Genomic DNA, 55,911 nt, shown 5'->3' on the forward strand with positions numbered 1-55,911 from the left:
CGCTGCACTATCATAGATTGCATCCTCTACACCTTCGTCAGAAAATCCCATCACCTGTTGCAGTAAGTACATACGCAACATACGTGAAAGTCCCATGGCAGGGCGCCCTTGTTTACCATCTGTCTTAGGATAAAAGGGTTCAATAACCGCTTCTAGAGCAGACCAAGGGACTAGACTTTCCAGATCTGCTAACAGGCGATCACGGCGGGTTTGTTTCTTTTTGCTAGTAAACTCAGCTTCGGAGAAAGAGATTTGCATAGTTTAGACTCAGAACTTAAGGTTTTAGGCTAGTTTACCAAATGCTGGCTGACTTAGGGTTTGTTCAGTGTTTCCCTAATACTCGTTTTCTTGCGGGTTTTATTTCCTGCGCTAGCACTAATAAGCTGGTGGCAACCATAAAGCTAAAGCTTGCCCAGAAAACACCCGTGGCTAACTGTTGATCAACCAACCATCCAAAGAGTAAAGGCCCTGCAATGGCACCAAAATTAAAGCCGGTGGAAACAATACCAAACACTTTTCCTTCTGAACCTTCTGGGGCAGCAGCTCTAACCAACATATCTCTTGAAGGCGCAACAATTCCAGTTAAGAAGCCGATTAGCGTTAACGTTCCTATTAAAATAATGCCAGTTAAAGGCAGGTAAATAACCAACAACACCAACACAGCAGCCAAGCCAAAGGTTAGGGCTGCTAAAAAACCATGTTGAGTTGTTTTATCAGCTAAATAACCACCAAAAAGCACTCCAAAGGCGCTAGCAAATAAAAACCCAGTTAAAGCTTGGTTAGCTAAAGCTAGGGGGGTGTTGAAGCCTTCTACCAAGGCGGTAACAGAAAACTTTTCTATCGAGCCCGTACTTAAGCTTAGCAACATAAATAGCAGGGTTAATATGGCAAGGGTAAAGACGGGTAAGCGCAAGGGGCGAGTTTCTGCTGCTGGCTTACCTTCTTTTTCTACCGCAATATTAGCTGCTGAAATTTTAAACGAGCGGAAGTGCAAAAATGCCCAGACAATAAACCCTAGCAAAGCAGCAAAGGCAAAAGCCCAGCGCACATCTAAAATAAAAGAAATAGCTATAACAATGGGGGGTGCTAAAGCAGCACCTAAATAACCTGAAAAGGTATGAATAGAAAAAGCTCGCCCCATACGGTTGCTAGGCATACCTTTAGAAAGCAAGGCATAGTCGGCTGGGTGATACACACCATTAGCTAAACCCGACAAGGCCATCGCTAAAATTAAAACTGGATAGCTTGGCATCAGCGCCAGCAATAAATAACTTAACCCACCTAAAAACAAAGCGCCCTTAAGCAGCGATTTAGCGCCCCACTTGTCTACCAAAAAACCGATGGGTGCTTGCACCAGTGCAGACACCACGCCAAACACAGCCAAGGCAAAGCCTAGCTGCATAAAGTTAACCTGCATCATATCTGGCAATACAGGTAGTAAAGCTGGAATAACCAGCATGTAAAAGTGGCTGACTAGGTGAGCCGCTGATACTTGAGCCAACAACCCTCGATTGGAAGACTGCACCACCTTCTCCTAAAGCTAATTTAGCTACTCTATATTTTGAATTTGCTCACGCATTTGTTCCACCAGCACTTTTAAGTCTACGGACACTTGGGTCATTTCCATGCTCATAGCTTTAGAGCCTAGGGTATTGGCTTCGCGGTTCATTTCTTGCATTAAAAAATCTAGCCGGCGGCCTATGGGTTGGTTACTTTTTAGAGCACGGTACACTTCTTTTATATGGGTGGTTAGCCTATCTAGTTCTTCCATCACATCTTGTTTTTGCGCCAAAATCACTATTTCTTGTTCTAATCTGGCTGGGTCTACTTCTACTTGTAGCTTTTGCGCTTTTTCTAATAGATTGCTTCGCCAAGCTTCTAGTGCAGCAGGCAGGTAATTCTGTGCTGTTATTAGGTGTTGGTTAATTTGTTCTAGGCGATCTTCTATTAACTTGGCTAGCTCTACCCCTTCACGTTGGCGGTGGGCTTTTAAATCTGCTAAAGCCTCATGAAAGAGTTCCATAGCCACTTTTTTTACTTCACCTTCATCGGTTTTTTTGCTTTGCATAACACCTGGCCACTGCAATAACCGCAGTGGGTCTAGTGAAGCTGCAGGGGTGCGATTGTAAATTTGGTCTGCTGCGGTTATCAGCTGGTCTAGCAAGGCTGCATTTACTTCTAGCTGGGCATTATCTTCTGCTGGGTAAAACCTAAGCGTTAAATCAAGCTTACCGCGTGATAGTGCTTGGCGTAGTTCATTACGGACGAGTGGCTCTAAGTCTCTTAGGGTTTCTGGTAAACGAAAACTAGGCTCTAGGTAGCGTTGATTAACTGAGCGAATCTCCCAGCTTAGGCTGCCCCAAGGCTGGTGAGTTTCTCGGCGGGCAAAAGCAGTCATACTGGCGGTCATGAAATATCCTTCTGGGTGGTATACTGGCCAACTATTTTATTCACTAGCTTCAGGAAAATATTAATGCGTCCAAGTGGTAGAGCTGTCGATCAAGCACGTGAAGTCAAAATTATCCGTCATTTTACCAGTCATGCCGAAGGTTCGGTGCTGGTGTGTTTCGGTAATACTCAGGTCATTTGCACCGCTAGTGTTGAAAAGGGTGTGCCTCGCTGGTTACAAGGTAAAGGCCAAGGCTGGATTACAGCAGAATATGGCATGTTACCAAGATCTACCCACACACGTAATAGACGTGAAGCAACCAGTGGTAAGCAGGGTGGTCGTACTTTAGAAATTCAGCGTTTAATTGGCCGTTCTTTACGCGCTGCAATAGACCTTAAAAAACTGGGTGAGTTTACTATCACGCTAGATTGCGATGTTATTCAAGCCGATGGTGGTACGCGTACTGCTTCTATTACGGGTGCTTGTGTGGCTTTGGTTGATGCTTTACGCAGCTTGCAGCTAAACAAGAGCATTAAAACGGATCCGTTTAAGCAGTTTGTCGCTTCGGTATCTGTGGGTATGTATAAGGGTGAAGCGGTATTAGATTTGGATTACCCAGAAGACTCTAACTGCGAAACCGACATGAATGTGGTGATGACGCAGGAGGGTAAATTTATTGAGGTGCAAGGTACTGCTGAAGGCGTGGCTTTTAGCCGTGATGAAATGGATGCCATGTTAGAGCTGGCTGAAAAAGGTTGCCGTGAGTTGTTGGTGATTCAGCAGCAAGCTTTACAAGCACTTTAAAGCGAATGCCTGGGGTTTTATTGATTAATAAAACCCCAGTGCAGCCTAGTTAAGTTGCTAAAGATCGTACTCTACAATAATAGGTGCATGGTCTGAGAAGTTAACACTTCTGTCTATCCAAGCATCTTTAATGTTTTTGCGTAGATTAGGCCCTACAACCTGATAATCTAAGCGCCAGCCTTCTTGCCTTTGACGCTCTAACTTAGGGTTAGGCCAAAAGGTAAACTGGTCGGTATCTCGATTAACTTCTCTAAAGGCATCAATAAAGCTAAGCGGACCAAATACTTGATCCATCCAAGCCCGTTCTTCAGGACGAAAACCTATGCTTAGCTGGTTATCTTGCCAGTTAGCTAGATCTATTGTCTTATGCGCTATATTCCAAGTACCACAAATAATAAACTCGCGGCGCTTACGGCGAAGCTTAGTTAGAAACTCTAAAAACTGTTCTAAAAATAGCTTTTTCTCTGCAGGGTTAGCGCCTGATGGCATTAAGAAGCTTGCAACACTAACTTTTTCAAAGTCAGCCTGCATAAAGCGTCCTTCTCGGTCGGCTAGTTCAAAGCCTAGGCCTGTCATAACCGCTTTAGGTGTTTTACGACAGTAAATACCTGTGCCAGAGAAGTCGTCTTGTTCGGCATCAAAAAAGTACCCTTCCCAACCCTCTGGACGCTCAATAGCATCACCTAGCTTCCAGCTTTTTGTACGCACATCTTGAACGCATACAACATCAGCATCCTGATCTTTCAACCAGTCTAGAAACCCTTTTTCAACGGCTTGCTTAATTCCGCCAACATTAAGGCTGATAACTTTCATGCGTAGTTGTTCCCATTCCAGCGTGTGACTAATTTGGATAAAGTGTATGATACCTGCCAACAGGCCTTTAGGGAATTACTCTTAACCCTAGTCGCCGATATGAGGCACTTTGTCGCAACCTATTACTTAATGCACAATGCTTTGAATACAATTTATGAAACAAGTTATTGGATCTCTACATGCTCGATTACCAAAAAGACTTTATTAACTTTGCGCTAAGCCAAGAAGTGCTACGTTTTGGTGAGTTTACTTTAAAGTCTGGCCGAACCAGCCCTTATTTTTTTAATGCTGGGTTGTTTAACTCAGGAGAGGCTTTGGTTCAACTAGGTAAAAGCTACGCTGAAACCATTATTCGGTCTGAAATAGAGTTTGATGTTTTATTTGGTCCTGCTTATAAAGGCATACCTTTAGGTTCTGCAACCGCTGCTATGTTAGCTGAACACCACAAGAAACCTACGCCCTTTGCTTTTAATCGAAAAGAGGTAAAAGCACACGGAGAAGGTGGTCAATTGGTCGGTGCAAGCATGCAAGGCAAGCGCGTTTTAATCATTGATGATGTAATAACTGCGGGTACTGCTATTCGTGAAGTTTTACCTTTAATAGAAGAAGCAGGTGGTGTGGTTGCAGGTGTGGTTATTGCTTTAAATCGTCAAGAACGTGGTCAGGGTGATAGATCTGCTATTCAAGAAGTTGAACAAGATTTAGGGATTCCTGTCATTAACATTATTGCCCTAGCTGATGTATTGGAGTTTGCTTCTAATCAGCCAGAGTTAACTCAGCATGTTGATGCAATTAAAGCCTACCATCAAGCTTACGGTGTTTAATTTTTGTACTTATATTAAAGGAAAAATGCATTATGTTTGCTAAAAAAATTGTCTCTAGCGTTATTAGTGTTTTATTTCTTGGTATTACTGCCTCTAGTGCTTTTGCAGCTAAATCGATTGAAGCAAACCTCAGTAACGATACTGCACAGGTAGAATTTGATACTAAATTAGCCAGCACATCCAATCTCTATGTTAATGGCAGCCTCCTTTATACTGAAGAAGACGATAACCACTCTGCCATTGTTGGCACGCTTGGCTTCCAAGGCGTAGAAACCAACAACAAAACTTACCGTGCAGCTGTTGGTGGGCGCTTATACTTTTATGACTACAGCAGTTTAAATGGTGCTGCTGTTGCAGTGGGTGGTATGTTTTACCATACAATTCCTGGCGCACAACGCTTATCCGCAGGTGGTTATGGTTGGTTTGCACCTCAAGTCACTAGCTTTGGTAATACCGAACAAATTTATGAGCTGGGTGGCCGTGTTGCTTTCCGCGTTATTCAAAATACTGATGTTTTTGTTGGCTACCGTTATTTAAAGCTTAAACATGAAAAGTCTGGCGTGAAATTTAATGACCCACTAGAAAAAGGTCCGCATGTTGGCTTCCGCTTGAACTTTTAAGCGAAAACCCTTCGGTCACTCTTATTTTTGGCAAGCTACTTAGAAGCTGCTGTAATTGTTGCAGAAGTTTTTAACTCCAATGACAAAAATATAAGAGATCGCTAATGACTAGTTCATTAAAAATGAATCGCCAGGCTATGGTGAGTTTTTTACAAACTGAGTTTCCTCAATACGTTGGTGAGGTAAGTGAAGTAGAGGCCAATTACAGCTTATTGCGCCAACCAATCAATGAAACTCACCTTCGCCCTGGTGGCACTGTTTCAGGCCCCACTTTAATGGCCTTAGCCGATGTAGCCCTTTATGTAGCGATTCTTTCTAAAATTGGCCCTGTCGCCTTAGCTGTTACAACTGATTTCACTATTCATTTTTTAAACAAGCCTCGTGCTGACCGCGCTATTATGGCTAAAGCTAGCCTATTAAAGCAGGGGAAGCGCTTGGTTATAGGTGAAGTAGAGCTCTATAGCGAAGGGGAAACAGACCTAGTCGCCCATGTTGTTGCTACCTACTCAGTACCACCGCTAAAATAACATTAGCACCCTAGCATTCCCCTCCTAAGGCTAAAATCCGTTAGAATATCCACCTTTATAATGGAGGTGGACATGCAAATACGTTTGAATGGGCAAGCCTATGCGCTTGCCGAGTCAGCTAGTATTGTCGATCTGCTAGAGCAGTTAGACTTAACGGGTAAGCGGTTAGCTGTTGAAATTAATGAAGCCATCATTCCTAAAAGCCGTCATGCCGAAACTTTTCTACAAGCAAATGACCAAGTAGAAATTGTGCATGCTATAGGTGGTGGTTAAGTTTTAAGTCCTACCCACTCATACTATTTTAAGAGATACCTTGATGAACTCAGACACATTTAAAATTGGTCAGCGCGAATTTTCATCTCGTCTACTCGTTGGTACAGGGAAATACAAAGATCTACAGGAAACCGCCAGCGCTATAGAAACAACAGGCGCGGAGATAGTTACCTTTGCAGTGCGCCGCACTAATATTGGGCAGAACCAAGATGAGCCTAATTTATTAGACGTTATTTCTCCAGACCGCTATACGCTGCTACCTAATACAGCAGGCTGTTATAACGCCAAAGACTCGGTTCGCACCTGTATGTTGGCGCGTGAACTATTAGACGGTCATAACCTGGTTAAATTAGAAGTCTTGGGTGATCAAAAAACCCTTTACCCCAATATGCGTGAAACCCTGATTGCGACTGAGCAGTTAATGGCTGAGGGTTTTGAGGTAATGGTCTACTGCAACGATGACCCCATAGCAGCTAAAGAGTTAGAAGATATGGGCTGTGTGGCGATTATGCCCTTAGGCTCCTTAATTGGTTCTGGTTTAGGTATTCTTAACCCGCACAATATTCGTTTAATTATGGAAGAAGCCAAAGTGCCTGTTTTGGTTGATGCTGGCGTAGGTACTGCTTCTGATGCTGCCTTTGCAATGGAAATGGGCTGTACGGGTGTGCTAATGAACACAGCCATTGCCCATGCTAATAACCCAGTGCTTATGGCAAGGGCGATGAAAAAAGCCATTCAAGCTGGCCGCGAAGCTTACTTAGCAGGACGCATGGTTAAAAAAGCCTACGCCAGTGCTAGTTCACCACTGGAAGGACTAATCAAATAATGAGCAATTTAGACCCTTCCAACCTAGTAAACAAGCATGATCGTGCTGATGATGCGATTCACGACAAACGTATTCGTAGCTTTGTATTACGCCAAGGTCGCATGACAGGTTTGCAGCAAAGAGGTATCTCTGAGTTTTTACCTAAATTGGGACTTAAAATTGAAGATGGCGCTTTTGATGCTTCTGAAATTTTTGGGCGTGAAGCACCTTTAGTTGTGGAAGTAGGTTTTGGTATGGGTGGCTCTTTATTAGAGCAGGTACAAGCCATGCCCGACCATAATTTTGTAGGCATTGAAGTTCATTTGCCGGGTGTAGGTAAGCTAATGGGTGAAGCAGGTGACTTGGGTGTAAATAACCTTAGGGTTTACCACGCTGATGCCGTAGAAGTGCTTAACCAATGCTTTCCCGATAATTCGATTGATTTATTCCAGCTATTTTTTCCTGATCCTTGGCATAAAAAGAAGCACCATAAACGCCGTATAGTTCAGCCACCTTTTGTTGAGACTATTCGCAAAAAGCTAAAAATAGGTGGCCGCTTCCATTTAGCTACCGATTGGGAAGCTTACTCCGAACACATGCGAGACGTAATGAGTGCCGCGCCTGGCTACCAGAACACCGCAGCCGAAGGTGAGAATTTTGTACCCCGCCCAGCTTCACGCCCCTTAACCAAGTTCGAGTTGCGTGGCGAGAAGTTAGGGCATGGTGTTTGGGATTTGATTTATGAACGCACTAGCTAGCTGCAAGGCTTGAAGGGCTAGGTTATAATAGGTTTCCCTGTACTGAGGGGCGCTGCAGCAGCATTTTCTGTCAGGCTCAGATCAGGAATTAAAGATTAACGGCGCCCGTTAAACCGATGCGATAGCTAATCATTGTTTATTAGTTATCAATTCTGCTAAACGGAGTGTTTTATGTCTGAATTTACTGATTATAAAGTAGCTGATATCAACCTAGCGGACTGGGGTCGTAAAGAATTGCGTATCGCTGAAAGCGAAATGCCTGCACTTATGACCATTCGTGCTAAATACCGTGACCAACAACCCCTTAAAGGTGCGCGTATTGCTGGTTGTATTCACATGACCATTCAAACTGGCGTGCTTATCGAAACCCTAATCGACTTAGGCGCTGAAGTTCGCTGGTCTTCTTGTAATATTTTCTCTACCCAAGATCACGCGGCAGCAGCCATTGCAGCAGCGGGCATTCCTGTATTTGCTTGGAAAGGTGAAACCGAAGAAGAGTACCTTTGGTGCATTAAACAAACCATAGAAGGCAAAGATGGCTGGGAACCCAACATGGTGCTAGACGATGGTGGTGATTTAACCGCTATTTTACATGATGATTACCCTAAGCTTATTGAAGCTATTCACGGTGTTTCTGAAGAAACCACCACAGGTGTGCATCGTTTAATTGAAATGATGCAAAAAGGCACCTTGAAGATTCCTGCTATCAACGTAAACGATGCAGTTACCAAGTCTAAAAACGACAACAAATACGGCTGCCGCCACAGCTTAAACGATGCCATTAAACGTGCTACTGACCACCTGTTGTCTGGCAAACAAGCTTTAGTGATTGGTTACGGTGACGTGGGTAAAGGTTCAGCGCTGTCTTTAAGACAAGAAGGCATGATTGTTAAGATAACTGAAATTGATCCTATCTGTGCGATGCAGGCTTGTATGGATGGTTTTGAAGTCGTTTCCCCTTACTTAAATGGCGTTAACACTGGTAAGGATGAAGGTGTTGATAAACAGCTGCTTGGTAAAATCGACCTATTAGTTACCACCACGGGCAACGTGAATGTGTGTGATGCACCTATGATGAAAGCCCTTAAAAAGGGTGCTGTAGTGTGTAACATTGGTCACTTCGACAATGAAATAGATACAGCTTACACGCGCAAAAACTGGGCTTGGCAGGAAATTAAACCACAAGTTCATAAAATCTTCCGTGATGGTAAGCCGGGTCAGTTTGACGATGCTAGCGATGACTACCTAATTCTGCTTTCTGAAGGTCGTTTGGTTAACCTTGGTAATGCGACTGGCCACCCTAGCCGTATTATGGACGGTTCTTTTGCTAACCAAGTACTGGCGCAAATTCATTTATTTGAAGAAGACTTTGCTAACCTAGCGGCAGACCAGAAGGCGAACAAAATTACGGTTGAAGTCTTGCCTAAGCAGCTCGATGAAGAAGTGGCTCAGTATATGGTACAAGGCTTTGGTGGTGTCATTACCAAGCTAACTAGCGACCAGGCTGACTACCTAGGTGTGCCACAAGCTGGCCCATTTAAGCCAGAGACTTATCGTTATTAAGTTCTAGCGTTATTAAGCCCTAGACTTTTAACTAGTAGCAAAAGCCCAGTTATTAGTGAGTCAAGCATCTGCTGCAGGGAGCAGCAGCTGAGCTTACAAGGAAGTATTTACAGCGTCTTGACGAACAATAACTGGGCTTTTTTTGCCAACTAAAAAGGACAGGGCGCAGTAAATACCATGCGTTCTTCTGTTATGGGATGCCTTATTTCTAGCTCTTGGGCATGTAGCAATAATCGACTGCTGGCAGCTAAGGCTTCACCTTGTGAATAAAATCTATCACCTAGGATGGGATGACCTAAAGCTTGTAAATGCACTCTTAGTTGATGCGAACGCCCTGTTATCGGATGAAGCTCTAATCGGCTAGTTTTACCATCGGTTTCTAAAACACGGTAATGAGTTAATGAGGGTTTGCCTCGTTCAAAACATACCTTTTGTTTGGGTCTATTCGGCCAGTCACAAATTAACGGTAGATCAACCTCTCCTTCTGTTTCTGCCGGACAACCCCAAACTTGTGCGATATATACTTTTTTGGTTTCACGGTTTTGAAACTGCATTCTTATGGCGCGTTCAGCATCTTTACGCAGGGCTACCACCAGAACACCCGAGGTTGCCATATCTAGCCGATGAGCAAGCTCTGCATAGGGTGATATTCTCTTAGCCCTAGACTCAACACTGTCATACAAACCTTCACCACGACCGGGTGTGGATAACAAACCTTCCGGCTTATTAACCACTAGCAGGTAATCATCTTGGTAAAGAATAGTTAGCCAAGGCTCTGTTGGTGGGCAGTAGTCTAATGCTGGTGGTGCTTGGTTCTCGGTTAATTGCATTACTGTAAGCGCGCATCGGCAGGCTTTTTAGGACGATATTGCACTAACACCCAAGGCGCAACGACCAAAGCCCAAAGCTCGGTATTTTCCTGGTGCCAAGCATGAGCATCTTCGTCAGCGACTGTGCCTACTTCTCCTGAGTCTAACCACTGTTGAAACTGAGCACGGTTGTCTTCAGTTAGCTGATAACCTACTTCGGTTAAATCTAAGTCTGCACTGACCTGCACAACACTACCCCGAGCGTGATGTACTTCTAATTCACGCCAACTAATTAAAGCTGTCTCTAAGGTTAGCTTGCTGCGTAGTAAATCTGGCTTACGCGCATCTGGATGTTCGTTTTGCATATTATTTTCTACCTTGATGTTTTTGCGTGTAATATTAAAGAAGCTGTTCAGTAGAGATGGCATTCTAGTAGATTACTTAACGGGACGCTAAATCTGCAGCTTAAAATAATAAAATCTACTTTTATAAACTTGTTGGAGCTTCATTATAATGAAAGATAAGTCAATCGACCAAAGCAAGCGTGGTTTCATTAAATCTGCTGCTATTGGTGCCAGTGCTGTTGCAGCAGCAGGTGTTGCTGCACCTTCAATAGCACAGAAAAAATATAACTGGCGCATGGTAACTACCTGGCCTCGCAACTTCCCCGGTTTAGGTGTTGGCGCGCAGCGTTTAGCTGATCGCATTAATAGCATGTCGAATGGTCGTTTAAACATTCGTGTTTATTCTGCTAACGAGCTAGTACCTGCACTCCAGTCTTTTGATGCGGTTATCGAAGGCTCTGCTGAAATGTGCCACAGTGCTGCCTACTATTGGCAGAACAAAAGTGAAGCTAACTCTTTCTTCACAGGTGTCCCCTACGGTATGACCTCTCGCGAGTTAACGGCATGGATACGTTACATGGGCGGCCAAGAAATTTGGGATAAGGTTTATGACCAGTTTGGTGTGAAAGGTTTTATGTCGGGTGATACTGGTACCCAAGCGGGTGGCTGGTTCCGCAAAAAAATTAATAGCATTGAAGACGTGCAAGGCTTGAAGTTCCGCACCCCAGGTTTGTCGGGCAAAGTTTGGCAAGAAATAGGTGCAAGTGTTGTTAATTTACCAGCTGGTGAAATTTTCCAAGCACTGCAAACGGGTGCGCTTGATGCCGCCGAGTTTGTTGGCCCCTATAATGACTTAGCTTTAGGCTTCCATCAGGTATGTAAAGAATACTATATGCCTAGCTTTACTGAACCAGGCCTTGCTACTGAACTGGTAGTGAATAAGTCTGAGTTTGCCAAACTACCCAAAGACTTACAGCAAATTGTTGAAGTGGCTTGTCAGGCTGAGTACGACCAGGTTGCTTCTGACTTTTATGCTAATGACCCCATCGCGCTTAAGCAGCTAGTTGACAAGCATGGTGTTAATATCCGTGCTTTCCCTGACGATATTCTAGAAGCAGGGGCTAAGGCAGCCATGGGTATTATGACTTCGTTACGCGAGCACAAAGATGCATTAACTCGTGAAACAGCTGAAAGCTTTATTAAGAGCTTAACTATCTTACGCACACGTACTGAACAGGTCGACCAACGCTTTGGTATGGCACGTGAGAAACACTTTATTTACAAGTAATTTAGAGCCTTCTAGCCTCTAAACAAAAAAGCTCGCTTGAAACTAGCGAGCTTTTTTTATGCAGTTTTATTAAGTAACTAATTACCGTAAAGCTTATTCGGTAACCAGGTTACTATTTCTGGGAAGATAATTAGAGTCGCTAAAGCCACTAGCTGAATACCTACAAAAGGTAATACACCCTCATAAATCATTCGAGTTGAAACAGAAGAAGGTGCTACACCTCTAAGATAGAAAAGTGCAAAGCCAAAGGGCGGCGTTAGGAAGCTAGTTTGCAGGTTAATAGCCACCATAACCCCTAACCAAACAGGGTCAACATCCATCATCAACAGAATGGGTGCAGTAATAGGCAGCACTATAAAAATAATTTCGAAGGTGTCGAGTATAAAACCTAGCAGGAACATAAGCAGCATTACAAACAAGATTGCGCCAAGGGTACCACCGGGTAAATTACTAAGAAAGCTTGCTACTAGCTCATCGCCACCCAGCATACGAAAAACCAAAGAAAAAACGGAAGCACCTAAAAGAATCACAAACACCATGGTGGTAGTGTTTGCAGTCGCGGCCATGCAACCACGCAAATTAGTTAAAGTAAGCTTACGTTTTACTGCGGCTAGTACCATAGCACCGACAGCACCGACAGCAGCAGACTCTGTAGGGGTTGCAATACCACCTAAAATAGAACCTAAAACAGCCATAATTAGCACTAAAGGTGGCAAAAGGCTGGTCAACACATCCTTCCTTAGGCTTGCCCTTTCTTCTGGAGTTACCTCTAAGGCTGGACAGCTTTTTGGGTCTCTAATGGCTTTGTAAATCATCCATAACATATAAAAGCTAACTAGCATCAAGCCTGGCATAAAGGCACCGGCAAACAAGTCGCCCACTGAAACAGCTGAAGGCGCAAAATTACCTTTTTCCATTTGTACTTGAGCATTAATACCCGACAGCATATCGCCCATAAAAATAAGTACGGTAGAAGGCGGTATAATTTGCCCTAAGGTTCCTGAGGCACAGATAACACCCGTTGCTAAGCGCGGATCATAGCCTGCACGGAGCATGGCAGGCAGAGATAGTAGCCCCATAGTTACAACGGTTGCGCCAATAATACCAGTTGATGCAGCTAACAAGGCACCTACCAAAATAACCGATAAACCTAACCCACCGCGCAGGGTACCAAACATGCGCCCCATGGTAATAAGCAGTTTTTCTGCAATACCAGACCTTTCCAACATCATGCCCATAAAAATAAATAAGGGCACAGCTACCAGCACCTCATTAAGCATTACACCTATATAACGCGATGCAAGACTGCTGAAGTTTGAAGGATCAAAAGCACCTAATAGCCAACCTAAACCAGCAAAGAATAGCGATACCCCTGCTAGAGAAAAGGCGACTGGGTAACCCAGCATTAACACACAGATAATGCCAAAAAACATGACGACAGAAAGCACTTCACCAATCAATATCGGGTCCATAATTAGTGATTCTCCCGATAACGATACTCTTTGGGCAATAAGTCTTGTTTATTCACTAGCACCAAAACACCCCTTAAAAACATTGCCAAACCCTGTAGAGCTACCACAAAAGCAAAAACAAGAATAAAGCTTTTGATAATATAAAGCCCCGGCATACCCCCATAGTTAGACGAGCCTTCTAACCACTTCCAAGAGCGCATAACGTAAGGTGTGCTCCAATAAACAAGAATGCTGACAAAAGGAGTAATAAAAAATAGGCTGCCGAACATATCTACCCAAGCTTTATGACGCAAACTAGCTGGGCGGTAAAAAATATCGACCCTAACATGAGAGTTATTAAATAAAGCATAGCCTGCTAAACCCATAAACATCATGGCATTTAGCCAAACGTAAAGGTCTTGCATCCATACTTCACTTATGGAAAAGGCATAGCGCAGCACAACTACCGCAAAGCAGACTAACACTATGCCTAAAGAGAACCAGGAAAAAAGCTGCCCTAGAAGAATATTAAATCGACTGATTAATCGAATGATCAGTGCTATCGCCTGCACTTTGCAGTCCTCGTTTATAAAGTTAAATTAGATCAGCAAGAATACATGATATTCTAAGCCAAAACACAAAAACACCTTGTTCAACTTGTGTTCAATTTTCTGCTTTAATCGAATGAGTTACCTATGCTTAACCCTGCAAGCCTTAAAAAAACCGAGTGGTTAGCTTACCTTTTATTAGTTTTAACTACTTTATTTTGGGGCGGCAATTTTGTTGTTGCTCGTGCTGTTCATGCTGAAATTCCTCCTCTAGCTTTATCTTGGTGGCGCTGGCTGCTGGCCCTAGTCATTATTTTACCCTTTGCTTGGCAGCAGTTATGGCAAGCTAAGCAAGTCATAGCAAAAAACTGGTTTAAGTTAGCTCTTATGGCGCTGTTTGGAATAACAGGGTTCAACACCTTGGTTTATATGGGTTTACAAACCCTGCCTGCTAGTAACGGTATTTTACTCTTGTCTGCCTGCCCACTATTTATTTTAGCTCTTTCTTGGTGGTTTTTTGGTGATCCAATCAACTATAAACAAATTCTTGGGCTGCTGGTTTCCTTAGTAGGTATTAGTATTTTAGTTAGCAAAGGCGAGCTAACCCAAATTTTTAATCAGATTGCTGGTGGCAAGGGTAACCTATGGGTGCTTGCTGCAGTTGTTAGCTGGGCAATTTATTCCGTTATGCTGCGTACACGTCCTGCGGGCATAAGTGGCTTAGCCTTTTTTACTTTAACCGTTATTCTTGGCTGGCTACTGCTAACACCTTTTTACCTTTATGAGCTTTTTGTTCAAGAGCGTAGTTTTTCTATTAACCTAACCAGCTTGTTAAGTATTGGCTATGTTGGCGTTTTTGCTTCTATCGGTGCTTTTCTTTTCTGGAATCGGGGTGTAGAAATACTGACCGCTAGCCGTGCTGGGTATTTTATTCATTTAATTCCCGTTTGGGGTTTAATTTTAGCCAGTGTTTTTTTAGCAGAAAAGTTAGAAGGCTTTCACTGGGCTGGCATGTTGTTCATTTTTAGTGGCATTATTTTAGCAAGCTTCCTAAAAAACAATCAGCCAAGGGCAAGGTGAAGCTGCCTCACTTTGTTCACTAACAAGTTTCAACCATTCATCACTGTATTCATCTAAACTGGCACTAAGATGAAAAACATTAACATTATTGAGATCTTTTATGGCTTCTATACCCGTTAGCTTTGAATTTTTTCCACCTAAAACGCCTGCTGGTCAAGAAAAGCTCTTGCTAGCAAGAGACGAATTAGCGACAACTCAGCCTGAGTTTTTTTCCGTTACCTATGGTGCAGGGGGCTCTACTCAAGATGGCACCTTGCAAACCGTTTTGGCCTTGCGTGAAAACGGTGTAGATACTGCCCCCCACTTATCTTGCATAGGTGCGAGCAGAGAAGAGTTGTGTAACCAGTTACAAGGCTATAAAGAAAAGGGGATTAAACGCTTAGTTGCCCTAAGAGGTGACTTACCTTCAGGTATGGGTATGGGTGGTGAGCTGCGCTATGCCAATGAGTTAGTAGAGTTTATTCGTCAAGAGTTTGATCAAGACTTTATTATTGAAGTTGCTGCCTACCCAGAAGCTCACCCACAAGCGCCTAACCTAGATATAGATATTCAAAACTTTGTACGTAAGTGCCAAGCTGGTGCTGACAGCGCTATTACTCAGTACTTTTTTAATGCTGATGCCTATTTTTATTTTGTGGATAGAGTTAGGGCTGCTGGTATCGAAATACCAATTATCCCAGGCATCATGCCGATTACCAACTACACTAAGCTCGCACGCTTTTCTGATGCCTGTGGAGCAGAACTACCACGTTGGATTAGAAAACAGCTAGAGTCTTATGGTGATGACTCAGCCAGCATAATTCAGTTTGGTGAAGAAGTTATATCTAACTTATGCCAGCAGCTAATTGAGGGTGGCGCACCTAGCTTGCACTTCTATACGCTTAACCAAGCTAAAGCCTCTTTAGCGGTAATCAATAACTTAAAGTAACTACTTTAAAGCTAGTGCTTCTATTGCTTGCCTTGGCTTAAAACTAAGCAACATTAAGCCCTCACCAATTCTTGTTAAGGGGCGACAAGTCAGCTGATAGGCCTGGTAATAGCCTTTGGCTGACTTAAACATAACCTCTGCTTTAGCAGCTTGGCCTGTTTCTATTTGACTAAAAAAATCTTGGGTATTAGCTAAGGATGGGTTTCCCTGCATTAGCTCGAGCAAAGTGGTACCTGGCTGGAGTTTTTCTTTTGCAAAAATCCTCTCGGTTGCTTGGTTATGTTGGTTTAACTGGCCATTAGCAGTGAGCAATAATACTGGATAATCTAGCTCCTCTAGTAGCTGTGTACAGACTAAACTTTTTTGCTCTAAGCTCTGGTTTTTTTCTAATAACTCCTGCTGCTGCTTTTTAATTAATGTAAACCACTGACTGTAGTAAAGACTAACTAGGTCTTGCTGACTAATTAAACCCACGACCCGCTCATCTTCATTAACCACGACTAGCCGCTTGTAGCTTTTTTCACGCATAGCGTTCACTGCCTGCCTTACTGAAAAGTGTTCTGGCAGAGTATCCACTGGGCTAGACATGACTTGATCTACTCGACAAGACAACTCTTGGCCTTTGGCAAGCAAACGCATCACATCGGACAAGGTTAAAATCCCAAGGGGTTTGCGGTCTTCACTCACTAAGGCTGTGTTAACACCTTGTTGCTGCATTAAGCTAAGCACAAGGCTCACAGGCATTTCTTTATTAACTTGCAACAACAGCATGCCACGCAACAAATCACCTAAACGCTGGCTTTCAGCTAGGGTGTCTGGGTCTAGGTTTTGCACTAGGTCAGTGTAAGTTACTATGCCGCAAATTTGGTCGTTAGCATCGACTAAGCAAACCTGCTCTGCTTGATGCAAGCTAATAAGCTTAATGGCTTCTTGTAAGTCTGAATCAGGTGGTAGGCATAAAACTCTAGGCAGCATAACTTGAGTAAGAGGCACATTAAAGTTGATGCCCTGCAAATGAAAAGCCATTAAATCTTTAGACTGTAATAGTCGATAACTCTTGCCGCAACTCACTAATAAACTACGAATAGCATGGGTGTTCATTAGCTCTAAAGCTTCTGCCAAACTGGCCTGCTCATCAAGACTAATAACCTGACGTGTTGCAAGTGACTCCAAGGTTGGAAACTGCATGATTAAATCCTTAATTTAGTCTGACCAAGGAAGCTTTCGGTAACTTAGCGCCTCTAACAAATGCTTAGAGGTTATTCTTGGCTTGGCGTCCAAGTCTGCCAAGGTTAAGGCCACTTTGATTATACGGTGTGCAGCTCTGGCTGACAGGTGTATCTTATTCATTGCACGAGTTAATAACAGCTGTTGCTCTTTTCCTAAGGGTGCAAAGGCTTCTAATTCTGCTGGAGAAAGCTGTGAGTTGGGTTTGCCTACTCGCTGCATTTGGCGCTGCCTTGCTTCAACAACCCTAGCCCGTACAATTGCCGAGCTATCGCCTTCAGCTGGCTGCCATAAACAATCTGCTGGTAGCCTAGGCACTTCAAGGTGCAGGTCTATTCTATCTAATAAAGGTCCTGAAAGGCGGGATTGATAACGATTTATTAAACCTGGCGCACAAATACAGCTTTTTTGTGGGTCACCTAGATGACCACAGGGGCAGGGATTCATGGCGGCTATTAACAAAAACTCTGCAGGATAAGAAGTTTTTCGTTTCGATCTAGCAAGGTGAATCACCCCAGCTTCTAAGGGTTCTCTTAACACTTCTAAAACCTGACGCCCAAATTCAGGCAATTCATCTAAAAACAAAATACCTCGGTGAGCTAAAGAAATTTCGCCTGGTAAAGGATTGCTACCTCCTCCAACCAAAGCAACGGCAGAAGATGTATGGTGCGGTGAACGAAAGGGGCGCTGTCGCCAGCCACTTACATCAAAACCATTGACTATGGATTGAATAGCGGCAACCTCTAAGGCTTCTTCTTCAGTTGGCTCAGGTAACAAACCGGGTAAACAGCGAGCTAGTAAAGTTTTACCGCTGCCTGGTGGGCCACAAAAAAGCAGGTTGTGCTGTCCTGCTGCAGCTAGCATTAAGGCACGTTTGGCAGCAAGCTGCCCCTTTACTTCTAATAAGTCTGGGTACTTAAGTTCACCTACTTGGGGAGTAGTTATTTCTGGCTCAAAAAAAGGAGCTTGTCCACGCAAAGCTGCCGCTACTTCTAGCAGGTGGTTGGCAGCACCTAGCTTTAAACTGGAAACTAGACTGGCTTCAGCAAGGTTTTCTGCAGGAAGCACTAACCAATGGTTTGCTTTGCAAGCAGCTAAGGCCGTAGGTAGCACACCTTTTACTGGGCGTAGCTCTCCATTAAGGGCTAGCTCACCCATAAATTCTCGGCCCGTTAAGCTACTTTGAGGTAATTGCTTGGAAGCAACTAGAATACCTAGGGCGATAGGTAGATCATAACGCCCACCCTCTTTGGGTAGATCGGCGGGTGAAAGGTTAACGGTGATACGACGTGCAGGAAATTCAAAACCAGCCGTAAGTAAGGCACTACGAACTCGGTCACGACTCTCTCTGACGGCTGTTTCTGGCATACCTACAAGATTAAAAGCGGGCAAGCCATTAGCCAGATGAACCTCGACTCTAACTTCAGGCGCATCGAGTCCGACCAGTGCTCGGCTTGCAACCATAGCCAATGACATAGCTAACCTCCTTGTCGATCTTTTTGCTTCTTCTAGTTGTTAGTTTTTAAGCTTAGCCTCTAGGTCTGCAACACGCGAATTTAGCTCATCAACTCTTTGCCTAGTACGCTGATGAATTTGCAATAAACGCTCATAATCTTCTCGACTAACCAAGTCTAGTTTTGCTACGGCTTCTTTAACTAGGCTTTTCAAAGCTTGGCTAGACGCTAGGGGTTGTTTTATTCCACCTAGTTTTGCTGACACTTCATCTGATATTTTTTGTAAATATTCGGGGTTAAGCATTTTTATCTCCTGACTGAGCAGCTTAACATAGCAGTTTTTAATGCCTCTATGCATTAGGTCAAACCTTTACCAAGAAAATAATGCATCTCTTTTGGTTATTTTTCTCTAGAGGCTTTACCATTGACCTAGCTTGTTAAGCCACTTAGGAGACAACCATGAAACTGATTACTGCAATTATTAAACCTTTTAAACTCGATGACGTGCGCGAGGCTTTATCTGAAATAGGTGTTCAGGGTATTACTGTGACTGAAGTTAAAGGTTTTGGTCGCCAAAAAGGGCACACCGAGCTCTACCGTGGCGCTGAGTATGTAGTCGATTTTCTACCTAAAATTAAACTAGAAATTGCAGTTGATGATGGCATGGCAGAGCAGGTGATCGACTCAATTATCAACGTCGCTAACACTGGCAAGATAGGCGATGGAAAAATATTTGTTTCCCCTTTAGACCAGGTTATTCGTATTCGCACTGGTGAAAAGGGGAAAGACGCGGTTTAAGCTACTTGAGTTTTTACCTGTAGAAGGTTTGTTAGCTGCAGCTCTAAACGATCTCCTGCTGCTAACTTACCCACACCTGCGGGTGTGCCAGTAATAACGACATCACCAGGCATTAAGGTGAAGGTTTGGCTAATATGGCTTAACAACTCAGCAATAGGGGTTAGCATTTGTTTTGCCTTACCTCGTTGTTTTTCTGTGCCATTAATTGCCAAGCTTAACTCTAATTCTTGCCAATCCTTTACTTCTGTAGCGGGTACAAAACTCGACAAGGGGCAAGCACCATCCCAGGCTTTAGCTCTTTCCCAAGGGTGGCCTAGCTTTTTCAACTCGGTTTGCAAGTCTCTAAGGGTTAAGTCTAAGGCTAGACCCACACCCACTACTGCGTCTAAAGCTTCTGCAGGTTGGGCTTTGGTAAGAGGACTACCCATTAAAAGCGCTATTTCTGTTTCATAGTGCACATCACCCAAGCCTTCAGGCAGGTGTAGGGTTTCTTGTATAGCAACGGCACTAGTGGCGGGCTTAATGAATAGTAGAGGCTGCTCAGGAATTGGATTATTAAGCTCTGCTGCATGCTCTGCATAATTGCGCCCAACACAAACTATCTTACCTAGAGGTAGGGTTTTATTCGTTCCAAGCAGGTGCAAGTTGAAGCTATTGCTACTCATATCATTTTCCACTTATGAAAGTTGATTTTATTTTAAGTTAAAACGAATTTCGCCATCCACTAAACTAGTAACGACTCGCCCTTTAAGTGGCTGATTCCAAAAGGGTGTGTTTTGACCTGCTGAAAACCCTGTTTGTTCGTTGAGTAGCCAACTAGCTTCTGGGTCTATCAAGGTTATATCTGCACTATAGCCTGGCCAAAGCGCACCTGATTCGATACCTAAAAGCTTGGCAGGCGCTAAAGCTAAACGCTTAACTAAATCGCCTAGGTTTAACCAGCCACTTTCAACCAAAGCAAGCATTTGCGGTAGAACCACTTCCAAACAACTCATGCCCGGCTCTGAGGCAGCGAAGGGTGCTTTTTTGGCTGCTGCTTCATGAGGCAGGTGACCACTAGATACAGCAGAAATAGTGCCATCTTTTAAACCTTGTAAAAGTCCTAGGCGGTCTGCCTCACTTCTTAAAGGTGGTTCTAAATGAAAGTTGCTATCAAACGACTCTAAACTTGCTTCTGTAAATAGCAGATGGCTTAAAGCTACGTCTGCAGTTACAGGTAAGCCTTTGGCTTTAGCTTCAGCTATTTGTGTTACTGCTCTAGCCGTTGAAAGGTGAGCAAAGTGTGCCCTTATTCCTGTTTGTTCAACCAATAACAGTGTTTGAGCAACCGCCAGGGTTTCTGCTGTTTCTGGAATACCGTCTAAGCCTAACTGTGAAGACAAGGAGCCCTCGTGTGCAAACCCTGAACCTTTCAGCGCATTATCTTCTGGATAAAAGATAACCAACAAATCAAAGGTGGCAGCATATTCTAAACAGCGGCGTAAAATTAAATTATCTTGCACTGGGCGACGTAAATTAGTGAGTGCAACACAGCCAGCAGCTTGTAGCCCTGACATATTGCTTAGTAGCTGCCCTTCTAATCCTTGCGTTAGCGCACCTAGGGGCAAGACTTTGGCCTTGCCTGCTAGCTCGGCTCTTTCTCTAACAACTCTTACCACTGCAGGCGAATCAAGTGGGGGCTGAGTATCTGGGCGGGCACACACTTGGGTAAAGCCCCCCGCTAAAGCTGCTTGGGTTTCACTGGCAATATTACCTTTGTAGCTAGGGCCGGGTTCCCTTAGGTGGCTACCTAGGTCAATAAAGCCTGGGCAAACAATTAACCCTTCGGCATTAAGGGTTTGTTCCGCTTGAAAACCTGCAGGGCAATCACCTAAAGCTAGAATCTTTCCATCTTGAATATGCAGATCAATTATTTGGTCTAGCACTTGAGCAGGGTCGACAACTCGACCACCTAGAATAGATATGTTCATTGTATCTGCGCCTTTTCCTGCATCTGCCCACTCATTGCCATACTCATTACTGCCATGCGTGTAGCAATCCCATAACCTACCTGCTGTAAAATAACCGACTTAGGTCCATCTGCGACGGCAGACTCTATTTCTACACCGCGATTGATAGGCCCTGGGTGCATAACTATTGCCTCAGGGTGTGCATAATTAAGCTTTTCTGTCGTTAACCCATAGAGACGATAGAACTCCGCTTCTGAAGGCAATAAAGCGCCAGCCATTCGTTCTTTTTGTAAACGCAGCATTATTACCACATCCACATCTTTAATGCCTTCTTCCATACGCGTATAAATTTTTGCACCCATCTCTTCAATACCTATGGGTAGTAGTGTTTTTGGTGCAACTAGCCTTACTTCTGCAGCACCTAGCGTATTAAGTGCAATAATTTGTGAACGAGCGACGCGAGAATGCAAAATATCTCCCACTATGGCTACTTTTAGTCCCTCAAACTCACCCTTATGTTTTCTAATAGTGAACATATCTAACATGGCTTGAGTCGGGTGAGCATGACGACCATCACCTGCATTTATTATGGCTACTTTAGGAGTGATTTGACTGGCTATAAAGTGAGCAGCACCTGAATCTGCATGACGCACAACAAACATATCAGCATACATAGCTTCAATGTTTTGCAGGGTATCCATTAGGCTTTCACCCTTGGCTGTTGATGAGGTTTTTATATCTAGGTTTAACACATCAGCTGAAAGGCGTTTAGCTGCTAATTCAAAAGTAGCGCGGGTACGAGTTGAGTTTTCAAAAAACAAATTGACGATAGTTTTACCACGCAACAAAGGCACTTTTTTAACCGCCTGCTCACCCATATTGGCAAAGGATTCCGCAGTATCAAGAATTTCAGTTAACAAGGCTTTAGATAAACCATTAATGCTAAGAAAATGTTTTAAGCGCCCATCAGATGTTAGCTGCACATTGCGTGGATGAGCTGGATTATTTAAGGCGCTACTCATACAGGTTCCTCTAGGTCAGCAGGGCGAATAACTAGGTTAAACTCTAGTGGGTCTGGGCCTGATAGTTTAATTCGTTTGGTGGCGGGTAAATCTAACTGCAATCCATAACAATCAGCTTGAATAGGTAGCTCACGGCCAGATAAAGAAAGCAGAGTCACTAGGGTAATGGATGCTGGTCGCCCGTAATCAAATATTTCATTCATAGCTGCTCGAATGGTTCGACCCGACATAAGCACATCATCAATTAAAACCAGGTGTTGGTTTTCGGTAGTGAAAGGAAGGTTGGAAGGTTTAACGCTGGGGTTTAAACCAGTTTTAGAAAAATCATCTCGATAAAAAGCTATGTCTAGCGTACCCAGTGGCCAGCTTACTTGCATTTTCTGACGCAAGGCTTCTGCAACCCATACTCCGCCAGTATGTATGCCTATAAGAAGTGGCTGAGTAATGCCCTGCTCATTAAGGTAGTTAGTTAACTTAACTGCAAGGCTATCTAGCAGGGGTGCTACTTCTGGTAAAAATTCTGCTTTTTTCTGATAACCCATATTGCTCATCACCCTTATACAAAACTACGGTTTAATAAAGTCTGGTCCGGCTATTTGTTTTAGGTAGTCACTATTTCCTTGAGGGTCTAGCTCTAGCCATTCCTCTAAAATAACGGCTGCAGCTAAACGGTCAACAGGGTCTTCTCGAAAATTACCCTTATGCCCACCCTGACGCTTAACAATTTCTTTAGCTACACGGGTAGAGCCTCGCTCATTCATACCGTAACAAGCTTTTCCATACCGCCCAAACAAGCGCTTAGCAAATTTTCTTGCACGCTGACTTAAAGGGGTTTCTTGTAAAGCTTCGTCTAAAGGTAGCCCTACAACAAAGGCATCTGGTTGCCACTCTTTAATAAGTGCATCTAAAATTTGCCAAGCAGGAATACCTTCTTTGGCGGGTATTTCTGTTAACGGGTTAACAGTGCGGGTTAACTCATTGCCTAAGGCTGCACCGTGGCGCTTGCTTCCAAAGTCAAAGGCCATGATTAAACGTGGCTTAGCTATATTAGGCATGCCCTGCTTGCCCAGTCATTAAGTCTAAGTTAATACCTAAGCTGGTTGCAGCTGCTGTTAGGCGGTCTTCTGCTGGAGTTTCAAACAATAAATGCTCAGTGGCTGGACAGGTTAACCAAGCATTATCAAGTAATTCTTGCTCTAGTTGTCCTGCTTCCCAACCTGCACAGCCTAGTGCTATAAGAAAGTGCTCTGGCCCTTCGCCTTTAGCTAGGGCTTCGAGAATATCTAAGGAGGTTGTAAGGTTGAGTTGGTCGCTAATGGGTAAGCTTGCTTTCCAGTCTGATGAGCCAGTGTGTAACACAAAGCCTCGGTCAACATGAACGGGGCCACCTCGATACACCTGCTGCGTTAAATGGGTAGTTGAAGTGACTTCTATATCCATCTGCTCCATTAATTCTGCAAAGGTCAGTGGTAGTGGCTTGTTAATAATTAAACCTAAAGCACCCTGGTCATTTTGTTCACAGAGGTAGGTTAAGCTTCCACCAAAGTGTGGGTCTTTAAGTTGCGGCATAGCTAAAAGGAAATGATCCCTAAGTGTATTCACAATTTTCTCTTTGTTGAGCATCGACTCGTTGATTCTGTCTAAATTATACGGAGATTGAAAGGTTTTAGCTCAACACTTAATTAATTGGCATACCAACCATCTCCAAACTGCCAGGTACGAATAATTTCTAGCACATCAGCATCAGCTTTGATTGATTCTGGAAGTGGTGCAAAAGGTGCGGCTAAGTTCAAGATACGCACAGCCGCATCATCTAATAAGCTATGCCCTGAGCTGGTCAATAATTGAGCCTCTAGAATACGGCCATCTGCAGCGATAACAACCATTAATCGTAACCTGCCACCCAGATTTTGTTTCCTTGCTTCTTCTGGGTAGTTTAAGTTGCCAATTCTTTCTACTTTTTGTTCCCACTGCTTTAAATACAAGGCCTCTTCACTGCTCATTTTAGCGCCTGAACTGATACGCCTAACCCTTGTTTGTTGAGCATAGCTAGTTTGCATGGCTGCCAGCTCGGCTTCAAGGCGTGCAATTTCTAAGCTGCGTGAAATTAAGCTTTTTGATACTTGTGGGCGGATGGCTTCTTGTTCAGGGGGCGGTGCCTCATCTGCTAGCTCGGCTTCTTCTGTACTAGTTGGTTGCTCTTCTTCCTTGGGTGGCGTGGCTGCTTCAATGAGGGGTTGTACTTGCTGAGTGGGCTCTACTTCTTCAAGGGGTTCTTCTGGCTCAGCAGCAGGCTGCTTAACATCATAAAGGGTTACTTCTGTTGCTTCTGAGAAGCGTTGTTCAATACTGACTTCTTTAGGTGGATCAAGGCTATAAAGTATCAACAGATGAAAAATCACAGCAATTAGCAGTGCCCAAAACAGAGGGCGCTGCCATTTAGCTGGTGAATTTAATTCAGCAGACAATCAGTCTCGACCTAGGCGTTCAGCTATATAAGCCATTAACTGACCACCAATATCTAGGCCACACTGATCATCTAGTTCACGAATACAGGTGGGGCTAGTCACATTTATTTCGGTGAGGTAATCGCCGATAACGTCTAAACCAACAAACATCAGGTCTTTTTCTTTAAGCGCAGGTGCTACTTGCTTTACTATCCAGTAATCTCGCTCGGTTAGTTTACGAGCAATACCACTACCCCCAGCAGCTAGGTTGCCACGGGTTTCTCCGGCCATAGGTACTCTTGCTAAGCCGTAGGGTACAGCTTCACCATTAATCACTAAAATACGGGTATCACCGTCTTTTATTTCGGGCACAAACCTTTGCACCATAATTTGACGCTGATTGTTATTGGTTAGCTCTTCAATAATGGCGCCTAGGTTTAGGCCTTCTTCTTTAACACGGAAGATACCCATACCACCCATACCATCGAGGGGTTTTAAAATAATGTCTTGATGCTCTTTGTGGAAAGCTCGAATCAGCTCGCTACTACTGCTAACCAAGGTGGGCGGGCAACACTCAGGAAACTCTTGAGCAAACAGCTTTTCGTTACAATCTCTTAAGCTTTGTGGCTTGTTAACCACTAGCACACCTTCACGCTCGGCAGCTTCTAATAACCAAGTAGACGTTAAAAAGTCATTGTCAAAGGGAGGGTCTTTACGCATAAGCAAAACGTCTAAGTCAGCCATGCTAGCAGGCTTAGCTTCGCCCAAGGTGTACCAGTTATTGGGGTCGGCAAACACATCTAAATCTGCCATACGCGCCCAAGCCTTGCCTTGCTGCAAATAAAGATCACCCATTTCCATGTATTTAAGTTTCCAACCACGCTTTTTAGCTGCTAATAAGAGCGCCAGAGTGGTGTCTTTTTTGTAGGTAATATCTGCTATTGGGTCCATTACCACACCCACTACAACCTGCTTTGTCATTTTGCCTCCCACTCTGGCATTTTGATTAAATTAATTAAAATCACCCCACCAGTGCTGTACCAAGCTAAGTGCAGCTAAGGGTGCTGTTTCTGTTCTTAAAATTCTGGGGCCTAAGCGCAAGCCTGTAAAACCTTGCTGCCTAGCTAAGTCTGCCTCTGCATCTGTTAAGCCACCTTCTGGGCCAATCAATAAGGCAACGCTGGTAACTTCATTAACAGCTAGCTCACCTGTTTGACCGTAGGGATGCAGCAGAAGCTTCATAGCTTCTTGACGCTCTGCTAGCCAGTTAGTTAATAGTTGGGGCGAATGGATAATAGGCAAGTCATTGCGACCACTTTGTTCGCAAGCACTTATCGCTATTTGCTGCCATTGCTGTAATTTCTTTTGCTCTCTTTCTCCTTTCAACCTTACATCGCCTAACTGGGTGTAGAGAGGAGTAATTTCAGTAACACCTAGCTCAGTTGCTTTTTGAACGATCCATTCCATTTTGTCGCCTTTAGAAATGGCTTGACCAAGGTGGGTGTTTAAAGGTGAAGGGGCAACGGATTCAACGGGGGCTAACAAGGCTAATAAAGCTCGGTTTTTATTGCCTTCAAGCAGCTCTGCTAAATAACAATGCAGCCCATCAAACAGATGCAACTGTTCGCCTGGCTGCATTCTTAGCACTTGTATCATGTGACGCACCACCTGGCCTTCTAGCTCTATTTGAGCTTGTCCAGCCAAGGGTTGGGGTGAGTAAAAGCGCCGCACGCTTAAGTTACTGGGTTGTTTGCGCTTCACGCTGTTTGCGTTCAGCAAAAATGGCTTCAAAGTTAACCGGCGCAATCATTAATGGAGGGAAACCACCTTTAACGACTAGGTTATCAATGGCTTCACGCGCATAGGGGAATAAAATATTAGGGCTGAAAGCACCTAGTGCGTGCTCTAAGTTGTCACCTTCTATACCTGCAATTTGAAAAGCACCGCTCTGTTCAATTTCTGCTAGGAAGGCTGTTTTTTCACCAAAGGTTACCTGAGCAGTAATTTTAACCGTCACTTCGTAAAGTTCTTCGTTAATTTGACGGTTGCTGGTGTCTAGCTTTACATCAACATTGGGTTGATCTTTAACCATAAAAACTTCTGGGCTATTAGGTGCTTCAAAAGACACATCGCTTAGGTAAAGACGCTGAAGGGCAAATTGGGTTTGGGGTGCTTCACTCATTATTTTAGTTCCTTACGTTTTTTTAATTAGCTTACTTTTTCACTACAGGCATGGAGTCACTCTGCCACTGCATAATGCCACCTTTTAAGCGTAAGGCTTGTTCAAAGCCTGCTTTTTGCAACTTGGCAATTGCTATACCTGTAGATGACCCTGTGTTACAAACCACAAGGATTTTCTTTTCTTTATGCTTATCTAACTCTTGAATACGGCTATCCAAGTTAGCTGTAGGGATATTAATAGAACCAGCAATATGCCCTTGAGCAAAGTTTTTGCGATCACGAATATCTAGCGTAATGGCTTCTTCACGGTTCATTAAGCGCACTGCCTCTGCAACACCTACACTACCACCTGCTGTACGACTCTCATTAAAAGCAATTAAAGCTAAGAGAAGAACAAAGGCACTTACTAGCATGGGGTTGTTAATACTAAATTCAATAATTTGCTCTAACATCGTTTATCTCTTTTATTAGGCCGTGGCTTAAGGTTAAGTGGAACTTAATCCAGAAAAAAATTTGTGGTTTAGGATACACCAGAGTAACAATCAAGGCATCCGTAAGATGGAGATTTAAGCCTAGTAACGCTATTATACCTTCAATCATTTCTCTATTCAGATTCAGACCTAAAGAGTAATCCAAAAATCTTATGAGCTCTCAACGCCTAACTACCGCCCTAATTATTCTTGATGGTTATGGTGATAATCCAGCCAGCGATAATAATGCAATTTTTCACGCCAAAACACCGGTTATGGACCGCCTTAGAGCAGAGTTACCTAGCAGCCAAATTCATACCGATGGTATGCATGTTGGTTTGCCTGAAGGACAAATGGGTAACTCTGAGGTAGGGCATATGAACCTAGGTGCTGGGCGCATTGTTTACCAAGACTTTACTCGCGTTACTCAAGCGATAAAAGATGGCAGCTTCTTTTCTAACCCCACCTTAATAAAGGCGATTGACGCTGCTATTGCTAAAAATGGAGCAGTGCATTTAATGGGGCTTCTATCACCGGGTGGCGTACACAGCCATGAAGAGCACTTATTTGCTATGGCGGAAATGGCTGTTAAGCGTGGTGCTCAACAGGTTTTTCTACACGCATTTTTAGATGGTCGTGACACCCCACCACGCAGTGCTAAAGCATCAATTGAAGCTGCAGATCGTAAATTTAAAGAATTAGGTGTCGGTAGAGTTGCAAGCTTAATTGGCCGCTACTATGCAATGGACAGAGATAACCGCTGGGATAGGGTAGAAGAAGCTTACAACCTGCTTACCTTAGGTCAGGCAGACTTTAATGCTGAGTCTGCCCTAGCTGGCTTAGAAGCAGCCTATAGTCGTGATGAAAACGATGAGTTCGTTAAAGCTACCTCAGTAGGCCTGCCTTGCCAGATAGAAGATGGTGATGCCGTTATTTTTATGAATTTCCGTGCTGACCGTGCTAGAGAAATTACTCGTGCCTTTATAGAGCCTAACTTTAAGGGTTTTGCTCGCCGAGCTTGGCCTCGTTTAAGCAGCTTTACTATGCTGACCCAGTACGCAGAAGACCTAGACGCACCTGCTGCTTTTCCACCTGCAAACCTAACCAACACCCTGGGTGAATACTTAGCTAGCTTAGGTAAAACCCAGTTGCGTATTGCTGAAACTGAAAAATATGCGCATGTAACTTTCTTCTTTTCTGGCGGTAGAGAAGAACCTTTTGCTGGAGAAACGCGTGTATTGGTTCCTTCTCCTCAGGTTGCTACCTACGATTTACAGCCCGAAATGAGTGCCCTAGAAGTAACCGATAAACTGGTAACAGCCATTCATTCAGGAGAGTACGACGCCATTATTTGTAACTATGCTAATGGTGACATGGTTGGCCATACGGGTGACTTTAATGCCACGGTTAAAGCCATAGAAACCCTAGATGCTTGTATTGGTCGGGTGGTTGAGGCACTTGAGACAGTTAATGGTCAAGCCTTTATAACTGCAGACCATGGTAACGCTGAGCAAATGCTTGATGAAACCACTGGACAAGCACAAACATCGCATACCACCTTTCCTGTACCACTTATTTATGTGCCACCTAAAAACCGTAAAGCTCACCTTTTAGAAGGTGGTTCTTTATCTGATTTAGCTCCAAGTCTACTTAAAGTCATGGGATTAGAGCAGCCAGAAGAAATGACTGGTCGTGCGCTAGTTGAATTTGATAATTCGGAAGGTTAATTGATGCAACCAGCAGAGAACAAGGATTAGTTATGCGTTGTCTTGTTTTGGTCTTTACCTTATTAGTAAGCCTGCTGGTTGGTAGTACACCCTTGCTTGCTAACGCCTCATCCCAAGATGAGGTAAGCGAAAAACAACTGAAAGCCCTACGCCAAGACATTAGCAAGCTGCAAGGCTGGTTAAAAGAAGCGCGTGGGGAGCATTCTCAGTTAGAAAACCGCTTACGTGAAACTGAAGTGCAAATTGGGCAGCTAGTAACTCGTATTGCTGACAATAGTCGTGAGGCATCTGAGCTAGAGCAAAGGTTGACTCGCTTACGCAGTGAACAACGTGGACTGCAATCACAGTTAGACCAACAAGCTGGTTATTTACGCGAACAAATACGCTCTGCCTACGCTATGGGCAGACAAGAGTATTTAAAAGTTTTGCTTAATCAGCAAGAGCCAGACAGAGTGGCAAGGCTGCTAAGGTATTACGACTATATTAATAAAAAAAGAACCGAACAAATTGAAGAATATTTAGGTACTGCTCGCCAGCTCAACGTTGTTCAGTCTGAGATAATTACACGCGGCAAAACGCTTGAAGAGGTTAGGCGCAGCCTACAGTCTAGGCGTAATGAACTCTTAGCTGAGCAAAAGAAACGTCAAATAGTTGTTAAACAACTGAGCCAAGAAATTGCTGGCAAAGGTAATGAGTTAAAAACGCTTTTAGCTGACCAAAAACGCTTAGAGCAGTTACTAGAGGCTGTTACTGAAGCCATAGTTCGCTTACCTCCACCTAGAGATGCAAGTCCTTTCCCACAAATGCGAGGCAAATTGCCTTGGCCCATTAAAGGGCGGGTACTGAGTGCCTATGGTAGTAAGCAATACAATAACCGTTTAACCAGTCATGGATTATTAATTCAAGCACGCGAAGGGGATGCAGTACGTTCTATTCATGGTGGTAGGGTTGTATTTGCTGACTGGTTAAGAGGTTTTGGTTTTATGTTAATCATCGACCATGGTGATGGCTATATGAGCCTTTATGGCTATAACCAAACCTTAACTAAGCAGCCTGGTGATTGGGTACATGGTGGCGAAGTTATTGCTACCGCTGGCTCTACAGGTGGCCAACAGAATAATGGCCTTTACTTTGAGATAAGAAGTGGTGGGCAGCCTCTTGATCCCATTAGCTGGATAGCTAGACGTTAATTTTAACTTTTCTACAGCAGGTATTTTTATGTATTGCTTTGCACTTAACCACAAAACACCCACACCTGCTTTATTAAAGCTTGGCATAACTTTGCTTTTTAGCTTGTCACTCATAGCGCCAGCCGCTCTTGCTGATACCCATTCAAATTTAGACTACCCTCTTGATCCAGAGTATGACCTACCTCTAGATGAGCTACGTAGTTTTGCAGAGGTTTATGAACGAATTAAACAAGCCTATGTTCACGATGTAGAAGACAGAGAACTACTAGAGAATGCAATTAAAGGCATGCTGTCAGGCTTAGACCCCCACTCTGCTTACCTAGAGCCTGAAGCTTTCCGTGACCTGCGTGAATCTACTCAAGGTGAATTTGGCGGTTTAGGCATAGAAATAGGCATAGAAGAAGGCTACATAAAAGTTATTAGTCCGATTGATGACACGCCTGCTTCACGTGCTGGTTTACTACCCCACGATCTTATTATTCGTATTAACGATACACCTACACGCGATATGTCAGTCGACAAAGCTATGGAGCTAATGCGTGGTGAGCCTGGTAGTAGCATAAAACTAACCATTCAACGTGAAACGCTTAATCAACCCCTTAAGGTTGAGTTGGAGCGTGGGTTAATTCGTATTACAAGTGTAAAAGAAAAAATGTTAGAGCCTGGCTTTGGCTACTTAAGAATTAGTCAGTTTCAAAACCGTAGTGGTGAAGAAGTACAAAAAGGATTAGAGCGGCTTGCTAAAGAAAATGAAGGGCCCTTAGAAGGTTTGATTTTAGATTTACGCAATAACCCGGGCGGTGTGCTGCAAGCTGCCGCTGATGTAGTTGATGTGTTTTTAGACAGTGGCTTAATTGTTTATACCCATGGACGTTTACCCGACACGCAAATGCGTTTTGAAGCCAACCCTGGAGACAGCTTAGATGGAGTGCCGCTAGTTGTTCTAATTAACGGTGGTTCGGCATCTGCTTCAGAAATAGTAGCTGGGGCACTGCAAGATCATCAACGTGCTTTAATCATGGGTACTGCTAGCTTTGGTAAAGGATCAGTACAAACAGTGCTGCCACTCAATAATGATAGAGCACTAAAAATGACCACTGCGCTTTACTACACACCTAGTGGCCGCTCTATACAGGCAGAGGGTATCCAGCCAGATATAGAAGTTGTTAATGCTCGTATAACACCTTTAGAAACACAGCGAACCACCAAAGAAGCTGACTTAGATGGCCATATCAACAATGACTCTAAACCATCTAATAACAAGAAAATTACAGCTCGCTTAGATACAGCGGAAGACTACCCGCTAAACGAAGCTTTGAATCTTTTAAGAGGCTTAGTAATTTTTAAAAGCCGACACTAGCTTTTGTTTTAGTTTATTTATTTAACCAAGGGCCGCAAGCCTAGAGCCTGAGCAATTAACTGACGCTTTACCCAAGGGTTAGAGTTCACTAGCTTCATACCTAGGTTACGTAGTAAAAGCACTGGTAGTTTTTGCGTTGCAAACAGTCGTTTAAAGCTTTCCATTAGCGCCATCATGGCTAGGTTATCTGGCTTGCGTAGCCGCTGGTAATTATTAAGAACCACTAGGCTACCTAAGGGCTTAGCATCTAAGGCGGCCTGTTTTATTACCTGCGTTAAGGTGGCTACATCTGCAAAACCTAAGTTAATACCCTGCCCAGCTAGGGGGTGAATGGTGTGTGCAGCATCTGCAACTAATGCTAAACCCGGTTTTACATAGTCAGTTGCATGACGCTGGTGCAAGGGTACAGCCTGACGCCCCTGACTAAGCTCAACCCTACCTAAACGCCCCTCAAAAGCCTGGGTTAACTGCTGGTTAAATGCCTTTTCATCTAAACTCAATAACTCAGCAGCTTCTTCTGGGTGAGTAGACCAAACAATTGAGCACCAGTGGTTATCACCCTCTAAATTCAAAGGTAAAAAAGCTAAAATGCCTTTATCACTAAAGTTTTGCCAAGCTGTGTTTTGGTGGGACTTTTCCATGCGCACACTGGTAACTAGTGCATGCTGACCATAGTTCCACTCACGGGTTTTAAATTCACCTAGTTGGCGTACTTTTGAATTAGCACCATCTGCACCCACAATTAATGCTGCCTCTAAGCAGGTACCATCACTTAAAACTAAACTTCGCCTACCTTGAGAGTTCAATGGCTCACTTAAACTGCTTGCCTCGCTTCCCTTATACCAGTCTAAGCTAGGCTGATCAGCGACCGCTTCTAATAGCCCTAGCTGAGTAACCGCATTCTCAACTAAATATCCTAGGTGGGTAACGCCTGCTTCTGCTGCATCAAATGCAACTTCTGCTGTTCCTTCAGCATCCCAAACATGCATACCCTGATAAGGATTCACCCTTAGCTTTTGCATAGCTTGCCAAGCGCCTAGCTCATCTAAAAGCTGGTGACTGGTTTCAGATAGGGCACTTACCCGAGTGTTAAAGCTTGTTGCTTGCCAGCTTGGGGGCTCTTCTGCAAGTTCAACAATCGCAAGCTTCAAACCTGTGTTTGCTAGGCCTGCAGCTAAGGCTAGGCCTGCCATACCGCCACCAACAATAACCACATCATAGTTTTTAGTTACTTTAGGTTGCTGCATTTTAAACTCCCATGGCTTTAGCGGTTATCCAGCGCCTAAGCGGTGCAGTTAAGTTAAGCCCTATTAATCCAGCTGCACGCGCATGGCCGAGTAAAGGCGTATCATTGGCAAAGAGTCCTATTAAGCCATGGCTAAAACCTATAACTCCCGCCTGATCCCCTAACCTTTCTGCTTGCCACTTTTCTAGCAAGGCTAATTCTCCTGGATGAAAGTCTTGGCCTTTATCTGCAGCTGTTTGTGCACCCTTAGCTAAAGCATCTGCAAGGGTTATAACGCCTCTTATAGCTAGGTTATAACCCTGACCTGCTACGGGGTGAAGGTAATGTGCTGTGTTACCCAGCAAAACTAAGTTTTGTCTTACTTGTTCTTTAGAGCGTACTTTTTTTAATGGGTAAGCAAAACGCTCACCTACTTTCTGAAAGCGGCCTGCTCTATTTCCAAAGCTCGTTTGGATGGCTTGTAAAAATTCCGCATCATCTAAAGCCCCATCTGTCACTGCTTGCTCATGGGTGCGCGTCCAAATAAGTGCCATATCTCTACCCGCTAGGGGTAGCAGCGCCATAGGACCATCAACTGCAAAGCGCTCGTAAGCCCAGCCTTGATGTGGTTTTGACATGCGCACATTGGCAATTAAGGCCGTTTGTTCATAGTCGTAAACATCATCAGCAATTCCTAGCTGTTGTTTAATACCTGAGCGCCCACCATCAGCTAGTATGACCAAACGAGCTTTTAAACTTAATGGTTGATTATTTAGTTCGCCCTCTAAAAGCGCTTCTTCTGGGCCAGGAAACTTTAAGCTATTAATGGTTGCAGGTGCTAACACCTGAGTATGCTTTGCTTGGCTTAAACCCTTCCATAAAACCTTACCTAACCAAACATTGGGTACTACATAACCTAGCGCATCAACCTGCTGTTCTGTGTTATGTAACTGGCTTGAGCCTAAAAAGCCTCGGTCAGTAATTTGAATATGCTCTATAGGGTTGGCTTGTTCTTTTAAATCATCCCATAGCCCTAGGCGTTGATAGATTAAGCGTGTTCCCCATGAAAGAGCTGTAGAGCGTGCATCAAAGCTAGGCTGCCAATTACTGCTAGCTGGCTCATCGGTTGGTGGCTGATTTTCAATCAGGCAAATTTTCCAGTTTAACTTTTCTGCTAAAGGTTCTAATGCTACCGCTAAACTGGCACCTACTAACCCACCACCTATAATTGCTAGATCATACTCTTGTGGCTGCATAAGACTCACCTTTCATTAGGCCTTCTATGCCTTCTATAGTTTTTGGAACAGCAGCTGTTAACACCTCACAAGCTGTTTCGGTGACTAAAACATCATCTTCTATACGAATGCCTATACCTTGCCAAAGTGGATCTATACCTTGTTGATCAGGTGATATATACAAACCTGGTTCTATAGTAAACACCATACCAGGCTCTAAAAGCCTAGGTTTACCCTCTTGCCAGTACAAACCCACATCATGCACATCTAAACCTAACCAGTGGCTCGTACCATGCATATAAAAATCTTTATAGGCTTCTGTTTTTATTAGCTGCTCAACATCACCTTTAAGCAGTTCTAATTCGACTAAACCGGTAACCAAACAATGAACCGTTGCCTGATGTAATTCATCTAGGCTAACACCTGGTCGTGTTAAGCTAATAGCCAATTGGTTTGCTTTTAATACTAGGTTGTAGAGTTGCTTTTGCTGTAAAGAAAACACGCCACTCACAGGGAAGGTTCGAGTTATATCACCAGCATAACCTTGGTATTCTGCACCAGCATCTATCAATACTAGGTCACCTGCCTGCATAACATCTTTGTTTTCTACATAGTGAAGGACACAGGCATTTTCTCCTGAACCAACAATACTGCCATAAGCAGGACCACTAGCAGCCTGCATTTTAAACTCATGCTCTAACTCTGCTTCTAGTTGGTATTCGTACATGCCAGGACGACAAACTTGCATAGCTCGACAATGTGCTTCGGCTGAAATACGCGCTGCTTCCTTCATTAACTCTATTTCTTCTGGTGCTTTAATGAGGCGCATTTCACTTAGCTGCTGGCTTAAATCAACAACTCGACTTGGTAAGTTAGCCTGCTTTTTAAACATAGCTCTTGCCCGCTGGCGCCAAACCAAATAGCGTGAATAGAGGGCTTCATCTTCTATTGGCATCCAGACTTCACTGGCTTGATTTAACAACTTAGGTAGTTGGTCATCAATCTCTGCAAACGTAAAAGCTTGATCAAAACCTAGCTGGATAACTGCAGCATCTTGGCCGAGGCGTACACCTGTCCAAGTTTCCATTAACTTGTCTTTGGGCTGACTAAATAGCAGTTGTTCACCCTGTGGATTACCTTTCATTAGCACTAAAAAAGCATCAGGTTCATTAAAACCTGTTAAGTACCAGAAATCGCTATCTTGGCGAAATGGGTGTTCAGTATCTCGACTTCTAGTAACCAGAGTTGCTGAGGGCACTAGCAGCAAAGCCTGGTTAGGCAAGCTATCCATTAGTTTCTGACGACGATTAATAAAGGTTTCTACAGCAAGGTGTTTCATTTTGGCTCCAGCTATAACTCTAGTGCAGATTTTTGGGATTTTTAGCTTTTTCTACTTGAGGCTGACCCGGATGTAATTCTGTATAGAGCAACATAATGACCATACGCACAAATTCAGCAATGGCAGTTAAGTCTTTTTCATTATCTTCATTAGGTGGTAAATTTTCTTTATCGAGGGCAACGAGTCTTTCTAAGTCCTCTAAGCCTTCTTGTGCTTCTTTTGAAAGCTTGCTTTCTTCTAGCTTGGCAGACTTGAGCGACTTTAAAAAACCTTGCGTCCATTTAATTAAACCTTCAAAACGCTCTTCTATTTCATACAATTCATCTGGAAGCAAAGGTTCAAAGCTCAACCCACTAGCACTGAGTTCTTCTAATGTTTGGTCTAATAATTGCAATGCCAACTGTTTATCTTTGCCTTCTAGCTCGGTTGTTTCATTGCCTAATAGCTGTGCAAAAAGCACTAGCCAATGCTCGCGAGGAAAACGCTCCTGCCCACAAAGTTGCCCTGCTAAAACACCATGAAAAAGTGATGGCGATTGAAAACAACGATGACGTAGGCATAAATCTGCTAGCTCATCAAAATCAACTCTGCCGACTTGAGCTTTTTCGGTTGACATAAAAATCATCACCTTTTCAAATAGTTAAAAGAATTTACAAAAATAGCGTATAGTTACTTTTACTAGGACAATTGACCCGGTACAAAGGTCACATTATAGTATTTTATTGCTTAAATAAGGGCGCTGGAGCCAGATGTATGAGCAGTGACAAGAATACCACTGAAATCACCCTGCTGGATCGTAAATACCTGATTGCTTGTGCAAAAGACGAGCAAGACAGTTTATTGCGTGCTGCCCATTACTTAAACAATAAAATGGCTGATATACGCCATGCTGGCAAGGTACTTAGTTTAGAGCGCTTAGCCATTATTGCCGCTCTCAATATTACCCATGAATTTTTGAATTTAGATGATAACAACCTTAACAAGGATGCCAAGATTGTTCAGCTAAACCACAAGATGGATTCTGCGCTAGCAGAACTAGATACCCTTGTTGAGTCACGAAAACTCCCCTAAAGCTTTTGTTATTTGTTAGACTGAGGGCAACCCTGGGGTGTTGGCCAGTTGTCCAAGTCCTCGAGCCTATGTTGTACCAACTGGGAGTTTTCCTGACTTTACTCGTGCGCAGGTCCGCCTTGCAGCGGAAAGCCTTAGGTAAATCGGTTACTTCCACCTTGAACTTTAGGGTTCAAGGAATACGACAGCAGCGGCACCTTGGGGCCTATTACTAGGGACCCATTTAAAGACCCTAATATGCACACTACCTCTTCCTCCCATAATAACCGATCTTCTTTACGTCGCCTTTTAAGACAAAAACGCCGCCAACTTTCTAGTTATGAACAAAAGGTAGCTAGCTATAAGGCCTGTCAAAGAGTTAGCCAACAAGCCTGGTTTCTTAATGCATCCAACTTAGCTGTTTATATGGCTAGTGATGGTGAGTTGGATCCTCTTCCGCTTGCTCTTAAAGCACAAAAAATGGGTAAAAGAGTGTATTTGCCAGTACTCCACCCATTAAATAGCAATCACCTGTTATTTATTCGTTTTACCTCCAAAACCCCTTTGCATAAAAATCGTTTTGGTATTTTAGAACCCTGTTTGAAAGGTTATGGGTTAGAACGAATTAATAGCTGCAAGATACAAGCATTAGATTTGCTGCTGATGCCTTTGGTTGGCTTTGATCCACACGGCGGCAGGTTAGGAATGGGGGGTGGGTTTTACGACCGAACTTTAGCGGTGAAACCCAACCAGTTTAAACGACCTAAACTGATTGGCTTAGCACATGAGTGTCAGAAAGTTGATCAGCTTTCTCTTGAAGCTTGGGATGTACCTTTAACAGGTATAGTTACCCCTGAAGAGTTTTATCTACCTCAGTAGATTTTTAACGCTCTGCTTGATTGGGAAATAAGTAACTTAGCGCTTAATTAGCTCAAAAAAAAGCTTTGCGCATAACCGGTTACTAACAAGCCCAGAAGAAAAACTACGGCTAGCACTAGCATTAAATCAGGTTTCTTTTTCATAATAAAACTATCCAACAGGTATTTCTCGTCTTAACTTAAACAGGTTCTTATTTAAGTGTTAATTTTTTATAGTAACTCTAGGCTAAAAGCTGTTGATTACTCGCTAATAGCCCTCAAATTTGCAAGGTTAATCTAATTTATTACTTTTTCATCTATAGAACAAGTGTACTAATGTATTTTTTACAGGTTCTTAAGTTAACTGATGAGCTAAATTTAATTAGCGTAGAAAAAGTTGATAAGCAGGATTATCGCTTTCACGCCAGTAACGGTAACTAATTTTGTCGAGATAGGCTTCAACATTAGGCCTATCACCATTAGGTACTTGTAAGCCAACTAGAACCCGACCATAAGCAGCACCATGGTTACGGTAATGAAAGAGGGATATGTTCCAGTCTTGCCCTAGGTTATTTAAAAAGTTTAGTAGCGCCCCTGGTCGCTCAGGAAATTCAAAGCGGTAAATTTCTTCATTACAGTCTGATGGAGTACGCCCACCACCTAAATGGCGAATATGCAGTTTGGCTAGCTCATTGTCAGTTAAATCAACAACAGGGTAGCCTGCTTCTTTAAGCTGCTGAATAAGCTCTGATCTATCTTCACTGCTTGGCTTAACTTGAACACCCACATAAATCTGTGCGTTTTTTGGGTCGGCATAACGGTAATTAAACTCTGTAACCATTCTTCGCCTACCAATAATTTTACAGAAGTTTTTAAAGCTACCTGGGTGTTCTGGAATACCTACAGCTAAAATGGCTTCACGCTTTTCACCTAATTCAGTACGCTCTGCTATGTGTTGTAGGCGTTCAAAATTTGTATTAGCACCTGAGTTAATACAAATTAAATTAGTATCTTTAGTGCCTGTTTGTTCAACGTACTTTTTCAAACCGGCTAAGGACAAAGCTCCTGAAGGCTCTGCTACACCGCGAGTATCTTCAAATATATCCTTAACTGCTGCACACATTTCGTCTGAAGTAACAGTAATCACTTGGTCAACGTAATTTTTACAAATTTTGAAAGGCTCTTTACCAATTTGAGCAACAGCCACCCCTTCTGCAAAAATACCAACCTGATCTAAAGTCACTCGTTTATTTTTTTCTAAGGCTACTTTTAAGCAGGCTGCATCCTCTGCTTCTACACCAATAATTTTTATTTCTGGGCGCAAATACTTCACATAGGCAGCAATACCAGCAATTAACCCGCCACCACCTACTGGTACAAAAATAGCGTGAATGGGGTCAGGATGCTGACGCAACATTTCTATAGCTACCGTACCCTGACCTGCAATAACGTCTGGATCATCATAAGGGGGCACATAGGTATAGCCATGTTCTTTAATCAGTTCTAGGGCGTGCTCTAAAGCTTCGTCAAAAGCGTCACCCTTTAAAATAACCCTTGCACCTCTAGCCCTTACTGCCTGAACTTTAATGTCAGGCGTAATGCGTGGCATTACAATAACGGCTTTAACACCCATCACCTTGGCAGCCATGGCTAAACCTTGCGCATGATTACCAGCCGAAGCAGCAATAACACCCTTGGCTTTTTCAGCTTCTGTTAGCTGAGCCATTTTGTTGTAAGCACCACGTATTTTAAAAGAATAGACCGGCTGCAAGTCTTCACGCTTAATCCATACTTGGTTATTCAGGCGTTTAGACATAAAACGTGCTTCAGAAAGCGGGGTTTCTAGGGCGACATCGTAAACACGCGCCTGGAGAATTTTCTTTACGTAATGCTCAAGCATGATGGGGTTTCTTCCACTCACTTCATTAAAATTAAATAACGCACCATTGTGTCGTTTTGCTGCGCTTGCGTCTAGTAAAGCTGACCAGAGGTTTTTGTTATTTCGCTTCTTGCTATACTGCTAACTAATCAATACTTTGCTCAATAGGTAGTTATTTTATGAACCAGAATGAAATGAAGCAGGCTGTCGCCAAGGCTGCACTCGACGAAATTCGTCATAAACTAGAAAAAGACATGATTATTGGTATAGGCACTGGTTCTACTGCTAATTTTTTTATTGATGAATTAGCTAAATTAAAACAAGATTTTGATGGTGCAGTGGCTAGCTCAGAAGCCAGTGCTGAACGTTTGAAAGCGCATGGCATTCGATTGGTTGATTTAAATTCAGCAGGCCAACTCCCTTTTTATATTGACGGTGCCGATGAAATTAATGGTCGCCTACAAATGATTAAAGGCGGTGGTGCTGCTTTAACCCGAGAAAAAATTGTAGCCGCTTGCAGTGATACCTTTATTTGTATTGCGGACCAAAGTAAACAGGTCGATATTTTAGGCGAGTTTCCTTTACCTGTTGAAGTTTTACCTATGGCACGTAGCCATGTTGGCCGTGAACTAGTCAAGATTGGCGCTGATCCCCAGTGGCGACAGGGTGTAACCACAGACAATGGCAACTGGATTATCGACTGCTATAACTTTAAGTTAGATGACCCAATTAAGTTGGAAAGCATGATTAACAATATTACTGGCGTGGTTTGTAATGGTATTTTTGCCCATCGCCAAGCCGATATTTTACTCTTAGGTAGTTCTGAGGGTGTGGAGCGTTTGGTTTATCCAAGCAATTAAGGTAGCAGGCTTTCTACAAGGGTTAGCTGTTTTTGCATAGCGCCCTTGTTAGCTTCAACCACTTGAAGCGCTGCAGTTTGCATGGTTTGGCAAGTATTTTTATCTTGCCAAAGGTTTAGCACTAGCTCGGGTAGTTCTTCTGCCTGCTCTACTTCTGCCAGGGCTCCAGCATCGCGAAGCAAGTTGGCTACTTCACTAAAGTTTTGTAAATGTGGCCCAGTAATCACAGGCACACCTACTGCCGCTGGCTCTAATAAGTTATGCCCGCCGATTGGCTCTAAACTACCTGCTACAAAAGCTATATCTGCTAAAGCATATAACAACAGCATTTCGCCTAGCGTATCGCCTAAATAAACTTGGGTTGTTGCTTGGATTGGTTCTTCTAAACTACGCCTTGCTAGGTTTAAGTTTTTATCCTGTATCAGCTTGGCAGCCTCATCAAACCTTTGTGGGTGGCGCGGCACTAAAATTAATAATGCATTGGGCTGTTTAGCTAAGATTTTTTGGTGCGCTGCTAACAAAGGCGCATCTTCACCCTCATGGGTACTGGCTGCTATCCAAACAGGCCTAGCATCTAAGTTTAAGTTTTCTTTTAAATGGGTTAATTGTTGCTCAAAATCAGCCGCTAGCTGTAGGTCATACTTAATTGTGCCAGTTACTTCTACTCTGGTTTCTGGAAAACCCAAAGCTACAAACCGCTGTGCATCTTCATCTGCTTTAGCTGCTAGGTAGGTTACTTTTTTTAAAGCATCAGCCATTAACGGACGTATTTTTTTATACGCATTAAATGCTTTAGGCGATAAGCGCCCATTAGCAATAATGAGTGGTATGCCAGCTTGATAACAGGAGTGAATTAGATTGGGCCAAATTTCTGTTTCAAAAATAATGCCCACTAAAGGTTTTAAGGTTTTAACAAATCGCTGGGTATTCCAAGGCAAATCTAGGGGTACTAGGTAATGCCTTGCTTCAGGTAAACGCTGCCTAACTTGTGCGGCACCAGTTGCAGTCATGGTTGTTACTACCAGCTGCTTGTTTGGGTGACGCTCTTGCAAGGCTTTGAGCAAGGGTTCTGCTGCTAACACTTCACCCATCGAAGCACAATGTGCCCAGATAACAGGCTTTTCAAAAGGTGAAATATGCCCTGCACGCTGGCGCTCTGAAAACTCATTCACCCTCTCACGCGCCATACGCTTTTTGGCCCAAGGTGAAAGCAAGGTTAATAAACTTGTATAGGCTAAACGTGAAAAAGAGAGCATTAACTTTTATCCAGTATAGAACGCACCATGGCTGTGGTAGAAACCCCATCCACAAAACTGAGTACCTTTACTTCACCACCTGCTGCTAACACTGTAGCTGCGCCAGCAATTGCTTCTACTTGGTAATCTCCACCTTTAACTAAGACATTAGGTACTAGCTGGGCAATAATTTCAGCGGGCGTATCTCCCGTAAAAGGAACCACCCAATCAACTGACTGCAAGCCAGCTAAAACACGCATACGTCTTTCTAATGTGTTGATAGGACGTGAAGGACCTTTTAAGCGACTCACTGATTCATCGGAATTAACTGCTACAACCAGCCTGTTGCCTAGTTTGCGAGCTTCTTCTAGGTAGGCCACATGGCCTGCATGCAGTAGGTCGAAACAGCCATTGGTGAAAACAATTTTTTCACCTTTATTTTTGGCTAGGCGAATTAATTTTGCTAGACGATCAGCTTCTGTCACGCCATATTCTTGCAGCGTATCGCTATGCAGTGCTGTATAAATCTCACCTAAGCTAACCGTTGCAGTACCCGGCTTGGCAACCACTACACCTGCAGCTAAATTGGCTAACATCATGGCTTCAGGAAAGTCATGACCAGAAGCTAAGGCTAAACCTAAAACTGCGATTACCGTGTCACCTGCACCTGTTACATCATAGATTTCTTGTGCTCGAGTGGGTAGATGCAAGGGTGCTAAACCTTCTCTTATCAGCGTCATGCCTTTTTCACTGCGAGTTATTAGTAAGGCTTCTAGCTCTAACTCACTACGCAGTTGTTCACCTTTTTGCTCTAGTTCTGTTTCGTCTTTACATTCACCTACTATGGCTTCAAATTCACTTAGGTTAGGCGTTAGAACACTGGCTTGGCGGTAAATAGAAAAGTCTTGTCCCTTAGGGTCTATTAAAACTCTTTTACCTGCTTTACGTGCCATTTGAATCATTTTTTGTACTTGGTTTAGCGTTCCTTTGGCATAGTCTGAAAGAATAACCAGATCAGTTTCTTTTAAACCTGCACTAAAGGCATCTAGGAAGCTTTGCCCTGCTTGTAATTGCTCTTCAAAATCTAAGCGTATTAGCTGTTGATTACGGCTCATTACTCTAACCTTGGTTACCGTTGGTTGAGTGTCTGAACGATCAAAAAATGTTTTTACACCCAGTTGTTCTAAACGACCATCTAATAAACGGGCATTATCGTCCCGCCCAACAATGCCCGCCAAACCTGCATTAGCACCAAGGCTTACTAGGTTTAATGCTACGTTAGCCGCACCACCCGGGCGATCATCCTGAGCTTGAACTTTTACTACAGGTACCGGTGCTTCAGGTGAAATGCGTGAGGTAGCACCCTGCCAATAACGGTCTAACATCACATCGCCAGCAACTAAAATATTAGCCTGCTCAAAAGCTGCAAAGTTAACTTTCATTCAATTAAATCCTTGTTGGAATCTTAGGGCTAAGTTTTTTTAGTTTAAGGTCGGCAGCAATTAAATCTAGTTTTTCTATAACGTCTTGTGAGGTAATTAAACCCATAGCATTGGGGCTTCTAACCCTTTGACCCCAAGCAACAGTTTCTAAGGGCTGTTTTAAGTATTTAGCCACAGCTTCTGGGTAACGGTTTACTACATAATCATCGAGCCAAGGGCCTGTACGTGCAGGGTTACTAGTAGCATACAAACCCAACGCAGGTTTGCCTCTAGCCGCTGCCATATGGATAGGGCCTGAATCGGGCGCTATTACCAGCTCAGCACCATCAATCACGGCTAACAAGGCTTTTAAGTTGGTTTTACCCATTAGGTCTAAAATTTTAGATTGCGAATGCTTAATAATTTGTGCTGTAGCATTTTTTTCTAACTCTGTTTGCCCACCCACTAGCACCGTGGTTAAACCATAGGCTTGCTGGGCATAATCTATAACCTCTGCCCAGCCTACAAAATCTTCCCAGTTACGCCAGTTACGTTTTCTAAAACTGCTGCAAGGGCTAATCACTAGGTATCTTTCTAAACCTGCAACCAGTTGTTTAGCTACGGCTTGATCTGCTTCTGGTACAGGAATGCTCCATTCAGGTTCAGTTTTAGCAACACCCAAATAATGAACAAAGTCCATAAAACCTTGACCAACTCGTACATTAGGATTGGCGTTAATTTGTTCGTTAACAAACCAGTTTTGATTATCTTTAGCCCTTGCTGCATCAAAGCCTATACGCCGTTTAGCAGGAATAAAGCGTGATAATACACTGGCTCTAAGGGCTGCTTGCATGTGTAGTAATACATCGAAGGGCTTGCCAGCGCGTTTATCCATAATTTCTTTACGTAGTGCACGCATACCAGCCAAACCACTTTTCTTATCGTAGATAAAGAAGTCGACTCCTTCCAAGCCAGCTAGTAAGTTATACTCAGCACGGCCTATAACCCAGGTTATTTTTATTCCCGGCTGTTGCTTTTGTAAAGCCCTAACCGCGGGTACTAGGTTACAAACATCGCCAAGCGCAGATAGGCGTAAAATACATAGATCACCAAGATTAAGACTGGACGATAAAGACGGCATGAGTAATTTCCAACTGCTAGAGGATCAAGGATTGATCATTCTATATGACCAAGTACAAATCCCACAAATAAGTGCTGACTGGTTTAGTTTAAATTATTGGGAAGCCAATCAAGCCGTTCTTGGTGGTGCGCCTGGTCGGGGTACTAGTTTGTTTATTGAAACCCCCGCTGGTGAAGCAGTTTGGCGGCATTACCACCGTGGTGGCATTCCAGGGCGCTTCATTAAAGATAGCTATTTTTGGCAAGGCCTAGAAAAAACCCGCGCTTGGCAAGAGTTTAAATTAACAGCCAGGTTGCTCACAAAAGGCTTACCTGTACCTCTACCTTTAGCAGCTAGCATTAAACGCCAAGGGCTATTTTATTCAGCCGATTTAATTACCCTGCGTATTCCTAATGCGCTACCTCTAATGGATTTTCTAACCACTAATAATCAACCAGAGTTAAACCTACTTCTTGAAAAAGTAGGGCAAACAATGGCTGAGTTTCATGCCGCAGGTTTAAACCATGTTGACCTTAACCCACGCAATATTTTAGTTGATTCTAAGCTAAGCAAGGTTTGGTTAATTGATTTTGACCGGTGCCAATTAACAAAACCTAACACTAAGTTAGCAGCTAGTAACATAAAGCGCTTAACCAGGGCATTTAATAAAATAAATCCAAGCCAAGTCAATGTTTGGCTGAAGAGTTTTATGGCAGGTTACGCTAGCTAGCTATCAGCAACACCTACTTGCAAAATAGCCTGCTAAGTTCACCTAAAAATATATAGAAAACTGCAACACTAGGAATAATTTTTCAATTTAAAAACAGGGTTGTTTACTTATGCGACTAATCCAGGTTTGCCTTAACAAAGATTATGATGATCAGTCTCAGCAAGCTGAAATGTTAATCCGAAGCCTAGCCGAACAAAAAATAAAGCAATTATTAGTTTGCCGTAAAAACTCAGCTTTACATAATCGTTTAAGTCATTTGCGTAACCTCCCTTTGGTTACTGTTAGCAACACCTGGTCTGGTCACTTCAAAGTGCCTAGAAAAGGCTTAGTTCATGCGCATGATTTAACAGCAGCCAAATGGGCAAGCTTACAAAACCGTTTACGTGGTACACCTTGGCTAATGAGCTGGTATTTTCCAGATGAAGCATCAATTGCCCCACTCAAAAAAAGTTTGTTAAAAAAGGCACAAGCCCTCTTAGTCAACTCTATCCCTGTCGAACAAGCTATGCGTGAAAAAGCTTACTGTGCTGTTAAACGTCTACCTAGTTCTGTACTACCTTTAGATACCAACCCCATGGCTATGACTCAATTACGCAGCCATTACCAAGGGCGTTTTGTTATTGGTCACAGTGGTTATATTTCTGCAGATGGTAATCAACAGCTGTTACTCGAATGTGCTGAAGCACTTCAAAAAGATTTGCCTAATATTATTTTTGTTGTTTTAGGCGATGGACCACAAAAAAATAAATTAAAAAAGGCCAGTGATGGTTTGCAAAACATTGACTTTGTGGGTGAGCCTAAACACCTAGGTGATTACTTTTCTATTATGAATATCTATATTGATCCTGCTAACCAAGCCACATCGCTTACTGGCCTATTACAAGCAATGAACTTTCATATTCCTGTTATTGCCAGCCGAGTGTCAGGCTTTGCTGAGTTTATTAGACACCGCAGTAATGGCCTACTTTTTAAAAAAAATGACGTTGATTCTTTAATAGAAATGATTAAGGTGCTTTATAACAGTGTACCGCTACGTACTCGAATGACACGCGATGCACATAGCCAACTAAAAGATGCTACCCCAGAAAAAGTAAGCCATAAGAACCTAGCTGTTTACTCTGCTTTAATTCAGAACCTGAAAGCAAAAAAAGGATAAGGTATAATCTTGCCCAATCATCTCCATTCACCGATGCAAGGGCAGTTTTGACCATGAACTCGTCAACGCCAGATGTTTCCACCTTTCAGGGCTTAATTCTTGCCCTACAGCAATACTGGGCCAATCAAGGCTGTGTTATTTTACAGCCACTTGATATGGAAGTAGGTGCAGGCACCTTTCACCCAGCTACTTTTCTTAAAGCCTTAGGTCCAGAAACCTGGAACTCAGCTTATGTACAACCCTCGCGTCGCCCTACTGATGGCCGCTATGGTGAAAACCCTAACCGTTTACAACATTACTATCAGTTTCAGGTAGTGATGAAGCCTTCACCCTCTAATTTCCAAGAACTTTACTTAAACTCTTTACGCATGATGGGTATTGATCCTTTAGTTCATGATGTACGTTTTGTTGAAGATAACTGGGAATCTCCAACCTTAGGTGCCTGGGGTTTAGGCTGGGAAGTTTGGTTAAATGGTATGGAGGTGACTCAGTTTACCTACTTCCAGCAGGCTGGTGGCCTAGAGTGCTACCCAGTAACCGGCGAAATCACTTATGGCCTAGAGCGCATTGCCATGTATTTACAAGGCGTAGACAGTGTCTATGACCTGGTTTGGACACTTGACCCTAGCGGCAAGCCAGTAACCTACGGCGATATTTGGTTACAGAACGAGCAGGAACAAAGTACTTACAACTTTGAGCAGGCTGATGTTGATGCTCTCTTTGCTTGGTTTGATCAATGTGAAAAAGAGTGCAATAAGCTGCTAGTGGCACAACTGCCACTTCCTGCTTATGAGCAAGTTTTGAAAGCCTCACATACCTTTAATTTATTAGATGCACGCCATGCTATTTCCGTTACTGAGCGCCAGCGTTTTATTTTGCGTGTGCGCACTTTGGCTAGAGAAGTAGCCGTGCTTTATTTTAATACACGTAAAGCCGCAGGTTTCCCTTTAGCACCCAAACAGCTAGCGGAAGAAGTGTTTGCGCAACTGGCTTCTGATGAGGAGAAAGCATAATGGCAGCTGCCGATCTATTACTTGAGTTAGGCTGTGAAGAACTGCCACCTGCTTTATTAAAATCGCTTACTAAAGCCTTAAAGACCAGTATTGAAGGTGGTTTAAAAGAGGCTGGCATTCCTTTTTCAGCAAGTGAAACTTATGCCACCCCACGTCGCTTAGCCATTATTATTAAAGACTTGGCTAGCAACCAACCCGATCAAGCCATTGAGCGTCGAGGTCCTGCTTTAGCTGCTGCCTATAAAGATGGTGAGCCTAGTAAAGCTGCTTTAGGATTTGCCGCCTCTTGTGGTGTAGAGCTAGACCAACTAGAAACCTTAGAAACTAACAAAGGCAGCTGGCTAGTTTTTCGCGCTACACAAGCAGGACAAGCGACCGCCAGCCTACTACCTGCAATTATTAACAAAGCGTTTGCTAGCTTACCCGTACCTAAACGCATGCGCTGGGGCGCTAGTCGTATAGAGTTTTCGCGCCCAGTACACTGGTTAGTACTTTTGCATGGCAACCACCTTATACCTGCAGAAGTCATGGGTTTAACCTCTAACCGTATTACTTATGGGCACCGTTTTCATGCACCCGAAGCTATTCAGCTAGTTGATCCTGCTGCTTACCTACCTAGTTTACAAGCTGCAAAAGTGATGGCCTCATTTACAGAAAGACGTGAAACTATACGCCAGCAGGTTTTAGCTGAAGCAAAACAACATCAAGCCACTGCAGTTATTGATGAAGACTTACTAGACGAAGTCACTGGCTTAGTAGAATGGCCAGTAGCCTTAACAGGTAGTTTTGAGGAACGGTTTTTAGAAGTCCCTGATGCTTGTTTAATCTCTTCAATGAAAGCCAATCAAAAATACTTCCATATGGTTGATGATAAAGGTGCTTTATTACCCTTGTTTACCACCATAAGTAACATAGAAAGCCATGACCCTTCCGTAGTGATTGCGGGTAACGAAAAAGTTATTCGTCCGCGTTTAGCTGATGCTGCATTCTTTTTTGAATCTGATAAAAAAACTCCTTTAGCAAACCGCTACGCAGGATTAGAAACAGTAGTTTTTCAAAAACAACTGGGCACTCTAGCCAACAAAAGTCAGCGAGTCGGTGTAATAGCTCAAGCTATTGCAGAAAAAATTCAGGCTAATCCTAAGTTAGTAGAACGAGCTGCCTATCTAAGCAAGTGTGATCTAAACACTGAGATGGTTTTAGAGTTTCCTGAGCTACAAGGTATTATGGGTGAAGCCTATGCTGCACAAGATGGTGAGGCTGCAGAAGTTAGCCTAGCACTACGCGAGCAATACTTACCCCGTAACCCTAGTGATAACTTACCAACATCTGGTGTAGGTATTTGTTTAGCCTTAGCAGATAGGTTAGACACCCTGACGGGGATTTTTGGTATAGGTCAAAAACCTAGTGGTGCTAAAGATCCTTTTGCTCTACGACGTGCTGCTTTAGCAGTTTTAAATATTTTAGTTAACCTCCAGTTAGATTTAGACCTAAAAGAACTCATTCATCTTGCATTAGAGCAGCATAAAAACTTACCTAAAGCAGATAAAGTCGAAACTGAGTTATTAGACTATATGCTTGATCGCTTCCGTGCTTGGTACCAAGCTCAAGGCATAGCCACAGGCGTTTTCTTAGCAGTACGTGGTCGTGGTGTAACTCATCCTTATGATTTCGACCGCCGTGTGCAAGCTGTTGCAAGCTTCGACAAGTTAGACGAAGCTGCTGCCTTAGCCGCTGCTAATAAGCGTGTTAACAACCTTCTTAGTAAGCAAGGTTACTCGGCTAGTGTTGATGTTAACTCAAGCCTTTTAACTGAAGCTGCAGAAATAGAATTGGCCAAACAAGTAGCGGCTAAACGTTCTGAAGTTGCCCCTCATTACGCTAAAGGTGACTATCAAGCTGCTCTGCACTCTCTAGCTGATTTGCGTGAAGCTGTTGATAACTTCTTTAATGATGTAATGGTCATGACAGAAGATGATGCTTTGCGTAACAACCGTTTAGCTTTATTAGCTTCTTTGCAGGCTTTATTTATGCATACTGCTGACATAGCTCAACTGCAACACTAGTTAATTTAAGGGGCCTTAAACGGCCCCTTTTTTTAGTTTAAATTTTAGGTTGAATTTGGCTAATAGTATGAAAAAAATATTAATACTCGACCGTGATGGTGTCATCAACCAAGACTCTGATGCCTTCGTTAAAAGTGCCGCAGAGTGGCTTCCTCTACCTGGTTCAATAGAAGCCATAGCCAAGCTTTATAAAGCAGGTTGGATACTGGCTGTTGCCACTAATCAATCAGGGTTAGCGCGTGGAAAATTCACCCAACAAGATTTAGACGAACAACATGCAAAAATGCTAACTCTTATAAGAGCAGCAGGTGGTGATCTTCACCATATTGCTTGGTGCCCGCATGGGCCTGATGATGCTTGTGCTTGCCGTAAACCTAAAGCTGGTTTATTAGATCAAATATCTCTAGCACTAAACCTAGACCTAACAGGTGCAACAATGGTTGGCGATGCACTGCGTGACCTTCAAGCAGGTCAAGCTAGAGGTTGCCAAGCTGTATTAGTACGCACGGGTAAGGGAATGCAAACCCTAGCCACTAATGAGGGTTTAGAAGAAGTTAGGGTGGTTGATGATTTAGCAGAACTGGCTGAGCAACTGTTAGCTTAAACTATAAAAAAAGCCCCGTATCTTTGGTTCACTCAAAAATACGGGGCTTTTTATTTCTAACTATTTTTACTAACTAGACATCTAAATTAGCTACTGACAGCGCATTGGTTTCAATAAACTGACGGCGTGGTTCTACTTCATCACCCATGAGTGTTGTAAACATCATATCTGAAGCAACTGCGTCATCGATGGTTACTTGAAGCATGCGGCGTGTTTCCGGGTTCATGGTAGTATCCCATAACTGCTCGGGGTTCATCTCACCCAAGCCTTTATAACGCTGAATATTCACTCCCCGCCTTGCCTCTACCATCATCCAATCCAGCACATCTTCAAAGCGCTTAACTGGCTTTTTCTTTTCGCCTCTGGCTATGTAGGCACCTTCTTCAAGCAGACCATCCATTTCTTCGCCATAAGTTCTTAAAGCTGCATAATCTGCTGATTTAAAGAAATCTATATTAAAGATATAGTCTGTTGGTACACCGTGTGCAATGACTTCTGCAGCAGGTAAATAAAGACCTCGCTCTGCATCTTCAACCAGGTGCATGTGTACTTGGGTTGTTTCACTAGCGGCTAAAACTACCCACTCCTCCAACTGCTCTACCCAGCTAGCAACTTTTTCTTTATCTTTTAGATCTTCAACATTTAACGTCGATGCATCAATCATTTGCGTTAGTACAAACTCAGGATACACCCTAGATAAGCGCTCAATACGTGCTCTAGTATTACGGTAGTTGATAACCAAAGTTTCTAAGCTTGCACCTGAAATAGCCGGTGCTTCTGGGTTAGCATAAAGGGAAGTGCCCTCTAAAGCAGTTTGTGTAAGGTAGTCTTCTAAGGCTGCCTCATCTTTTAAATATTGCTCGTGCTTACCACGCTTAATTTTATAAAGAGGTGGTTGAGCAATAAAGATATGCCCCCGCTCAATTAACTCAAGTGTTTGGCGGAAAAAGAAGGTTAGTAACAGGGTACGTATATGCGACCCGTCCACATCAGCATCCGTCATAATTATAATGGAGTGATAACGTAACTTATCTGGGTTAAATTCCTCGCGGCCTATTCCACAACCTAAGGCTGTAATAAGCGTACCAACCTCAGCAGAAGACAGCATTTTATCAAAGCGTGCTTTTTCTACGTTAAGAATTTTACCCTTAAGAGGTAAGATAGCTTGAGTTCTACGGTCACGGCCCTGTTTTGCTGAGCCACCCGCAGAGTCACCTTCCACTAAGTAAATTTCAGAAAGTGCTGGATCTTTTTCTTGGCAATCAGCGAGTTTACCTGGCAAACCTGCTATATCTAAAGCTCCCTTACGGCGTGTCATTTCTCTGGCTTTACGGGCTGCTTCACGTGCTCTTGCAGCATCTAGCATTTTACTCACTATAGCTTTAGCTTCTTGTGGGTATTCAAGCAAGAAATCAGAAAAGGTTTTACCCATTTCTTGCTCAACTGCTGTTCTTACTTCTGAAGATACTAGCTTGTCTTTGGTTTGTGAGGAGAATTTAGGGTCTGGTACTTTAACTGAAACTATAGCTGTTAGCCCTTCACGAGCATCGTCACCCGTCGTGCTTACTTTCGCTTTTTTAGCTAAACCTTCTTGTTCTATGTATTGGTTAAGAACACGCGTTAACGCACCTCTAAAGCCTGCTAGGTGTGCACCACCATCACGCTGAGGAATATTATTGGTGTAGCAGTAAATGTTTTCAGAGTAACCATCATTCCACTGCATGGCTACTTCTACGTTTACACCATCTTCTTCTCGTTGATTACTAAAATAAAAAACACTACCTAAGGTAGTTTTATTAGTATTTAAGTGGTCTACAAAAGCTCTTAAGCCACCTTCATAGTGAAAAATTTCTTCCCGATTATTGCGCTCATCAACTAAAGAAATTTTTACACCTGAGTTCAAGAAAGACAGTTCTCTTAAACGCTTAGCTAGTGTATCAAAGCTAAACTCTATATTAGTAAAGGTTTCATTAGAGGGACGAAAGCGTACTAATGTACCGCTTTTTTCTGTCTCGCCAATCACAGTTAAAGGTGTTTGTGGCACACCATGGGAGTAAACCTGTTCATGAACTTGTTTATCTCGCCATATAGTTAGAGTTAATTCCTCAGACAGAGCATTTACAACAGATACGCCTACACCGTGCAAACCACCTGAAACCTTATAGGAGTTGTCATCAAACTTACCACCCGCATGCAGCACTGTCATAATAACTTCAGCAGCGGAGATACCTTCTTCTTCATGGATATCTGCCGGCATACCTCGACCATCATCAGAAACACTAACTGACTCATCTTGGTGAATCACTACCTTAACTTCATTACAGTGACCAGCTAAGGCTTCATCGATGGAGTTATCGACTAACTCAAACACCATATGGTGCAGGCCTGTACCATCGTCAGTATCACCAATATACATACCCGGTCGTTTACGTACTGCATCCAACCCTTTCAGCACCTTTATGCTGCTAGAGTCATAGGAATTATTTTCGCTCATTATCCACTCCTATAAAATCCTAGTTGCAAGTATCAATAAGACTACTCACTTCCTAGGTGTGGCTTAGGGCTTACTTGCCCTTGTTCCACGTGAAACCATGAAATACTATCTGGATTTAACCATCCTTCTGCAAGTGCTTCTGCATCTACGCCAGTAATAAATACTTGGCCTGATTGCTTTTCAAGCACCTCACAAAAAACTTTTCTATGCTGCTTATCTAGTTCAGCAGGCAAGTCATCAATAAGGTAAACACACTGTTTTCCTCTTGCCTGAGAAAGGAGAGCACCTTGTGCTAGCTTTAAAGCTGAGACAACCAACTTTTGTTGTCCGCGTGACAAAATATCCATGGCTGTATAACCATTAACAGCCACTCGTACATCTGCACGCTGTGGTCCAGCCTGGGTAAAGCCTTGTTCACGATCTTTGGTTCTTGATAAAAATAGAGACTCAACTAAATCTACATTTTTATCCCAACCTCGCTGAAAGCTAAGTGTTAAGTTATCTAAGCCTAAAAACTTATCTAATAATTCAGCAAACAGTGGCTTTAAACTTGTTAAATACTCCTCCCTTAAAGCTGTAATTTTCTCTCCATTCTCTGAAAGCTCTTTTTCCCATAAACTCATTTCTAACTGATCTATTCTACCATGCCTAAGCAAGCTATTGCGTTGTTTTAAAGCTCGCTGAAAGCGCTTCCAACAGTCAATAAAGGAGTGTTCCACGTGAAACACTCCCCAATCTAAAAACTGTCTACGATCCTTAGGACTTCCTTCAAGAAGACGAAAAGCATCAGGGTTAATTAGCTGCACAGGTAAAGCTGCAGTTACCTCCGCTACCCCGGCGGGTTTTTGTCCACGAAATAAAATTTCTGTATCTGCACTCTGTTGATGGCGCTGAACACCAAGAGAATAAGAATTACCTGACTCAGCAGCTATACTGCCAAAAACAGTAAACTGCTCAGTAGCATGCTGAATTAAACTTTTAATTTTTTTACTACGAAAAGACCGAACCATACTCAACAGGTAAATAGCTTCTAATATGGAAGTTTTACCGCTCGCATTTTCACCAACCAATAAGTTAACTCCTGCCGTAGGATAGATATCGGCAGAAGCAATATTGCGAAAGTTGGTAATTTTTAGCTGCTGAATTGTCATCAGAAAGGCTAGCCAGCTGACATAAGAAAGCTGGCTATAAATAGACTAAAGACGCATGGGCATAACAACATAGAATGCATCGCCACCACCTGCGGCTTGAATTAATGCACTAGAGGTAGGTGAAGAAAGAGCTATTTGAACTTCCTCTACCTGATCACCTATATTGTCCATCACATCCACTAGGTAACCTACGTTAAAACCTATATCTAACGGCTCACCTTGATAGTTAATATTTATACTTTCCTCTGCTTCTTCTTGATCAGGATTTTTAGCAATCAGTGTTAAGGTGTTTTCTGTTAGCTGTAGATGAATGCCTAACAACTTTTCGTTTGCCAAAATACTGATTCTAGATAACATTTGGCGTAACTCTAAACGATCACACACAACTAACTTATCGCTTTGACGAGGAATAACCTGTTCGTAATCTGGGTAGCGCCCTTCAATATGTTTAGAAACAAAAGTGGCATTTGGCATATTCACCTGAAAGTGCTGCTCTCCAAAAATAAGAGTAACTGGCTCTTCAATTTCATCTAACAACTTAGCCAAATCATTAACAGCTTTAGCAGGCACTATCATGCTAGATTTTTCAACTTCACCAATTTGAACAGCTGCATCTGCCATAGCTAGTCGATGCCCGTCAGTAGCTACAGCTCTTAAACGATTTGTTGCTAATTCAAAATACATACCATTAAGATAAAAACGTACATCTTGGCGAGCCATAGCAAAATCATTACGACGTATCAAATTAAGCAGTTGGCTTTGAGGTAAAGCAACTTGGTGCCTGATAGGGCTAAGTTGAATTGAAGGAAACTCTGATGATGGCAAAGTGGCTAGTACAAACCGGCTACGACCCGACTTAACGACAACACGTTGATCATCTAGGCTAAACTCAAGCAACGAACCTTCACTTAGAGAGCGGCAAATATCAGATAGTTTTTTTGCTGGTACAGTAATACTTCCACCAACATCTAGCTTATGCAAGTTTAACTGCCAAGTTAGCTCTACTTCTAAATCTAAACCTGTAAGCTTAACCCCTTCTTCATTAGCTTCAATGCGTAAATGCGCAAGTATAGGAAGCGTTGGACGACGAGCAACCACACCAACCATTATAGAGAGTGGGCGTAAAAGTGTTTCGCGAGATACAGAAAATTTCATTTTAATAACCTTAAAAATTAGCTGGTCAATAAACGGAGAAGGTTTTTCCAGTCTTCACGGATATCTGGGCTTTCATCCTGTAAAGACTTAATTTTTCGACAAGCATGTAAAACGGTAGTGTGATCACGCCCACCAAAAGCATCACCTATTTCGGGTAATGAATGATTCGTTAATTCTTTTGCTAGAGCCATAGCTAATTGCCTTGGCCTAGCTATAGAACGATTACGACGTTTAGAATGTAGGTCAGCAATTTTTATTTTATAATAGTCAGCAACAGTACGTTGGATATTTTCAACACCCACTTGCTTGTCTTGCACTGCAAATAAATCTTTAAGTGACTCTCTCACTAGCTCAACGCTAATTGCTTGCCCTTTAAATCTTGAGTCAGCTATCACCCTGTTTAAGGCACCTTCAAGATCTCTAACATGCGAGCGTATTTTTTGCGCAATAAAAAAAGCGACTTCTTGCGGCAAGTCAACTTTAGCTATCTCAGCTTTTTTCATAAGAATAGCAACACGCAACTCCAGCTCTGGGGGTTCAATAGCCACAGTAAGCCCCCAGCCGAAACGGCTTTTTAACCTTTCCTCAACACCAATTTCTTTTGGATAGCGATCAGAAGTTAGTATAATTTGCTGCCCACCTTCTAATAAGGCGTTGAAAGTATGAAAGAACTCTTCTTGCGACCTATCTTTACCAACAAAAAATTGAATATCATCTATCAGTAAAGCATCTAGATTACGGTAATAACGCTTAAAATCATTAATAGCATTTAGCTGCAAGGCTTTAACCATGTCTTGAACAAAGCGTTCAGAATTAAGGTAAACAACCTTAGCATTAGGATTTTGCTTAAGTATTTGGTTACCTACCGCATGCATTAAGTGAGTTTTACCTAAACCAACACCACCATAAATAAATAAAGGATTGTATGCACTGCCCGGGTTTTCTGCCACCTGAAAAGAAGCTGCACGGGCCAACTGGTTAGACTTACCTTCTACTAAGCTATCAAAGGTGTGTGAAAGGTTAAGCATAGAGTTATGCTTAATTCCACCTTCTACCTGAATACCTTCTCGCTTACGTGGTTTTGTTGAGTTAGTAGGCTCAGCAATTTTAGCTTGATATTCAGTAAAAGCAGAAGGCTGATGCTCGCTTGTTCTAGGTTGATTTAAGTTTGGAGTTACTACTGGTGGGGTAGGTGCTACGCCTACAGCTGGTTGTTGTTTGCTACCAACAGCAAAACGTACATCAGCAACCTGCCCTGAGGATAGCTCTTGCAACAACTGCTCAAGTCTGTCTGAGTACTTGTCTGTTACCCACTGTAAAACAAATCGATTAGGTGCTAAGAGATGCAAACTACGACCATGCATTTCTGCTTGCAATGGACGTATCCAAGTCGATATAAGCTGGGCAGACATTTCTTTTTCTAAAATCGCTAAGCACTGCGACCACAAGTCATCAACAGACACGTTTCCACTCCTCTTAATAATTCATCTATTCTAACTGCTAAGCCTTAAGTTATCCACAAGCCTCACATAAAATCCGCTTTACAAAAAAAACTATTATGTGGATAACTAGAGCTAAAAGATTGGCACAAACTAAGCATAACCTTGAGGATAAAAAAGCATGTGGATAAGTTGCTAGCTTATCAACAAGGAGCCTACAACTTACTCTAAGA

The 55,911-nt window shown here is 43.0% G+C and carries 57 protein-coding genes, 1 other RNA gene and 1 riboswitch; of the genes, 24 read left to right on the top strand and 34 right to left on the bottom strand.

The window, feature by feature from the left end; all coding sequences use genetic code 11:
* The 3 genes from BP27_RS15185 to BP27_RS0104255 all read right to left on the bottom strand — a co-directional run.
* Nucleotides 1-258 (bottom strand): IS5/IS1182 family transposase (locus BP27_RS15185; RefSeq protein ID WP_036239367.1); only part of this gene is annotated, 258 nt, incomplete at its 3' end.
* Between the two features lie 64 nt (nt 259-322).
* On the bottom strand, nt 323-1,525 hold the full coding sequence (locus tag BP27_RS0104250) for an MFS transporter (protein ID WP_036239368.1): 1,203 nt from the start codon (nt 1,523-1,525) through the stop codon (nt 323-325).
* Between the two features lie 24 nt (nt 1,526-1,549).
* Entirely contained in the window at nt 1,550-2,410 is an 861-nt protein-coding gene (locus BP27_RS0104255) for a YicC/YloC family endoribonuclease (protein ID WP_027850492.1), read from the bottom strand.
* A 63-nt stretch (nt 2,411-2,473) separates the two neighbouring features.
* Between BP27_RS0104255 and rph the strand changes: the two genes are divergently transcribed.
* Nucleotides 2,474-3,193 (top strand): ribonuclease PH, encoded by a 720-nt coding sequence (rph, locus tag BP27_RS0104260; protein ID WP_027850493.1) that lies wholly within the window; start codon nt 2,474-2,476, stop codon nt 3,191-3,193.
* Between the two features lie 57 nt (nt 3,194-3,250).
* Here rph and BP27_RS0104265 read toward each other — a convergent pair whose 3' ends face one another.
* Nucleotides 3,251-4,006, bottom strand: a complete 756-nt coding sequence (locus tag BP27_RS0104265; RefSeq protein WP_027850494.1) for an exodeoxyribonuclease III — start codon at nt 4,004-4,006, stop codon at nt 3,251-3,253.
* A gap of 179 nt (nt 4,007-4,185) precedes the next feature.
* Here BP27_RS0104265 and pyrE point away from each other — a divergent pair, with 179 nt between their 5' ends.
* From pyrE to ahcY, 7 genes are all read left to right on the top strand, one after another.
* Nucleotides 4,186-4,830, top strand: a complete 645-nt coding sequence (pyrE, locus tag BP27_RS0104270; RefSeq protein ID WP_027850495.1) for an orotate phosphoribosyltransferase — start codon at nt 4,186-4,188, stop codon at nt 4,828-4,830.
* A 32-nt stretch (nt 4,831-4,862) separates the two neighbouring features.
* A complete protein-coding gene (locus tag BP27_RS0104275; protein WP_027850496.1) occupies nt 4,863-5,450 on the top strand; it encodes a YfaZ family outer membrane protein in 588 nt (195 codons plus the stop codon).
* A 104-nt stretch (nt 5,451-5,554) separates the two neighbouring features.
* Nucleotides 5,555-5,977 carry a PaaI family thioesterase gene (locus BP27_RS0104280; protein WP_027850497.1) on the top strand — a complete coding sequence of 141 codons (423 nt, stop codon included), beginning with the start codon at nt 5,555-5,557 and terminating at the stop codon, nt 5,975-5,977.
* Between the two features lie 72 nt (nt 5,978-6,049).
* Nucleotides 6,050-6,250 carry a sulfur carrier protein ThiS gene (gene thiS, locus BP27_RS0104285; protein WP_027850498.1) on the top strand — a complete coding sequence of 67 codons (201 nt, stop codon included), beginning with the start codon at nt 6,050-6,052 and terminating at the stop codon, nt 6,248-6,250.
* 43 nt (nt 6,251-6,293) lie between these two features.
* Complete coding sequence (locus tag BP27_RS0104290; RefSeq protein ID WP_051610288.1) at nt 6,294-7,076, top strand: thiazole synthase; 783 nt, start codon at nt 6,294-6,296, stop codon at nt 7,074-7,076.
* On the top strand, nt 7,076-7,813 hold the full coding sequence (gene trmB, locus BP27_RS0104295; RefSeq protein ID WP_027850500.1) for a tRNA (guanosine(46)-N7)-methyltransferase TrmB: 738 nt from the start codon (nt 7,076-7,078) through the stop codon (nt 7,811-7,813). Before BP27_RS0104290 ends, trmB begins: the two co-directional genes overlap by 1 nt.
* 38 nt (nt 7,814-7,851) lie before the next feature.
* Nucleotides 7,852-7,927: riboswitch (S-adenosyl-L-homocysteine riboswitch) on the top strand.
* Nucleotides 7,928-7,984: 57 nt separating this feature from the next.
* A complete protein-coding gene (gene ahcY, locus BP27_RS0104300) occupies nt 7,985-9,376 on the top strand; it encodes an adenosylhomocysteinase (RefSeq protein WP_027850501.1) in 1,392 nt (463 codons plus the stop codon).
* Nucleotides 9,377-9,525: 149 nt separating this feature from the next.
* Here ahcY and rluA read toward each other — a convergent pair whose 3' ends face one another.
* Both rluA and BP27_RS0104310 read right to left on the bottom strand, forming a co-directional pair.
* Nucleotides 9,526-10,206, bottom strand: a complete 681-nt coding sequence (gene rluA, locus BP27_RS15190; RefSeq protein WP_051610290.1) for a bifunctional tRNA pseudouridine(32) synthase/23S rRNA pseudouridine(746) synthase RluA — start codon at nt 10,204-10,206, stop codon at nt 9,526-9,528.
* A complete protein-coding gene (locus BP27_RS0104310; protein WP_245597809.1) occupies nt 10,206-10,613 on the bottom strand; it encodes a DUF2288 domain-containing protein in 408 nt (135 codons plus the stop codon). The genes rluA and BP27_RS0104310 overlap by 1 nt, the downstream gene beginning before the upstream one ends.
* 85 nt (nt 10,614-10,698) lie before the next feature.
* Between BP27_RS0104310 and BP27_RS0104315 the strand changes: the two genes are divergently transcribed.
* Nucleotides 10,699-11,817, top strand: coding sequence for a TRAP transporter substrate-binding protein (locus BP27_RS0104315; RefSeq protein ID WP_036239369.1), 1,119 nt, complete (start codon nt 10,699-10,701; stop codon nt 11,815-11,817).
* A 77-nt stretch (nt 11,818-11,894) separates the two neighbouring features.
* Here the strand turns inward: BP27_RS0104315 and BP27_RS0104320 are convergent, their stop codons facing one another.
* Entirely contained in the window at nt 11,895-13,289 is a 1,395-nt protein-coding gene (locus BP27_RS0104320; RefSeq protein ID WP_027850504.1) for a TRAP transporter large permease, read from the bottom strand.
* Between the two features lie 2 nt (nt 13,290-13,291).
* Nucleotides 13,292-13,840 (bottom strand): TRAP transporter small permease subunit, encoded by a 549-nt coding sequence (locus tag BP27_RS0104325; protein ID WP_027850505.1) that lies wholly within the window; start codon nt 13,838-13,840, stop codon nt 13,292-13,294.
* 123 nt (nt 13,841-13,963) lie between these two features.
* Between BP27_RS0104325 and BP27_RS0104330 the strand changes: the two genes are divergently transcribed.
* Both BP27_RS0104330 and metF read left to right on the top strand, forming a co-directional pair.
* A complete protein-coding gene (locus BP27_RS0104330; protein WP_027850506.1) occupies nt 13,964-14,896 on the top strand; it encodes a DMT family transporter in 933 nt (310 codons plus the stop codon).
* A gap of 100 nt (nt 14,897-14,996) precedes the next feature.
* Complete coding sequence (gene metF, locus BP27_RS0104335; RefSeq protein WP_036239370.1) at nt 14,997-15,824, top strand: methylenetetrahydrofolate reductase [NAD(P)H]; 828 nt, start codon at nt 14,997-14,999, stop codon at nt 15,822-15,824.
* Here the strand turns inward: metF and BP27_RS0104340 are convergent, their stop codons facing one another.
* Genes BP27_RS0104340 through BP27_RS0104350 form a run of 3 tightly spaced genes read right to left on the bottom strand, consistent with a single transcriptional unit; the run spans nt 15,825 to nt 18,809 of the window.
* Nucleotides 15,825-17,012: a CBS domain-containing protein gene (locus BP27_RS0104340; protein WP_027850508.1), complete on the bottom strand. Its 1,188-nt coding sequence runs from the start codon at nt 17,010-17,012 to the stop codon at nt 15,825-15,827.
* A gap of 15 nt (nt 17,013-17,027) precedes the next feature.
* Entirely contained in the window at nt 17,028-18,527 is a 1,500-nt protein-coding gene (locus BP27_RS0104345) for a YifB family Mg chelatase-like AAA ATPase (RefSeq protein ID WP_027850509.1), read from the bottom strand.
* A 39-nt stretch (nt 18,528-18,566) separates the two neighbouring features.
* A complete protein-coding gene (locus BP27_RS0104350; RefSeq protein WP_027850510.1) occupies nt 18,567-18,809 on the bottom strand; it encodes an accessory factor UbiK family protein in 243 nt (80 codons plus the stop codon).
* A 155-nt stretch (nt 18,810-18,964) separates the two neighbouring features.
* Here BP27_RS0104350 and BP27_RS0104355 point away from each other — a divergent pair, with 155 nt between their 5' ends.
* Nucleotides 18,965-19,303, top strand: a complete 339-nt coding sequence (locus BP27_RS0104355; RefSeq protein ID WP_027850511.1) for a P-II family nitrogen regulator — start codon at nt 18,965-18,967, stop codon at nt 19,301-19,303.
* Here the strand turns inward: BP27_RS0104355 and BP27_RS0104360 are convergent.
* The 11 genes from BP27_RS0104360 to BP27_RS0104410 all read right to left on the bottom strand — a co-directional run bounded on the left by BP27_RS0104360 (nt 19,300) and on the right by BP27_RS0104410 (nt 27,354).
* The gene (locus tag BP27_RS0104360) at nt 19,300-19,968 is read right to left on the bottom strand and encodes a fumarylacetoacetate hydrolase family protein (RefSeq protein ID WP_051610292.1); all 669 of its coding nucleotides are present in this window, start codon (nt 19,966-19,968) and stop codon (nt 19,300-19,302) included. The genes BP27_RS0104355 and BP27_RS0104360 overlap by 4 nt on opposite strands.
* A 27-nt stretch (nt 19,969-19,995) precedes the next feature.
* Nucleotides 19,996-21,273: a dihydroorotase gene (locus BP27_RS0104365; protein WP_027850513.1), complete on the bottom strand. Its 1,278-nt coding sequence runs from the start codon at nt 21,271-21,273 to the stop codon at nt 19,996-19,998.
* Nucleotides 21,270-22,274, bottom strand: a complete 1,005-nt coding sequence (locus tag BP27_RS0104370; RefSeq protein ID WP_036239372.1) for an aspartate carbamoyltransferase catalytic subunit — start codon at nt 22,272-22,274, stop codon at nt 21,270-21,272. The genes BP27_RS0104365 and BP27_RS0104370 overlap by 4 nt, the downstream gene beginning before the upstream one ends.
* Nucleotides 22,271-22,816, bottom strand: a complete 546-nt coding sequence (pyrR, locus tag BP27_RS0104375) for a bifunctional pyr operon transcriptional regulator/uracil phosphoribosyltransferase PyrR (RefSeq protein ID WP_036239373.1) — start codon at nt 22,814-22,816, stop codon at nt 22,271-22,273. Before pyrR ends, BP27_RS0104370 begins: the two co-directional genes overlap by 4 nt.
* Before the next feature lie 24 nt (nt 22,817-22,840).
* Complete coding sequence (ruvX, locus tag BP27_RS15195; protein ID WP_051610294.1) at nt 22,841-23,329, bottom strand: Holliday junction resolvase RuvX; 489 nt, start codon at nt 23,327-23,329, stop codon at nt 22,841-22,843.
* Nucleotides 23,322-23,876 carry a YqgE/AlgH family protein gene (locus tag BP27_RS0104385; RefSeq protein WP_027850516.1) on the bottom strand — a complete coding sequence of 185 codons (555 nt, stop codon included), beginning with the start codon at nt 23,874-23,876 and terminating at the stop codon, nt 23,322-23,324. The genes ruvX and BP27_RS0104385 overlap by 8 nt, the downstream gene beginning before the upstream one ends.
* An 80-nt stretch (nt 23,877-23,956) precedes the next feature.
* Nucleotides 23,957-24,742 carry an energy transducer TonB gene (locus BP27_RS16680; RefSeq protein WP_051610296.1) on the bottom strand — a complete coding sequence of 262 codons (786 nt, stop codon included), beginning with the start codon at nt 24,740-24,742 and terminating at the stop codon, nt 23,957-23,959.
* On the bottom strand, nt 24,743-25,702 hold the full coding sequence (gene gshB / locus BP27_RS0104395) for a glutathione synthase (RefSeq protein ID WP_027850517.1): 960 nt from the start codon (nt 25,700-25,702) through the stop codon (nt 24,743-24,745).
* A gap of 30 nt (nt 25,703-25,732) precedes the next feature.
* On the bottom strand, nt 25,733-26,482 hold the full coding sequence (locus BP27_RS0104400; RefSeq protein ID WP_036239375.1) for a 16S rRNA (uracil(1498)-N(3))-methyltransferase: 750 nt from the start codon (nt 26,480-26,482) through the stop codon (nt 25,733-25,735).
* Nucleotides 26,460-26,903, bottom strand: coding sequence for a protein-export chaperone SecB (gene secB / locus BP27_RS0104405; RefSeq protein ID WP_051610298.1), 444 nt, complete (start codon nt 26,901-26,903; stop codon nt 26,460-26,462). The genes BP27_RS0104400 and secB overlap by 23 nt, the downstream gene beginning before the upstream one ends.
* A gap of 31 nt (nt 26,904-26,934) precedes the next feature.
* Nucleotides 26,935-27,354 carry a rhodanese-like domain-containing protein gene (locus tag BP27_RS0104410; protein ID WP_027850520.1) on the bottom strand — a complete coding sequence of 140 codons (420 nt, stop codon included), beginning with the start codon at nt 27,352-27,354 and terminating at the stop codon, nt 26,935-26,937.
* A 191-nt stretch (nt 27,355-27,545) separates the two neighbouring features.
* Between BP27_RS0104410 and gpmI the strand changes: the two genes are divergently transcribed.
* The 3 genes from gpmI to BP27_RS0104425 are packed head-to-tail and all read left to right on the top strand — an operon-like array spanning nt 27,546 to nt 31,649.
* Nucleotides 27,546-29,099 carry a 2,3-bisphosphoglycerate-independent phosphoglycerate mutase gene (gene gpmI, locus BP27_RS0104415; protein ID WP_027850521.1) on the top strand — a complete coding sequence of 518 codons (1,554 nt, stop codon included), beginning with the start codon at nt 27,546-27,548 and terminating at the stop codon, nt 29,097-29,099.
* A gap of 32 nt (nt 29,100-29,131) precedes the next feature.
* Nucleotides 29,132-30,289 carry a murein hydrolase activator EnvC family protein gene (locus tag BP27_RS0104420; RefSeq protein ID WP_027850522.1) on the top strand — a complete coding sequence of 386 codons (1,158 nt, stop codon included), beginning with the start codon at nt 29,132-29,134 and terminating at the stop codon, nt 30,287-30,289.
* A 28-nt stretch (nt 30,290-30,317) separates the two neighbouring features.
* Complete coding sequence (locus BP27_RS0104425) at nt 30,318-31,649, top strand: S41 family peptidase (protein ID WP_036239377.1); 1,332 nt, start codon at nt 30,318-30,320, stop codon at nt 31,647-31,649.
* 17 nt (nt 31,650-31,666) lie between these two features.
* On the opposite strand, the gene BP27_RS0104430 is transcribed toward BP27_RS0104425, so the two are convergent.
* From BP27_RS0104430 to BP27_RS0104445, 4 genes are read right to left on the bottom strand one after another with little or no spacing between them, the layout of a single operon-like run.
* Nucleotides 31,667-32,896, bottom strand: coding sequence for a UbiH/UbiF/VisC/COQ6 family ubiquinone biosynthesis hydroxylase (locus BP27_RS0104430; protein ID WP_027850524.1), 1,230 nt, complete (start codon nt 32,894-32,896; stop codon nt 31,667-31,669).
* A gap of 1 nt (nt 32,897) precedes the next feature.
* Nucleotides 32,898-34,130, bottom strand: a complete 1,233-nt coding sequence (gene ubiH / locus BP27_RS0104435; protein ID WP_036239380.1) for a 2-octaprenyl-6-methoxyphenyl hydroxylase — start codon at nt 34,128-34,130, stop codon at nt 32,898-32,900.
* The gene (gene pepP, locus BP27_RS0104440; protein ID WP_027850526.1) at nt 34,111-35,448 is read right to left on the bottom strand and encodes a Xaa-Pro aminopeptidase; all 1,338 of its coding nucleotides are present in this window, start codon (nt 35,446-35,448) and stop codon (nt 34,111-34,113) included. The genes ubiH and pepP overlap by 20 nt, the downstream gene beginning before the upstream one ends.
* A 19-nt stretch (nt 35,449-35,467) precedes the next feature.
* Nucleotides 35,468-36,064, bottom strand: coding sequence for a UPF0149 family protein (locus BP27_RS0104445; protein ID WP_027850527.1), 597 nt, complete (start codon nt 36,062-36,064; stop codon nt 35,468-35,470).
* Nucleotides 36,065-36,201: 137 nt separating this feature from the next.
* Here BP27_RS0104445 and BP27_RS0104450 point away from each other — a divergent pair, with 137 nt between their 5' ends.
* The 3 genes from BP27_RS0104450 (at nt 36,202) to BP27_RS0104455 (ending at nt 37,377) form a co-directional block, all read left to right on the top strand.
* On the top strand, nt 36,202-36,519 hold the full coding sequence (locus tag BP27_RS0104450; RefSeq protein ID WP_027850528.1) for a cell division protein ZapA: 318 nt from the start codon (nt 36,202-36,204) through the stop codon (nt 36,517-36,519).
* A 26-nt stretch (nt 36,520-36,545) separates the two neighbouring features.
* Nucleotides 36,546-36,728, top strand: a non-coding RNA gene (ssrS, locus tag BP27_RS16930) — 6S RNA.
* A gap of 28 nt (nt 36,729-36,756) precedes the next feature.
* Nucleotides 36,757-37,377 carry a 5-formyltetrahydrofolate cyclo-ligase gene (locus BP27_RS0104455; RefSeq protein ID WP_027850529.1) on the top strand — a complete coding sequence of 207 codons (621 nt, stop codon included), beginning with the start codon at nt 36,757-36,759 and terminating at the stop codon, nt 37,375-37,377.
* Nucleotides 37,378-37,737: 360 nt separating this feature from the next.
* Here BP27_RS0104455 and ilvA read toward each other — a convergent pair whose 3' ends face one another.
* Nucleotides 37,738-39,255: a threonine ammonia-lyase, biosynthetic gene (gene ilvA, locus BP27_RS0104465; RefSeq protein WP_027850530.1), complete on the bottom strand. Its 1,518-nt coding sequence runs from the start codon at nt 39,253-39,255 to the stop codon at nt 37,738-37,740.
* A gap of 158 nt (nt 39,256-39,413) precedes the next feature.
* On the opposite strand from ilvA, the gene rpiA reads away from it, so the two are divergent.
* Nucleotides 39,414-40,094, top strand: a complete 681-nt coding sequence (gene rpiA, locus BP27_RS0104470) for a ribose-5-phosphate isomerase RpiA (protein ID WP_027850531.1) — start codon at nt 39,414-39,416, stop codon at nt 40,092-40,094.
* Here rpiA and waaA read toward each other — a convergent pair.
* The 3 genes from waaA to BP27_RS15205 are packed head-to-tail and all read right to left on the bottom strand — an operon-like array spanning nt 40,091 to nt 43,891.
* Entirely contained in the window at nt 40,091-41,350 is a 1,260-nt protein-coding gene (gene waaA / locus BP27_RS0104475) for a lipid IV(A) 3-deoxy-D-manno-octulosonic acid transferase (RefSeq protein WP_027850532.1), read from the bottom strand. The genes rpiA and waaA overlap by 4 nt on opposite strands.
* On the bottom strand, nt 41,350-42,771 hold the full coding sequence (gene hldE, locus BP27_RS0104480; RefSeq protein WP_027850533.1) for a bifunctional D-glycero-beta-D-manno-heptose-7-phosphate kinase/D-glycero-beta-D-manno-heptose 1-phosphate adenylyltransferase HldE: 1,422 nt from the start codon (nt 42,769-42,771) through the stop codon (nt 41,350-41,352). Before hldE ends, waaA begins: the two co-directional genes overlap by 1 nt.
* Before the next feature lie 4 nt (nt 42,772-42,775).
* A complete protein-coding gene (locus BP27_RS15205) occupies nt 42,776-43,891 on the bottom strand; it encodes a glycosyltransferase family 9 protein (protein ID WP_036239382.1) in 1,116 nt (371 codons plus the stop codon).
* Here BP27_RS15205 and BP27_RS15210 point away from each other — a divergent pair.
* From BP27_RS15210 to gmhB, 5 genes are all read left to right on the top strand, one after another.
* The gene (locus BP27_RS15210; RefSeq protein WP_036239384.1) at nt 43,890-44,600 is read left to right on the top strand and encodes a 3-deoxy-D-manno-octulosonic acid kinase; all 711 of its coding nucleotides are present in this window, start codon (nt 43,890-43,892) and stop codon (nt 44,598-44,600) included. The two genes, BP27_RS15205 and BP27_RS15210, sit on opposite strands and share 2 nt — an antisense overlap.
* 109 nt (nt 44,601-44,709) lie before the next feature.
* Nucleotides 44,710-45,756, top strand: coding sequence for a glycosyltransferase family 4 protein (locus BP27_RS0104495; protein WP_027850534.1), 1,047 nt, complete (start codon nt 44,710-44,712; stop codon nt 45,754-45,756).
* 53 nt (nt 45,757-45,809) lie between these two features.
* Nucleotides 45,810-46,769, top strand: coding sequence for a glycine--tRNA ligase subunit alpha (glyQ, locus tag BP27_RS0104500; protein ID WP_027850535.1), 960 nt, complete (start codon nt 45,810-45,812; stop codon nt 46,767-46,769).
* A complete protein-coding gene (gene glyS / locus BP27_RS0104505) occupies nt 46,769-48,835 on the top strand; it encodes a glycine--tRNA ligase subunit beta (RefSeq protein ID WP_027850536.1) in 2,067 nt (688 codons plus the stop codon). The genes glyQ and glyS overlap by 1 nt, the downstream gene beginning before the upstream one ends.
* A 67-nt stretch (nt 48,836-48,902) precedes the next feature.
* Nucleotides 48,903-49,439 (top strand): D-glycero-beta-D-manno-heptose 1,7-bisphosphate 7-phosphatase, encoded by a 537-nt coding sequence (gene gmhB, locus BP27_RS0104510; RefSeq protein ID WP_036239386.1) that lies wholly within the window; start codon nt 48,903-48,905, stop codon nt 49,437-49,439.
* 73 nt (nt 49,440-49,512) lie between these two features.
* Here the strand turns inward: gmhB and gyrB are convergent, their stop codons facing one another.
* Genes gyrB through dnaA form a run of 4 tightly spaced genes read right to left on the bottom strand, consistent with a single transcriptional unit; the run spans nt 49,513 to nt 55,651 of the window.
* Entirely contained in the window at nt 49,513-51,933 is a 2,421-nt protein-coding gene (gyrB, locus tag BP27_RS0104515) for a DNA topoisomerase (ATP-hydrolyzing) subunit B (RefSeq protein ID WP_027850538.1), read from the bottom strand.
* Nucleotides 51,934-51,974: 41 nt separating this feature from the next.
* Nucleotides 51,975-53,084, bottom strand: a complete 1,110-nt coding sequence (recF, locus tag BP27_RS0104520) for a DNA replication/repair protein RecF (protein WP_027850539.1) — start codon at nt 53,082-53,084, stop codon at nt 51,975-51,977.
* A 45-nt stretch (nt 53,085-53,129) separates the two neighbouring features.
* Nucleotides 53,130-54,239: a DNA polymerase III subunit beta gene (gene dnaN, locus BP27_RS0104525; RefSeq protein ID WP_027850540.1), complete on the bottom strand. Its 1,110-nt coding sequence runs from the start codon at nt 54,237-54,239 to the stop codon at nt 53,130-53,132.
* A gap of 17 nt (nt 54,240-54,256) precedes the next feature.
* Nucleotides 54,257-55,651, bottom strand: coding sequence for a chromosomal replication initiator protein DnaA (gene dnaA / locus BP27_RS0104530; protein WP_425411877.1), 1,395 nt, complete (start codon nt 55,649-55,651; stop codon nt 54,257-54,259).
* Nucleotides 55,652-55,911: the final 260 nt, after the last annotated feature.

This window comes from Marinospirillum insulare DSM 21763, assembly GCF_000686905.1.
In the GTDB taxonomy this organism is placed as follows: domain Bacteria; phylum Pseudomonadota; class Gammaproteobacteria; order Pseudomonadales; family Halomonadaceae; genus Marinospirillum; species Marinospirillum insulare.

What these genes read in the sequence shown, in the direction of transcription:
- BP27_RS0104255 (WP_027850492.1), bottom strand. Translation starts at nt 2,410, where the DNA reads ATGACCGCCAGTATGACTGCTTTTGCCCGCCGAGAAACTCACCAGCCT.
- rph (WP_027850493.1), top strand. Translation starts at nt 2,474, where the DNA reads ATGCGTCCAAGTGGTAGAGCTGTCGATCAAGCACGTGAAGTCAAAATT.
- BP27_RS0104265 (WP_027850494.1), bottom strand. Translation starts at nt 4,006, where the DNA reads ATGAAAGTTATCAGCCTTAATGTTGGCGGAATTAAGCAAGCCGTTGAA.
- pyrE (WP_027850495.1), top strand. Translation starts at nt 4,186, where the DNA reads ATGCTCGATTACCAAAAAGACTTTATTAACTTTGCGCTAAGCCAAGAA.
- BP27_RS0104275 (WP_027850496.1), top strand. Translation starts at nt 4,863, where the DNA reads ATGTTTGCTAAAAAAATTGTCTCTAGCGTTATTAGTGTTTTATTTCTT.
- BP27_RS0104280 (WP_027850497.1), top strand. Translation starts at nt 5,555, where the DNA reads ATGACTAGTTCATTAAAAATGAATCGCCAGGCTATGGTGAGTTTTTTA.
- thiS (WP_027850498.1), top strand. Translation starts at nt 6,050, where the DNA reads ATGCAAATACGTTTGAATGGGCAAGCCTATGCGCTTGCCGAGTCAGCT.
- BP27_RS0104290 (WP_051610288.1), top strand. Translation starts at nt 6,294, where the DNA reads ATGAACTCAGACACATTTAAAATTGGTCAGCGCGAATTTTCATCTCGT.
- trmB (WP_027850500.1), top strand. Translation starts at nt 7,076, where the DNA reads ATGAGCAATTTAGACCCTTCCAACCTAGTAAACAAGCATGATCGTGCT.
- ahcY (WP_027850501.1), top strand. Translation starts at nt 7,985, where the DNA reads ATGTCTGAATTTACTGATTATAAAGTAGCTGATATCAACCTAGCGGAC.
- rluA (WP_051610290.1), bottom strand. Translation starts at nt 10,206, where the DNA reads ATGCAATTAACCGAGAACCAAGCACCACCAGCATTAGACTACTGCCCA.
- BP27_RS0104310 (WP_245597809.1), bottom strand. Translation starts at nt 10,613, where the DNA reads ATGCCATCTCTACTGAACAGCTTCTTTAATATTACACGCAAAAACATC.
- BP27_RS0104315 (WP_036239369.1), top strand. Translation starts at nt 10,699, where the DNA reads ATGAAAGATAAGTCAATCGACCAAAGCAAGCGTGGTTTCATTAAATCT.
- BP27_RS0104320 (WP_027850504.1), bottom strand. Translation starts at nt 13,289, where the DNA reads ATGGACCCGATATTGATTGGTGAAGTGCTTTCTGTCGTCATGTTTTTT.
- BP27_RS0104330 (WP_027850506.1), top strand. Translation starts at nt 13,964, where the DNA reads ATGCTTAACCCTGCAAGCCTTAAAAAAACCGAGTGGTTAGCTTACCTT.
- metF (WP_036239370.1), top strand. Translation starts at nt 14,997, where the DNA reads ATGGCTTCTATACCCGTTAGCTTTGAATTTTTTCCACCTAAAACGCCT.
- BP27_RS0104340 (WP_027850508.1), bottom strand. Translation starts at nt 17,012, where the DNA reads ATGCAGTTTCCAACCTTGGAGTCACTTGCAACACGTCAGGTTATTAGT.
- BP27_RS0104345 (WP_027850509.1), bottom strand. Translation starts at nt 18,527, where the DNA reads ATGTCATTGGCTATGGTTGCAAGCCGAGCACTGGTCGGACTCGATGCG.
- BP27_RS0104350 (WP_027850510.1), bottom strand. Translation starts at nt 18,809, where the DNA reads ATGCTTAACCCCGAATATTTACAAAAAATATCAGATGAAGTGTCAGCA.
- BP27_RS0104355 (WP_027850511.1), top strand. Translation starts at nt 18,965, where the DNA reads ATGAAACTGATTACTGCAATTATTAAACCTTTTAAACTCGATGACGTG.
- BP27_RS0104360 (WP_051610292.1), bottom strand. Translation starts at nt 19,968, where the DNA reads ATGAGTAGCAATAGCTTCAACTTGCACCTGCTTGGAACGAATAAAACC.
- BP27_RS0104365 (WP_027850513.1), bottom strand. Translation starts at nt 21,273, where the DNA reads ATGAACATATCTATTCTAGGTGGTCGAGTTGTCGACCCTGCTCAAGTG.
- BP27_RS0104370 (WP_036239372.1), bottom strand. Translation starts at nt 22,274, where the DNA reads ATGAGTAGCGCCTTAAATAATCCAGCTCATCCACGCAATGTGCAGCTA.
- pyrR (WP_036239373.1), bottom strand. Translation starts at nt 22,816, where the DNA reads ATGGGTTATCAGAAAAAAGCAGAATTTTTACCAGAAGTAGCACCCCTG.
- ruvX (WP_051610294.1), bottom strand. Translation starts at nt 23,329, where the DNA reads ATGCCTAATATAGCTAAGCCACGTTTAATCATGGCCTTTGACTTTGGA.
- gshB (WP_027850517.1), bottom strand. Translation starts at nt 25,702, where the DNA reads ATGACAAAGCAGGTTGTAGTGGGTGTGGTAATGGACCCAATAGCAGAT.
- secB (WP_051610298.1), bottom strand. Translation starts at nt 26,903, where the DNA reads ATGAGTGAAGCACCCCAAACCCAATTTGCCCTTCAGCGTCTTTACCTA.
- BP27_RS0104410 (WP_027850520.1), bottom strand. Translation starts at nt 27,354, where the DNA reads ATGTTAGAGCAAATTATTGAATTTAGTATTAACAACCCCATGCTAGTA.
- gpmI (WP_027850521.1), top strand. Translation starts at nt 27,546, where the DNA reads ATGAGCTCTCAACGCCTAACTACCGCCCTAATTATTCTTGATGGTTAT.
- BP27_RS0104420 (WP_027850522.1), top strand. Translation starts at nt 29,132, where the DNA reads ATGCGTTGTCTTGTTTTGGTCTTTACCTTATTAGTAAGCCTGCTGGTT.
- BP27_RS0104425 (WP_036239377.1), top strand. Translation starts at nt 30,318, where the DNA reads ATGTATTGCTTTGCACTTAACCACAAAACACCCACACCTGCTTTATTA.
- BP27_RS0104430 (WP_027850524.1), bottom strand. Translation starts at nt 32,896, where the DNA reads ATGCAGCAACCTAAAGTAACTAAAAACTATGATGTGGTTATTGTTGGT.
- ubiH (WP_036239380.1), bottom strand. Translation starts at nt 34,130, where the DNA reads ATGCAGCCACAAGAGTATGATCTAGCAATTATAGGTGGTGGGTTAGTA.
- pepP (WP_027850526.1), bottom strand. Translation starts at nt 35,448, where the DNA reads ATGAAACACCTTGCTGTAGAAACCTTTATTAATCGTCGTCAGAAACTA.
- BP27_RS0104445 (WP_027850527.1), bottom strand. Translation starts at nt 36,064, where the DNA reads ATGTCAACCGAAAAAGCTCAAGTCGGCAGAGTTGATTTTGATGAGCTA.
- BP27_RS0104450 (WP_027850528.1), top strand. Translation starts at nt 36,202, where the DNA reads ATGAGCAGTGACAAGAATACCACTGAAATCACCCTGCTGGATCGTAAA.
- BP27_RS0104455 (WP_027850529.1), top strand. Translation starts at nt 36,757, where the DNA reads ATGCACACTACCTCTTCCTCCCATAATAACCGATCTTCTTTACGTCGC.
- ilvA (WP_027850530.1), bottom strand. Translation starts at nt 39,255, where the DNA reads ATGCTTGAGCATTACGTAAAGAAAATTCTCCAGGCGCGTGTTTACGAT.
- rpiA (WP_027850531.1), top strand. Translation starts at nt 39,414, where the DNA reads ATGAACCAGAATGAAATGAAGCAGGCTGTCGCCAAGGCTGCACTCGAC.
- waaA (WP_027850532.1), bottom strand. Translation starts at nt 41,350, where the DNA reads ATGCTCTCTTTTTCACGTTTAGCCTATACAAGTTTATTAACCTTGCTT.
- hldE (WP_027850533.1), bottom strand. Translation starts at nt 42,771, where the DNA reads ATGAAAGTTAACTTTGCAGCTTTTGAGCAGGCTAATATTTTAGTTGCT.
- BP27_RS15210 (WP_036239384.1), top strand. Translation starts at nt 43,890, where the DNA reads ATGAGTAATTTCCAACTGCTAGAGGATCAAGGATTGATCATTCTATAT.
- BP27_RS15205 (WP_036239382.1), bottom strand. Translation starts at nt 43,891, where the DNA reads ATGCCGTCTTTATCGTCCAGTCTTAATCTTGGTGATCTATGTATTTTA.
- BP27_RS0104495 (WP_027850534.1), top strand. Translation starts at nt 44,710, where the DNA reads ATGCGACTAATCCAGGTTTGCCTTAACAAAGATTATGATGATCAGTCT.
- glyQ (WP_027850535.1), top strand. Translation starts at nt 45,810, where the DNA reads ATGAACTCGTCAACGCCAGATGTTTCCACCTTTCAGGGCTTAATTCTT.
- glyS (WP_027850536.1), top strand. Translation starts at nt 46,769, where the DNA reads ATGGCAGCTGCCGATCTATTACTTGAGTTAGGCTGTGAAGAACTGCCA.
- gmhB (WP_036239386.1), top strand. Translation starts at nt 48,903, where the DNA reads ATGAAAAAAATATTAATACTCGACCGTGATGGTGTCATCAACCAAGAC.
- gyrB (WP_027850538.1), bottom strand. Translation starts at nt 51,933, where the DNA reads ATGAGCGAAAATAATTCCTATGACTCTAGCAGCATAAAGGTGCTGAAA.
- recF (WP_027850539.1), bottom strand. Translation starts at nt 53,084, where the DNA reads ATGACAATTCAGCAGCTAAAAATTACCAACTTTCGCAATATTGCTTCT.
- dnaN (WP_027850540.1), bottom strand. Translation starts at nt 54,239, where the DNA reads ATGAAATTTTCTGTATCTCGCGAAACACTTTTACGCCCACTCTCTATA.
- dnaA (WP_425411877.1), bottom strand. Translation starts at nt 55,651, where the DNA reads ATGTCTGCCCAGCTTATATCGACTTGGATACGTCCATTGCAAGCAGAA.